This is a genomic window from Gilliamella sp. CG35 (genome assembly GCF_046635745.1).
GTDB lineage: Bacteria > Pseudomonadota > Gammaproteobacteria > Enterobacterales > Orbaceae > Gilliamella > Gilliamella apicola_I.
Genome location: NZ_JBIDFH010000003.1, coordinates 173,014 through 230,684 on the forward strand (window position 1 = coordinate 173,014; position 57,671 = coordinate 230,684).

Below are 57,671 nucleotides of genomic sequence, written 5' to 3' on the forward strand. Positions count from 1 at the left end.
TGCCAGTGAGCTTGTTGAAACCAGCCGACTATGGGGGAGAACAGTAGCTAAAATTGATGCAGAATGGATTGAACCCATAGCTAAACATTTAGTGAAATACAGCTATAGTGAACCTAGGTGGTCAAAAAAACAGGGCACTACAATTGCAAATGAAAAAGTGACATTATTTGGATTGCCTATAGTCCAAAATCGAATTGTAAATTACAGCCAGATAGATCCTGTGTTATCCCGTCACTTTTTTATAAGACATGCATTGGTAGAAGGGGATTGGATTACTAATCATAAATTTTATAAACTAAACCAAAAGTTGATTAATGAAGTCGAAGATCTTGAACACAAATCCCGTCGTCAAGACATTTTAATCGATGATGATCAGTTATTTGATTTCTATGATCAGCGTATTGATAATTCAATTGTTTCAGTTAAACATTTTGACAATTGGTGGAAGCAAAAGCAAAAAACTTCACCTGATTTTCTCAATTTTGAAAAACAGATGTTAATTAACCAATCAGCACAATTGATTGATTTAACTCAGTTCCCTGATTATTGGTATCAAGATCAATTCAAACTGCCTCTTAATTATGAGTTTGATTTAGGTAATAACCGTGACGGTGTCACTGTTAGAATTCCTATTGATATATTGAATCAAATCACAAATGATGGATTTGACTGGCAAGTACCCGGTTTTAGAAAAGAATTGATAGTATCCCTTATTAAATCATTACCTAAGTCTTTACGGCGCAGTTTGGTTCCTGTACCTAATTATGCTGAAGCATTCTTAAGTAGATTAACATCGATCAAACATCCGTTACTTGAAACATTAGAGCATGAATTTCGAAAAATGACGGGGGTTCAAATTACTCATGAGGATTGGCAGTGGGATCAAGTTCCAAATTATTTAAGAATTACCTTTAGCATTATAGATAATCAAGGTAATGAAATTGCTTATGGCAAAGATCTTAATCTTTTAAAAGAGCAATTAAAAGCTAAAATACAATCAGCATTATCCTCATTGACTACTAAAAAATCAGCAAATCCAATTGAGTTAAATAACCTAACCGATTGGACATTTGGTACCCTACCGGCTATTTATGAAGAAAAACAAAAAAATTACACAGTCAAAGCATATCCAGCCATTGTAGATGATCATAAATCAGTCAGTATTAAGTTAGTCGATAATCAAATCGAGCAACAGCGATTAACTAAACTTGGTTTAAGACGTCTTCTCATGATAAATATTCCTTCACCAATCAAATATTTACATGAAAAGTTACCGAATAAATCTAAATTAGGTCTCTATTTTAACTCATTTGGTACTGTACTCGATCTTATTGATGATTGTATAGCCTGTGGCATTGACTATTTGATTGGAAAGAATAATAAACTTATTCAAACTGCTGAGCAGTATCAACAATTACTTGAATATACAAAAGCGAATATTAACCAAGTTGTGGTTGATATAGCCAAACAAGTAGAAGCCATCTTAACACTTCATTTTAATATTAATAAAAGGTTGAAAGGGCGTGTCGATTTATCTTTAGCTTTTGCCTTATCTGATATTAAAAATCAGCTTAATCATTTAGTTTATAAGGGGTTTGTTGCACAATCAGGTTACAACAGATTAAATGATATCTATCGATATTTATCCGCAATTGAAAAGCGAATTGAAAAATTAATGCTTAATACGGCAAAAGATAGACAATCAATGAATATTATTGAAGAAATTCAGAATTATTATCATCACTTTTTAAGTAGCCTTTCAAAAAATCAGAAATTAGATAATCGTGTTCTTGAAATACGCTGGATGATAGAAGAGTTAAGAGTTAACTTATTTGCACAGCAGATGGGCACTCCTTATCCAATATCAGCTAAAAGAATTAAACAACAGATTGAGTTGATAAAATCAGAATTATAATAATTAGCCTAATAGAGAAGGGCGCTAATGCGCCCAAATTAAAGATTAACGATATAAGTCAACAAACACGGTAATATTAGGGCCATTTGTATCTTGTGCAATTCTAGCAATATGATAATACTTGGCACCAGCTTCTATCGCTCTTTTACCTGCTTGATATGAAATTTCCTGATCTGTGACATAATAGCCACGGAATTTTATTGTATTGAAAGGAACCATTTTAGCTGCTGTTCCATCATTTAATTCTTGAATTTTACGACCATCCGAAAGAGTGACAGTGTAACGATTTACGCGCTGTGGTTCGCTCATGACTTCAGGTTTTTCTGAAGTAGGAGTATTAGTTTGTGCTGTTGTAATAGTCGTTGTAGTCGAATTAGTAGAAGAAGCAGTATCGATCACTTTGACTTTGTTATTAAATTTATCAGCATAAAACTTTTCATTAAATGCAGATGGTGAATAATACCCCGGCCTTTCAACCTGCATTGCGGCTTCGCCACCTTGAGCTAAAGCTAATTGTCCTGCTTCGGAATCATAAGGGATTGCATTTTCAGGTTGAAGTTTACGTTCTGGTGCATCTTTCTTAAATAAATAGGCAACAACCTGCAAATTACTTCCTAATTCTGAACGATTATCAATATAGTAAGCATAAGCACCTTTGTTTAAAGCTTCTTTTGCAATTGATTGATTAATATCATATTCACTTGGGAAATAACCACGAATACGAACAATATCATAAGGTTCTAGGCGAATAGCTTTAGATTTAGGGTATTCGTAGACTCCACCAAATTGGCGAAAGTTGTCAGTTTTCTCTTCGGCTTTAGGTGCATTAGCTTTGTACAATTTAGCATAAACAATACGCAAAGTATCATTAGAAGGGCTGATATTTGTCGTTGTAATATAGAAAGACGCAGCACCTTCTTTGTCTGCTGCTTTAGACATAGCCAACACATAATCGCTATCAGTATAAAATGCACCTCGAACAGAAATTTGTTTGAAAGACTGCAAGTTGCTTGCTTGTTCTTCAGTTAACTGCTGAGCCGCATAAGAATACATAGGAACAAATGTAACCATAGCAGCAATAAGTGTTTTCTTTAAACTCGTCATATTCTATAAACCTTACAATTTTTAAATCGTATATTAAATATTTGTTATTTTAACATAAAAAAATCAGTTACCTAAACTTATTAGCGCATTTAAATTTTTAATAAAAATATATCTGCCTTTAACGTGTAAAATATCTTGTTCTTGTAGTTTCGACAAAATTCGGCTTACGGTTTCAATCGTTAAACCTAAATAATTTGCTATATCACTACGGCTCATAGATAACTTTATGTTTAGTGATGTGTGACCACGATTTTCATATCTTCTATAAAGAGAATATATAAAATAGGCTAGGCGTTCATCAGCCTTTTTCTGAGAATAACATAAAATTAATTTTTGATAGTTATAAATGTCATTACTTAATAACCTAAATATCATGCTTCTGACACAAGCATTTGATTCAACTAAAGACATTAGTTCTTCATAACGCAATTCACAAGCTAAAGTATTAGTAAGCGCTTTAATGTTGTTATTATATATTTTAGTTGATATAGAATCCAGTCCAACAATATCACCAGGTAGATAAAAGCCATTAATCTGTTCTTTATTGTCTGATGTTGTAACATAGGTTTTTACAGCACCAGAATGAATAATAAAAAACCGAGTAAAATCAGTGCTCTTGGATACTATGAGTTCATCTTTAGCATAAGTCTTTTTACGTTCCAAAACATTATTTAAAGTATTATTTAATAACATTGGTAGACATAAAGAGCCTATACTGCATAATTCGCAAGGAACTGAATAACTTTTTGATCGTATATTCTTATTGGTAGTTTGCATAATAAATTAATCATTAATCCAAGTTCAGTTCTAGCCAAGAGTAACATATTTTTATGATAAAACAACAATTGGCCAATTCATATAGTTTAAATTATTAATCAACAAAACGTTCATTTAGTTTAAATTAACAGAAGGCAAGCATTAAAATAAGCATAATAATGAAAAGTATTAATAGGTGTTAGCAATTATATACTAAAGATAATCGATTTTATATTATGATATTGACTATCACTCTAAAAGGTTAAATTGCGGTTTGAGCTGATAGTTAAAGAACTTTTAATCAATTTTGAATTGAAAGTAGGGTTTAGCAAAACGGAGATATAACTGAAAATCATTTTAAGTTCGTAATAATGATTGTATTTAACATAATATACATTATCCAAATCTTATCCAATTGATTAAAAACAATAAAATCCAATATATTTTTTTCATTCATATGGCTACTTAATGTTCATGAAGAATAGGGTGTTATATAAGATTTATAAGTAGAAAATTAAATCTAGTTCAATGATTTATAATTACGAATTTAAGTTAATTTTTTAAAGTTCACTTATTAATAATAATTATTAATTTATTATAGAATACCCAACTGGCTAAATACAATCCGTTAAATCATAAAAAATAAGCCTTTATGTTTACCGTCAAAAAAGACAAGTACAATAAATATCATGATAACAGCCAAAATAATTCTAAATTTTCTTTTTTTAAAAAGTTTTTCAATCGTGTTATTTAGATAAGTTCTATCAACATAACTCATACATAATATCAAAATAACCAATAAAACAGCTATTGGAACAGCTAAAACCATATCATTATTAATTGTCATATTTTTGTTTAACTCATTATCTATATCTAACTATAAATGCAATTACCCGGAATTCTTTTTCTTAAAAATAATTGAAACGGTTATCGTAAAATCACTGTCAAAATTACCAAACCTTAAAACGATTTAATCAAAATCCTAATCCTAAATAATAATGTAACATTTATTATCTAGAACGCATAACAAAATTTATACAGATATGTTTTCACATTATTGGGGATTATCAAACTATGAACGATTAAATGAATTACATGATGAATTTTTAAATTTAGATAAAAAACTGGCGGTTAATGCGATGGATTTTGAAACTATTAGCGAACAATTAATAAGGTGTGGCGTAGTAGAAACCACACGTTCAGCAAATACTACTGCAATGTATGCGATTCAATGGGCGCATGGACAAACATTTGATTTTAACAAATCACAGGTTCAAATACACAGAGCACGTTTGAGAAAAATCGGCATTGATATAGCACAGCGTTGCAATCTGGCAAAATTTAGCCCGATTTCAGTTCGAGAAATTCGACAGGTGACGGTATCTGATTGTCCAATTCCTGATTGGTACAAAATGCCACAGATATTTAAATTAGCGTCGTAAATTGGTTAGCTGAATGATGAAAATTCACGTACGTTTATCGTGGTGCGGATAATGTATATTATGTTAAATAATATACATTGTTTAGGAATCCATAAATTCTGTTATTTTATCTGATGATAATACTATTTATTGCCTTACTGAGTTATAACCTATTCCTAATTAACATCAACATTCATACTTTAGCATTTAATATTTTTTGCCAAAATTTCTAAAGTTGAATGTTTATTTGTAACCAAAAATTATTTGAAATAAATGTATTGAAATTTGAATGAACCAAAACCAAAGCATTTTATTTAGATATGAAAATAATTTCGCTTCCTGACAATGGCATTTTTAAAACATGATTTTTAATTTTACCCCAAACTTGCATTTCACATGCTTTACAGTTAAATTTCAAAATGAGCTCTTCATTATTATTTTGTATTAATTTCATTGGTGTGACTTTTGTTTTGACACCTTGAATACCTTTAGCTTGTTTCGGACATAAATTGAACGCAAATCGCAAACAGTGTTTTGTTATCATCAAAGGAACATCATCTTTAATTTCATGAGCTTCATATGCGCTTTCTATTAATTGAACACCATGTTGTTTATAAAACTCACGGGCTTTATGATTATAGACATTAGCTAAATAAGTTAATTGATTATCGGGATAAATTGGTTTTGGGTTAGTTTCAGGCTTACGCTTATTGGTTTGGTAGCTTGCTAACCTTGCTGAAGTTAATTTTTCAATAATGTCTCGTCTTAATTGATTAAGTTGACTGCTGGGAATAAAATAAATTATCGATAAATCGATAATAAGCTCAGACAAATAATAAATAGTTTGCCCAAGTTTAGATAGATTATCTTGAATATTTTTTAACGCTTTATCAGTTTGATTCGCCAAATCAAATTGACCAATCAGATCTAATTCGACACAAATACCCTCCTCACTTTTGGCTATCAACTGAATTCCATTATCGATATTAGACAACACAAACGAAACACCAATACGACGATCGCTTGAATCTTTGAGTAAGTTTTGTTGCCATAAATGATCTAAATTACGATTAACAATAAAAGGCAATTTGATGGTATTAAGCGATTTAGGAATTTCATTTGGATAAACCCGATATTGATTAGCACCTAATTTATCGACTTTATCTGCTCGAAATCCAAACACTTCTCGTTTAATGAGGACATTTAGACCATCACCATTAGTTAACATTTTTTCAGATTTAATATCAATATACTGAGCGGTTACATTAGTTATTTCACCAATTTGTAATCCAATAAATTTTGGCGACTCAAAAGCACCAATGTCAGGTTTTCGACCAGTAACAAAATAATCTGTATTACCACGGTTAAATGTTCGTTTGGGATCTGGTGTAAAAAAGTATTCTGTTTTGCCACTAGAAGCAGCCGTTAAATTCGATGAATTTGAAAGGATGTTATCCAATTTTTGTCGATAATGTGCAGTAATATTTTTTACATAAGTTAAATCTTTATAACGCCCTTCTATCTTAAACGATCTTACACCAGCTTGGATTAGCGATTCTAAATTATCTGATTGATAATTGTCTTTCATCGATAACAAATGCTTTTCGTAAGCAACAACACGTCCTTGATCATCTTTTAAAGTAAAAGGCAATCGGCAAGCCTGTGAGCAATCTCCACGATTAGCACTACGCCCAGTTTGCGCATGTGAAATATAGCATTGCCCGGAAAAAGCGACACATAACGCACCATGAATAAAAAACTCTATTTTTGCATCTATTTGCTTAAAAATAGTCGTAATTTCATTTAAGTTTAATTCACGTGCTAATACAATTTGCGAAAAACCAACATCGGATAAAAACTTTGCCTTTTCTGGCGTTCGAATATCCATTTGCGTACTGGCATGTAAGTCGATTGGTGGAATATCTAAATTTAAAATACCCATATCTTGCACGATTAACGCATCGACGCCTGCATGATAGAATTGCCAAATTAATTGTCTTGCAGATTCTAATTCATTATCATGAAGAATCGTATTTAACGTCACAAATACTTTAGCGTAATAACGATGTGCAAATTCAACTAATTTTGCAATATCACTAACCGAATTTCCTGCATTATGACGAGCGCCAAAACTAGGCCCGCCTATATATACAGCATCTGCACCATGTAAAATTGCCTGCATCGCAATTTCAATATTTTTTGCAGGACTTAGTAATTCTAATTGGTTTTTATTCTGATATTGATCCATCTGTGACATCGTTTATTCTCAAAAATACTTCAAATTTTAGTGTTTTAATTTATTGACAAGCGTTATAGTGAATTCACTAAGACTTGTCAATAATAACAGGGTAATACTTTTATTTAATAAAATGTTAATTTGTGATTTCTATTTAAGATAATGTCGTGCTTTTAAAGCCGCTATACGTTTGTCTAATGGCGGATGAGACATAAATAGTTCTGAAATTTTGGTTTTTTTCGCACCATTTATACAAAATGCCATTATCGATGAATCTTCTTTAGGTTCGTAACTTGTTTTTAACTTTTCTAACGCTGCAATCATTTTATTTGCACCTACCAATTTTGCCGAACCAGCATCAGCATGAAATTCACGGTAACGTGAAAACCACATAGTAATAATACTTGCCAAAATACCAAAAATGATTTCAAAGACCATAACAATTAGATAATAAATCATTTGGGATGATCCTCGATTACGTTCATCCATGGCTTGAGTTGCCAATGAAGCTAATAGTCTGGATATAAAAATAACAAATGTATTAATTACACCCTGTAATAAAGTCATTGTAACCATATCTCCATTAGCGATGTGACTCATTTCATGTGCAATGACAGCTTCTGCTTCATCCTGTGACATCGTACTTAATAAACCTGAGCTAACGGCAACCAATGAACTATTTTTACTTGCTCCTGTAGCAAATGCATTCATATCATTAGCTTCATAAATTGCCACATCTGGCATTTTTAAACCAAGCTGTTCTGCCTGATGATGAACAATACTTAATAACCATTGTTCTTGAGCATTGGCCGCACGTTTAATCAGTTTTCCTTTAACCGATTTTAATACTATTGTTTTAGAGAATAAAAGAGATATATATGAACCACCAAAGCCAAATATACCTGCAAAAATCAATAATCCTAAAGTACTGTGAGCATCTACCCCCAATATACTTAGGATAATACCAAAGACAAACATTACTGCTAAATTAGTCAGTATAAATAGCCCTACTCGCATCATAAATCTACTCCATATTGTTTTTAGCTTTTAATAAAAAAGCCTAGAAAATTGCCTATTATATTAATTCAACAAAAATACTTCTTTCTATTAGATAGAAAGGCTATATGTTGTTATATAGAATGATCAGTTAGTTAGTTTTGTTTTTGAAAAGATTAAAGCATTGCAGATAGTTTGGAGGAGACCCTATCAGCCACATCCCACACACATATTTTTTACTTTGGCTGCTTCCTTCCGGACCTGACCTGATGAGCAAAGAAATGTTGCAAGAGGACCCATAGAGCCTCCATTGAGGAGGTCGTATTATGCTTGAATCAATTAATTAATACAAACATTTTTTTAATAAAAAAAATTGAACGACCTTTCTTTAATCAATCAAAAAAAGGTCGTTTAATTATCACACGAATACTTACCTAACTTTTAAAGCGTTAGGTTTTTTTCTACGCGATCTCTAAATTTAATTCCTGGTCTAAAGGTAACAACCCGACGAGCAGAGATATCTACACTTTCACCCGTTTTTGGATTTCGACCCGGTCGTGAATTTTTATCACGAATAGTGAAATTACCAAACCCAGATAATTTAACAGGTTCCCCTTTTTCTAAAGCCACTCGTATCTCTTCAAAAAAAAGTTCAACAAGGACTTTAGCTTCTTGACGATCAATATTAAATTTATCGGCAAGACGATCTGCAATATCAGCTTTAGTTAATGTCATAATTATTATTCTCTTAATAGGGCTTTGAAACGAATTTGTAAAGCAGTAACACACCTGCTTACAATGTTTGTTATATCTTCTTCTTCAAGTGTACGTGATTTGTCTTGTAAAATCAAACTGATAGCAAGGCTTTTTTCATCATCCTTAATGTTATCGCCTTGATAAACATCAAACAGATTAACTTTGATAAGTTGCTCACCACCAGCCTTTTTACACTCAGAAATAATATCTGCTGCTGGAATTGTATTTGAAACGACAATAGCAATATCTCGTTTATTTGACGGATATTTTGATACGTCCTGAGCCGACGGTACCTTTTTGTTATTAATTTTAGCTAAATTTATTTCAAAAACAAGCGTTTTACCATTTAAAGATAATTTTTTTTCAATTTCTGGATGCAAAACACCTAAATAACCAATAATTTCATCATTTACAAAAATAGCGGCACTTTGTCCAGGATGTAAAGCAGACAAATTAGATTTTTCATAGCGTACGTCTTGAGCACATCCTAGAATCGAAAATATTGACTCAATATCCCCTTTTAGATCATAAAAATCAACAGCTTTTTTAGGTAATGTCCAATGTTCTTCATATAAATTACCCGTAATTACACCCGATAACATTTGTTCCTGACGAACACCAAATTCACTTTTATCGTCTGGAATAAAGCGTAAGCCAGTTTCAAACAATCTAATTCTTGATTGTTGTCGGTTTTGATTATATAACACTGCGCCTAATAATCCAGTCCATAATGATAAACGCATAACTGACATTTCACTTGAAATAGGATTAGGTAAGTGAATTTGGTTTAAATTGGGATGCAAAATTTGTTGTACTTTTGGATCAACAAAACTGTAAGTTACAGCTTCTTGATAACCTTTATCAACTAATAAATCTTTTATTCTAGCTAATGAAATTTGACCTTCTGGTTTTGGCTGCATGACAGACTCAATGTTTAAGTTGGCGTTTGGAATATTGTTATATCCATAAATACGCGCCACTTCCTCAACGAGATCTTCTTCTATCTGTATATCAAAACGCCAACTTGGTGCTTCAACTGACCAAATTTCATTTTTATAATTAACTTTACATCCAAGTCTTTCTAAAATATCAGTGATTTTTTGTGTATCAATTGTATAACCAATTATGCTATCAATTTTATTACGGCGTAGTTGTATGTTAGCTGATTTTGGCAATTCAGTTGAACTGGTTTTGTCAACAATCGGTCCGACCTCACCGCCACAAATATCGAGGATAAGTTGTGTTGCTCTTTCCATCGCAATGCTTTGTAAAGCTGGATCAACTCCTCTTTCATACCGATGAGACGCTTCAGTATGCAGACCATATTCACGAGCTTTCCCGGTAATAGCTAATGGTGCAAAGAAGGCCGATTCAAGAAAAATATCTTTCGTCGATTGAGTCACACCAGATTTTTCTCCGCCCATAATACCGGCTAAAGCAAGTATTTTATCATGATCCGCAATAACTAAAGTTTGATCATTCAATTCAGTTTCATTGCCATTAAGTAAAACAACTTTTTCACTTTTTCGAGCATATCTCACAATAATGCCCTTTTCTATTTCGGCAAGATCAAATGCATGCATTGGATGACCAAGCTCTAACAAAACAAAATTTGTTATATCGACAACCGCATCAATAGACCGTATTCCACCACGACGTAATTTTTCTTTCATCCAAAGTGGGGTTATTGCGTTTACATTGATATTTTTGATAACACGCCCTAAATAACGAGGCGCAGCTTTAGGCTCATCAATTTGAATTGATAATGTATCTGAAATTGTTGCAGGCACGCTTTCAACTTGGAGTGATTTCATTGGAATATTGTTCACTGCTGAAATATCACGAGCGACACCAATGATTCCAAAACAATCAGCTCTATTTGGCGTTACACTGATGTCAATTGAAACATCGTTAAGATTCAGGTATTCACGAATATCTTGCCCTAAAGGAGCATCATCAGGTAATTCAATTATGCCATTATGATCGTCCGTTATACCAAGTTCTGAATAAGAGCAGAGCATCCCTTCTGATGGTTCACCTCGCAATTTTGCGGCTTTAATTTTAAAATCACCGGGTAAAATTGCACCAACAGTTGCACAAGCAACAGTTAATCCTTGACGACAATTTGGAGCACCACAAACAATATCGAGTAATTCTGGTTTTCCAATATCTACTTTGGTAACTCTTAGCTTATCTGCATTTGGATGTTGCTTACATTCAACAACTTTCCCGACTACAACTCCCGAAAAGTTACCTGCCACTTCCTCAACATCATCAACTTCTAAGCCTGCCATGGTTAATTGATCGGCTAAGGTATCGCTACTTATTTCTGGATTGATCCATTCACGTAGCCAACTTTCACTAAATTTCATGTTTTGATCTCCAGAATTAATTAAATTGCTTTAAAAAACGTAAGTCATTCTCAAAGAAAGAACGTAAATCAGTGACACCGTAACGTAACATGGTTAATCTTTCGATTCCCATACCAAAGGCAAAACCACTATATACGTCTGGATCGATACCTACATTTCGTAAGACATTAGGATGTACCATTCCGCACCCTAATACTTCTAACCATTTACCATTTTTAGCTTTAATATCAACTTCGGCAGAAGGTTCGGTAAACGGAAAATAAGCGGGTCTAAAACGAATTTCCATATCATCTTCAAAAAAGCAGTGAAGAAAATCATGTAATAGCCCTTTCAAATGGGTAAAACTAATATTTTTATCAACTAATAGCCCTTCCATTTGGTGGAACATTGGTGTATGAGTTTGATCGTAATCATTACGATAAGTTCTGCCCGGTGCAATGATTCGAATTGGTGGTTTTTGATTTTCCATGGTACGAATCTGTACGGTAGAAGTTTGAGTACGTAATAAACGTTTAGCATCAAACCAAAAAGTATCATGATCTGCTCTAGCAGGATGATGAGCAGGGATATTTAATGCATCAAAATTATGATAATCATCTTCAATTTCTGGACCTGTTTCAACAACAAACCCGAGTTCGCCAAAAAACTCAACTAAACGATGAATCGTTTTGGTGACAGGATGTAGGCCACCGAGTTCAAGTGTTTTACCTGGTAAAGTGATATCAATTGTTTCATTGGCAAGCTTCGCATCAAGAGCTTGACGCTCTAAGAAACTTCGTTTTTGATTTAATAATTCGACAACTTCTTGTTTAGCATCATTAATTTTTTGACCTACAGCTGGTCGCTCTTCCGCAGGAACATCACGTAATGAAGCCATTTGTAACGTAAAATAGCCTTTTTTACCAAAATATTCCACTCGGATCTGTTCGATCATATTAATGTCATCAGCACTTTCAATAGCGGATTTGGCATTGCTTACCAGTTCAACTAATTGAGACATAAAATTCTCCTGCTTATTGTTCATTACATAAAAAAAGCCTCTTTCTGAGGCTTTTATAATTATCTTTCGTTTTTCATTTGCCTCACGAATGCATATCGTCATTAAAGCTAAAAAAGAAACGAAAAATAATTAATATCATCATTAATTCACTTTGTTAAAATAACTATTGCTATCCATAACGATAAAAGCCGAGATAACTCGGCTCTTATAAAGCAATTATAGTGCAGCTTTTGCTTTTTCGACTAATGCAGCAAATGCATTTTTGTCGAATACAGCAATATCAGCAAGAATCTTACGATCGATTTCAATTGATGCTTTCTTTAATCCATTGATGAAACGGCTATAAGAAAGACCACATTGACGAGCTGCGGCATTGATACGTACAATCCATAATTGACGGAATTGACGTTTACGTTGACGACGGTCACGATAAGCATATTGTCCAGCTTTGATTACAGCTTGGAAAGCAACACGATATACACGTGAACGAGCTCCGTAATACCCTTTTGCTTGTTTTAAAATTTTCTTGTGACGTGCACGAGCAATAACACCACGTTTAACACGAGCCATAAATAATATCCTCTAAATAATTAACCAATAAATTAAGCGTATGGAACACACGCTACAACTAAACCTAAATCACCTTTTGACACAGTTGTCAAACCACGTAAATGACGTTTACGTTTGGTTGATTTTTTAGTTAGGATATGACTCTTGTTAGCTTGCTTATGCTTGAAGCCACCAGAAGCTGTTTTTTTAAAGCGCTTTGCTGCGCCTTTTACTGTTTTAATTTTAGGCATTTTACTAATTCCTACTTCGCATTGTTAATGACAATGAAAAAATGGTGTAATTCTCAATAAAATTAAGAATTAGCTTGATGAACCATTATTTCTTCTTCGGCGCAAGCACCATGATCATTTGACGACCTTCAATCTTAGTTGGATAAGATTCAATCGTTGCCAAATCAGCTAAGTCTTCTTTAATGCGATCAAGCATTTCAGTCCCTAACTGCTGGTGAGCCATTTCACGTCCACGGAAACGTAGCGTGACTTTAGCTTTATCGCCATCTTCAAGAAAGCGTATCAGGCTGCGGAGTTTTACCTGATAGTCGCCTTCGTCTGTACCAGGTCGGAATTTAATTTCCTTAACCTGAACAACCTTTTGCTTCTTCTTCTGTTCTTTTGTTGCTTTACTTTTTTCATAGAGGAACTTGCCATAATCCATAATTCGACAAACAGGTGGTTCTGCATTAGGGCTTATTTCAACTAAATCTAAAGCAGCTTCTTCAGCTTGTTTTAAAGCTTCATCCAAGCTAACAATACCGAGCTGTTCACTATCGACGCCGGTTAATCTCACCTCGCGAGCAGTAATTTCATCATTGATTTTATGCGCACGTGTTGACTGAATTCGTTTACTGACTTTAATATCTCATTCCTCCAAATTAATTTATCTTTAATTCATTTGTTCTAATGAACGACTATGAATTTCGTTAAGCAACAATTCTATAACATGTTTCACTTCAAAGCTACCAAGATCTTTACCTTGACGCGTTCGAACTGATATTTTACCTGATTCCATCTCTTTGTCACCACAGACAAACATATAAGGAACACGTTTTAGAGTATGCTCGCGGATTTTAAACCCAATTTTCTCATTTCTCAAGTCTGCTTTTGCTCTAATTCCAACTTTTTGCAGTTTCTCGGTCAATTGTTTAGCATATTCAGCTTGATTATCGGTAATATTGATAACTGCAACTTGCAATGGTGCTAACCAAGTAGGGAAGAATCCCGCACAGTTTTCTGTCAAAATTCCCATAAAACGTTCCATTGATCCTAAAATTGCGCGGTGAATCATGACAGGAACATGACGCTCATTATCTTCACCCACGTAAGTTGCATCTAAACGCTCTGGTAACATAAAGTCAAGCTGAACTGTTCCGCATTGCCATGCACGACCTAAACAATCGTGTAAAGTAAATTCGATTTTTGGTCCGTAGAAAGCACCTTCACCCGGTAAATATTCAAACTCTATACCATTTTCAGTTAAACACTCAGCCAAGTCTTTTTCTGCTAAATCCCATGTTTCATCTTTACCAATTCGTTTTTCCGGACGAGTTGATAATTTTACAGTTATGTCTGTAAAGCCAAAAGTACTATAAGTATCATAAACCATTTTGATACAGCTATTTACTTCACTACGAATTTGACTTTCTGTACAAAATATATGGGCATCATCTTGGGTAAAACCACGAACACGCATTAAACCATGTAAAGATCCAGAAGGTTCATTACGATGACAGCTACCAAATTCAGCCATACGTAATGGTAAATCACGATAAGATTTTAAACCTTGATTAAAAATTTGAACATGTCCCGGACAATTCATTGGTTTAATACAGTATTCTCGATTTTCAGAAGAGGTAACAAACATTAATTCTTTATAGTTACCCCAATGCCCTGTCTTTTCCCATAAAACACGATCCATCATAAATGGACCTTTCACTTCTTGATAATCGTATTCTTTTAATTTAGTTCGAACAAAAACTTCAAGCTCCCGGAATATAATCCAACCGTCATTATGCCAAAACACCATTCCTGGCGCTTCTTCTTGCATATGGTAAAGATCAAGCTGTTTACCGATTTTACGGTGATCCCGTTTAGCTGCTTCTTCTAAAAATTGCAGATAACTATCTAATTGTTTTTTATCTGCCCAAGCTGTGCCATAAATGCGTTGTAGCATTTTATTATCACTATTACCACGCCAATAAGCACCAGCAACTTTTTGTAATTTAAAATGGTGGCAAAAACGCATATTAGGAACATGAGGACCACGACACATATCGATATACTCTTCATGATGATAAAGTGCTGGCGTTGAATCTTTAGGAATATTTTCATCTAAGATTGCAATTTTATAAGGTTCACGTCGTTCCCAAAAAACTTCTCTTGCTCGTTCCCAGCTCACCACTTCTTTTTTTACTTCATAATCTTTTTTAGCCAATTCATGCATACGTTTTTCTAATGCATCAAGATCTTCCTGAGTTAAAGAGTGATCTAGATCGACGTCATAATAGAAGCCATTATCAATTGTGGGGCCGATTGCCATTTGCGTATTTGGCCAAAGTTGTTTTATTGCATGACCTAACAAGTGAGCACATGAGTGACGAATTATTTCAAGTCCATCTTCATCTTTTGATGTGATAATCGCTAGAGTAGAATCATGCTCGATCAAATCACAAGCGTCTTTACGTTCACCATTAACTCGCCCAGCAATACACGCTTTGGCAAGGCCTGCTCCGATACTTTGAGCAACTTCTAAAACACTAACAGGCTTATCAAATTGACGTTGACTTCCGTCAGGAAGAGTAATAATTGGCATATAAAATCCTTATAACAGTGGTGCGCCACACGAAAGCGCACATGCGTACATAAAAAATTGACCGTGTATAATACCATTTATGTGCTATTTTTCAAATAAACATATGTTTTATCTTGTCACTGTTTTATCAACTCATTATGAGAACAATAAAATTGATTAACTCAATTAAAAATAAGTTACTTTGTAGAGTGATTAAAGTTTATAATTTTCTGCCTATAAATGAAAAATTTGATTATGAAAAATGATGAAAATATGGATTGATGCTGATGCCTGCCCTAACCCTATTAAAGAAATCCTATATCGGGTAGCGAATCGTAAATCAATAATTATAACTTTAGTTGCAAACCAATGGTTAACTATTCCCACGTCTCCGTTTATAAAAAGATTACAGGTAGTAAATGGCTTTGATGAAGCTGATAATAAAATAGTTGAATTAGTTGAAAAAAATGATTTAGTAATCACGTCTGATATTCCATTAGCCTCTGATGTGCTTCATAAAGAGGCTTTTGTGCTAACACCACGAGGTGAACCTTTCACATTAGAAACCATAAAAGAGCGACTTGTGATGCGAGACTTTATGGAAACAATGCGGGCTAGTGGTATACAATCTAAAGGCCCTTCTGCATTTTCAAACAAGGATAGAGAAAAATTTGCCAATCAACTTGATAAATTAGTTTGTGAATTATCAAAAGAAGGGTAATCATTTTTTATTGTGAATAATTCTTAAATTTTCAGAAACAGCTCTCTACTTTTGAATGGTTTTGAACCAACATAAGGCTTTAATGCCATTCGAGTAAACCGTTTAGCCGCTTTTAATGTATCCTCATCACAAAATTGACGATAACCTAATGCCAATACTTCTTTACCCGTAAAGCTGGTACTATTTTCAAGTAAACTACTGATAAAGCCCTTTTCTGACTGATATTGATAATACATCGATTCGATAATTTCATCCCCCGTTGCACTACAATGAAAAAAATCAATGTGATAGCCTAAACTTTCTAATAATGCTAATTCAAATGAACGTAACACATTTTCAGCCGGAACTAGCTGCGCTAATTGTTGCAAGCTTTTAAGATAGTGTTCAAAAAGTGTAGGTACGCCAACTTCGGGGACTAAAACTCGATGCAATAACTCATTCAAATAAAAAGCACTATATAACGATACAGAAAAAAGCGGCAACGTTAGCGCTATACCTTCAACTTGTCGTAAAGTTTTTATTTCACCCATACCAGAATATTGAACAATAATGGGGGTAAAAGGTTGTAAAATGCCCTTCAATGAAGATTTTTTACGTCTAGCCCCTTTGGCTAACACCGTTATTTTCCCTGCATTTTCAACAAATAAATCGACTAATAGACTTGTTTCACTATAAGTACGAGTATGTAAGACAAATGCCCTTTGCCAATTTTCCATTTAAAATGCCTTTTATCATATAACTATAATTTTGATTAAAAAGAGTGCTTGATTAAAAAATGAATAATTTTTTTAAATTTTCAACTGAAATTAAACTAAATTTCCGATATAATCAATAGCTAACTAATGAGATGATTATAGGATAACTAATAGAAAACCATGGAACTTTTTTCAACAATATTACTTATAGTGCTAATTGTATCACTTTCAGGTGTGGTAATAAAATTACTACCATTCCAAATTCCGTTACCACTTATGCAAATACTACTGGGTTGTGTTTTAGCAGCTTTTGGTATTTATGTAAAATTTGACCCTGAACTATTTCTGGTATTGTTTATACCTCCATTGCTTTTTGCAGATGGACGAAAAACATCAGTCAAAGACTTTGTACATAATGCCAGAGAAATTGTTGGATTAGCACTCGTTCTTGTCGTTATTTCTATAATTGCATTAGGTTACCTTCTAAATTGGATGTTACCAAAAGTTGAATTAGCTGCCGCACTCGCGTTAGCTGCAGTACTATCACCTACCGATGCCGTTGCACTAGGTGGAATAGTCGGTAAAGGGCGTATAGAAAAAGAAAAAATGGAGATTATTGAAGGCGAAGCTTTAATGAATGATGCATCTGGTCTGGTATCATTAAAATTTGCTATTGCAATTGCAACGGGCTTGCTTGAATTTAATTTATTACAAATTAGTCTTTCTTTCTTTGTTGTCGCTCTTGGTGGCTTAGCTGTTGGTGTTTTATTTACTTGGTTATATGCACGTATTTTACGTTTAATTAATAAATTAACCCACAATGATCCCGCCATCCAAATTGTTTTACTATTCTTACTTCCTTTTGCTGCCTATATCCTTGCTGAAGAATGTCACTGTTCAGGGATTTTAGCCGCTGTGAGTGCTGGTATGACCGTTAACCATTCTGGTATGATGCGCAACGCCCCTTTGACCGCTCGTTTACAATCAGATAGTACATGGTCGATGTTAACATTCGTATTCAATGGATTTGTCTTTATTTTATTAGGTATTCAATTACCAAGTATTTTAAATAATACTTTTGCTGAAAATCAAACAGACTCCTCTATTGAAGTATGGCAATTATGCTTTATTGTCGTGTTTGTATTTATCGTATTAATGGGAACACGATTTGCTTGGTTATGGGCTATGAAACATATGCCTACTTTACCATTTGGAACAAAACGTCCACTTGCATTCCGTTCTTATACTACACGCGATCTTTGGATTTCCACTTTTGCGGGTGTTCGCGGAGCTATTACCCTAGCGGGTGTTTTATCTATTCCAATGACAATTGGTGGTCGTTATCAACTTGTTTTTATCGCAGCTGGCATTATTTTAATTTCATTAATTACCGCGGTCATCGTCTTACCTATTTTATTACGAGGTAGTGTTATCTTGGATAACTCTCAACAAGATAATGAAATTTTGACAGTTAAGGGGCAAATGGCGGAAGAAGCTATTGTAAGTCTTGAAAAAATGCAAAACAATTTACTTCAAGAAACGTCTGAAGCGGGCTTAGATCAAGAAATAATACATGAAGTTGGTTCACGTGTTATCGGTTCTTTAAGACGTCGAACAGGATTAAAAGATTTAGAACAAAAAGCAATGGAAGCTGAAAATCTTGAAAGACGTATGCGTCTTGTGGCAATTGGTGCAGAACGCACAGCTTTACTACAAATGAAAGTTCGTAATGAAGTGAGTGAAGAAACATTTGAACATTTAAATACTGACCTCGATATTTATGAAAAAATGATATCTGGAGATTCATAAATGATAGCAAACAAACATCAGTTTTTAGGCCATATTCATTCACAGTTTGTTGACAAAGCCCCTCATGTTTTGGGGCTAACTTTACGTTGTATTCCGTTTAATTTGAAAAAACAGGCAATTGAACAACTATTACAACTACAATTTAAACATTCTTTAGAAGATGGTGATCTCGATTTTTTAGAAAATCGTTGGTTAAAGATTGAAGTTACCGATCTTCAACTTACTTGGTTTGTTAGCTTAATTGATAACAAACTCGTAGTGAGTCGAGAGGAAATTGCTGATGTAAGTTTTATTGGTAATGCAAACGATCTGATTATGATAGCAACTCGGCGCCAAGATCCAGACACCCTATTCTTCCAACGGCGACTAATCGTCGAAGGTGATACAGAATTAGGACTGTATGTAAAAAATCTAATGGATTCCATTGAACTTGATTCAATGCCTAAACTTTTAAGGCTGACCCTTGAAAAAATGGCCAACATTATAGAATCTGCGCCGAAAAATACATTTTAAACTGATAACAGCTATGGGGGATTATATTTCCCCCTTTTTTATTGATTATATCATCCCCCTATCTTACTTTTTCTTACCTATACTATTAAAAAAACAGGTATGAATTCTCTAGAAAAGATTGTTTAAATAGCCTATTTATCTGTTACTTAAAAAAATAGTATCATCACATTGTGATTAAAATCACAATGTGGCAAAAACTTGATTTTCCTATCTGGTTCATTGTGGCTTAATGAATATTCCTTATCTTTATGGTGCGTATAGAAAATGGAGAAAAATTATGCTCAAAAGAAAGACTAAATTCTTCATGTTTGTTTTTTTGACAATACCTTTTTTTGGGCATTGTTTAGGTTTTCATAACAAAAAAGAGTCGGATTATGTGATTGAACATTTCAAATTTAATAACGGAAAAACTGAAAGTATAAAAATACATTACACTACTCTTGGCAATCCTGACAACAAACCCGTTTTAATATTGCATGGTACAACTGGAAGTGGTAGCGCAATGTTAAATAATAGCTTTGGTCATGCATTGTTTGATAAAGGAATGCCATTAGATGCCGAAAAATATTTTATTATCCTCCCCGACGCAATAGGCACGGGTAAATCGTCTAAACCTTCTGACGGTTTAAAAGGCGATTTTCCTCATTATGATTATACCGATATGGTTAATGCTCAATATCAATTATTAAAAAATAAGTTAAATATTGAGCATGTAGAATTAATCATCGGTAACTCGATGGGAGGTATGAATACATGGAAATGGGTAACAATGTATCCTGATTATATGACAGCCGCTATTCCTATGGCTGCTACCCCTGCGCCAATGTCCAGCCGTAACTGGATTATGCGTAAAATGGTTATCAATGCTATCAAAGATGATCCGGACTGGAACAATGGTTTTTATACTAAACAACCCGAACAGTTTCAATTAGTCTATAATTATTACAATATCGCAACTAATGGCGGTGACATTGCATGGCAAAAACAAGCATATAATACGGAAGAAACAGAAAAAATATTAAAAGATAAATTAAACGAACGTGTTACGATGGATACTAACGATTTTTTATATCAATGGGATGCGGCAAGAAATTATGATCCAACCAAAGATTTAAATAAAATCAAAGCACGAATTTTAGCTATCAACTCTGAGGATGATGAAAGAAATCCAGCTTCGACCGATTTAATGGAAAAAGCCATACAGAAGATTCCCAATGCAAAGTACTACTTGATTCCAGCTTCTGAAAAAACTACCGGACATGGCACAACAATGATAGCGGACTTGTGGAAAGCCCAATTGATTCTTTTTCTAGAAGAGAATAATTTAAATTAATAGTTGATATTATTTACTCATGAAGTGAATAAATACGCTTAACTATTCACTTCTTTCTTATTAAAAAACTCACAATTAACTAACCTAATATTATAAATAATATAACCATTTTTTAAACTTATAATCTTTCTAATTTTTATCCGAAGATATTAAACAAATAAAGTCATTTGTTTTAACAAGAATTACTTACTTATAATGGCAAAATAAATAGGTTTAAATAATTTAAATTAAGTAAAATATTGTATAATTTAGGTAAGTGACAAATCAAAAATCATCAAGAGTAAAACGATAAAATGAAAAATAACGCACAACAACCTACTTTTTACTTTCACGATTATGAAACATTTGGTATTAATCCAGCTCTTGATAGACCCGCTCAATTTGCGGGTGTTCGAACTGATGTTGAGCTTAATATTATTGAAGAGCCTTTAGTTATATATTGTAAGCTAGCACCAGACTATCTACCTAATCCTGAAGCGGTTCTCATTACGGGTATTACTCCACAACAAGCAAATCAAAAAGGAGTGAATGAAGCTCAATTTACCAAATTAATTCATCAAGCATTTAGTGAACCCAATACTTGCATTTTAGGTTATAATAACATTCGTTTCGATGATGAAGTGACCCGCAATATCCTTTACCGTAATTTTTACGACCCATACGCCTACTGTTGGCAAAATGGTAATTCAAGATGGGATCTTCTTGATGTAGTAAGAGCGTGTTATGCCTTGCGACCTGAAGGTATTCATTGGCCTACTAACGATTCGGGTTATCCCAGTTTTCGGTTAGAACATTTAACCAAAGCAAATAATATTACGCATGAACATGCTCATGACGCAATGTCAGATGTGTATGCCACTATCGCCATTGCAAAATTAATTAAAGAAAAACAACCTAAATTATTTAACTATTTTTTTACATTGCGCAATAAAAATAAAGTTGCTGAACTTATTGATATAATCAATATGACCCCTTTGGTACATGTTTCGGGTATGCTGGGTAGTTATCGAGGAAATATGTCATTAGTATGCCCTATCGCTTGGCATCCACAACAAAATAATGCCGTCATTGTTTGTGATCTCACTGGCGATATTGATTCAATTATTGATTTACCAGTGAATATAATACGCGAAAAACTTTATACAAAAACGGAAGATCTTGAACTTGATGAGTCTCGCATTCCATTAAAACTCGTCCATATTAACAAATGCCCTATCCTTGCACCGATAAAAACTTTACTGCCTGAAAATGCTAAACGATTTTCAATTAATATTGAAGAATGCTTAAACAAACAACAAAAGCTATTACAAAATCAAATTTTGTTGCAAGATAAAATGCGAGAATTATTTAGCTTAAGTCATGATTATCCGGCTAATACGGATGTAGATGCACAAATATATAATGGATTTTTGAGTAATCAGGATAGACTTTATTGTGAAACAGTACAAACAACACCAGTACAGTTATTAGATAGTTTATCTCTTAAATTTGAAGACCCTCGCTTAAGTACACTTTTTTTTCGATACAAAGCTCGAAACTTTCCTCAAACCCTAACTCATCACGAACAGATGATTTGGCAAGATTATTGTCGTGATAAACTAAATACGCCTAAGATTCAAGATTACATTTTAACTTTAGAATTACTTGCTGAAACTTATGTTCAACAACCCGAAAAATTAGCTTTGATAAAACAGCTTTATCATTACTGCCATTATTTAGTTGGATAATTAAAATTGAGGGGCGTATTATAGACGCCAAATAAAGCAGTCTGTTATTAACAATCAAACAAGTTATTAAATTTTAGACTATGAAACATTTATTAGCTAAACACGCCACAATCAAACATCGATTATATTCTTTATACTATTCGTTGTTTAGTTATGGTCGCGGATTATTAATTTTAACGTTAAGTCTTTGGGTGGGTAATTTCATCTCTCAGCTCTTACCCATCATGATTCCTGGTAGTATTATCGGTCTTTTAACCCTATTCTTTTTATTAGCTTTTCAAATTATCCCTACTCGTTGGATAAAAAATAGCTGCAATTTATTTATGCGTTATATGACATTACTATTTATTCCTGCTGCAATGGGGATAATGGATAATTACACATTGCTATTAAATAATTGGTTACCCATCATTTTTGGAAGTATTGGTAGTTCACTGTTGGTATTACTATTAACAGCTTGGTTGACAGAAAAACTTCATAAAAAAACAGCCAAAAATTTCGATTTATCAGATAATAATGAGGAAAAACCACTATGATCTGGATGTTACCTTTAACTGTTTGTGTATTTCTGATTATTCGAAAAATTGCTTTTAAAATTAAAACACCATTATTTAATCCGTTAGTGATTTCGGTGATAGTGCTTATTCCAATTATGATAATAAGTCAAACCAGTTATTCAGAATATGTTAGTAATGTCGATATTATAAATAAATTATTACCTTATTCTGTTGTCGCTTTAGCCTTTCCGCTCTACGAACTCATTCCACAAATTAAAGCCCGTTGGAAGTCAATTATCATTATCACCTTTAGCGCGTCAATTGCTTCAATGATAACTGGCGTCAGTATTGTATTTTGGTTAGGAGGAAATACCGAAATAGCTGCGTCGGTTTTACCAAAGTCAGTCACTACGGCTATTGCTGTGACGATTGCCAACAACGAAGGCGGTGTTCCGTCAATCGCAGCCCTTTGTGTTATATTGGTTGGCACATTAGGGGGAATTTTTGGTCATCAAATATTAAATATAGCAAAAATAAAATCCGCTTCTGCTAGAGGATTATCAATAGGTGCAGTCTCACACGCAGTTGGTACTGCTCGATGTATAGAAGTTGATTATAATGAAGGCGCATATAGTTCTTTATCATTAGTATTATGTGGTATAATGACGTCTTTAATCGCTCCATTTTTATTTCCAATTTTAGTCTTTATTTTTAACTGGTTCTAACATGAAATTAAAAAAAATAATTAAAAGTTTATTTAGTCTTTGCTTCTTACTCATATGTGTAATTGCTGGCTTGGATTATTGGATAAGCTATGAAACCGCACCTTATATATACCACGATGTAAATAAACTGCCCTATCAAAACGTAGGTGTAGTACTTGGTACCTCCAAATATGTTCGAGGAGGTGGTAAAAATGTTTTTTATCAAAATCGAATTAATGGCGCCATCTCCCTTTATAATCAGCATAAAGTTGATTATCTATTACTGAGTGGTGATGGAGAAGATTCTTTTCAAAGCTACAATGAACCCGTCACGATGAAAAAAGATTTAATTAAAGCGGGAATCCCTAGCGATGCAATCGTATTAGATTATGCCGGATTTAGAACATTGGATTCAGTTGTCAGAGCCAACAAAGTTTTTGACGCTAAAAGTTTTACAATTATTACGCAAGAATTTCATTGTGAACGAGCAATATTTATTGCATTAGCCCAGAACATTCAAGCACAATGTTTTGCTGTTCCTGCACCAGATAGTATGAAATTAGTCAGAATTCGTGAAACATTAGCTCGTGTTAGTGCTTTCATCGATCTCTATATTTTGAATAAAGAACCTAAATATTTGGGTCCTGTAATCCCTATCATATCTGAAAAATAATTAATTTTTAAATTTGAATATCATTAAATTTTCAAATTTTATCATAAAGATAAATACTAGATTCATTTAGAATTCTATTTGTCTCATATTTTAGATTGCATTTTTATGCAAAAAAAAGTAATATTTAGTCAATTTTTTTAATTTAGCCAACATTTATAATGAATATTGAATTAAGCCATATTAACTGTTTTTATGGTACTCATCATGCATTGAAAGATGTTTCACTTAGTTATCCTCTAGGTGAAACCATTGTATTATTAGGTCAAAGTGGAGCAGGAAAAAGCTCTTTACTAAAAGTATTTAATTTACTTGAAATACCAACATCAGGTGAAATGACAATAGCTAATTCCCATTTTGATTTTTCCAAAAAAATCAGTGATACCACTATCAGACAATTACGTAAAAATGTGGGTATGGTTTTCCAAAACTATAATTTATGGCCCCATTTAACGGTGCTTGAAAACTTGATTGAAGCACCTTGCCAAGTACTAAATTTATCTAAAAAAGAAGCGACTGATAAAGCAATGTTGATATTACAACGTTTGCAAATTGACGAAATGGCAAATCGCTATCCTCTGCACCTTTCGGGTGGTCAACAGCAACGAGTAGCAATTGCCAGAGCATTGATGATGGAGCCACAAATTTTGTTGTTTGATGAACCTACAGCAGCATTAGATCCGGCTATTACATCGCAAGTAGCTGAAATTATTAACGAACTTTCGCAAACAGGAATAACGCAGATTATTGTAACTCATGAAGTCGATTTTGCTCGTAAAGTCGCTTCACAAGTGATTTATATGGAACACGGTAAAATTATTGAGCGAGGACAATTAGAATGTTTTGCTCATCCTAAAACCGAAGAATTTAAAGCTTATTTATCACATTAATGATTATAAAATTGGGTGGAGATATGAAAAAAACTTTATTTGCCATTTTGCTTGCCAGCGTTGCATTGACGTCTCAAGCATCTGAAAATTTAACTATCGGTACAGAAGCCACTTATGCACCATTCGAATTCACCAATGACAAAAACGAAATTGTCGGATTTGATATTGATGTGATCAACAAAATTTGTGAAGAGATTAACGCTTCTTGTAAAATTGTTAATCAATCTTTTGATGGATTAATTCCTAGTTTAAAAACGCGTCGAATTGATGCAGCAATTGCTGGGATAGACATCACGCCTGAACGTCAAAAACAAGTTGATTTTACAAAGATTTATTACGATGATAGCTCAATTCAATTTATTACATTGAAAGACACTTTAACAGATTTGGAACAACTAAAAGGTAAACGAATTGGTATTCAAAAAGGGACAACCTATTTGAAATATTTAAATGAAAAATATCCTGACGTTAAACCTGTTAGTTATGATAGTTATCAGTATGCGTTTTTAGATTTAAAAGCTAAACGAATCGATGCGATTGTAGCCAGTTCTTTCGTCGCGGGTGATTGGTTAAGCAAAGAAACGGATATTGTTGCTTTAGGTGACAAAATTACCGATCATGATTTTTTTGGAGAAGGCTTAGGTATTGCCTTACGTAAAGGCAATGATCAGTTAAGAGAACAGTTTAATCAAGCACTTGATAAATTAAAATCAAATGGTGAACTTGACGCCATCTATAAAAAATGGTTTAACAAATAGCTAATAAACTATCAAATTTGATATTATTGTGATCTCGCCGCTTAAAATGCGGCGAATTTATTTTTTAATTTAAATACGGTTTTTTTATGTCAGACTTTTTAGCATATGCAATGAACTGGATAATGTCCTCAATGGACGGTTTTATCGTGCCTTTAACAAAAGCAACATCCATCACATTGTCATTAGCTTTTGTATCAATGATTGTTGGTATAGTTTTTGCTTTTATTTTCACAATTCTAGAATCCGTTCCATTTAAACCTGTTGCATGGCTAATGTCTTTAATTAGCCTTACGATTCGAGCACTACCTGAATTATTAATTGTCGTTGCAATCTATAATGGTTTACCATTTCTTTTAATGGCACTAGATGATGGATTTGATATGTCATTGATATTTACCTCAGTTCATATCCAAATGCATATTGCCAATACTCAGCCCGATCCGTTTTTATGTGGTGTCATTGCATTATCGCTACTTTATGCAGTTTATGCATCCCAAACGCTCAGAGGTGCATTTAAAGCAATACCAAGTGGACAAAAACAGGCTGCTCAAGTGCTTGGTTTAAGTAAATTTAGAACTTTCTTTCGTATTATCATGCCACAAATGTGGCGCCATGCTATACCAGGATTAAGTAATCAATGGTTGATATTATTAAAAGATACCGCACTAGTCTCAGCCATTGCAATCAATGATCTAATGATGCAAACCAAAACGATTATTGCACGAACTAATCAACCATTTCTATGGTATGCGATCGCAATGGTAATCTATTTGATTATTTCAATCTTAAGTCAAAAAGTGATTGAACGAATCGAAAAACGTGCAACTTATTTTGAACAACCCTCTTCTGCCAAAAGTTTGTAAGGTTACATTATGTCTGATAATTTTGTTTATTATCTTAAAATCATCCTACAAGGTCTTCCTGACACGTTAAGTCTGGGAATTTTAGGTATCTTAACTGCGGGGCTTTTGGCTATCGTTTTTTCATGCTTATTATCACTTAATCATTTTGTATTAACAAAGGTAATACGTACCTATATTATTATCTTTACGGGGTCTCCCCTATTAGTTCAGTTATTTTTAATTTATTATGGCCCCTCACAGTTCGCTGACTTTTTAAGTCAATTTCCGCGATTTTATGATCTCATATCTTCGCCTTGGTTTTGTGCTTATTTAGCTTTAACGCTAAATAGTGCGGCGTATACCACACAAATTTTTTATGGTGCTTTAAAATCTGTTCCACATGGACAATGGCAAGCTTGTGAGGCTCTTGGTATGAATAAACGACAAACCTTAAAAATTGTCATGCCTTATGCTTTAAAACGAGCCTTGTCCACCTATTCCAATGAAGTCGTTTTTGTTGTCAAAGGCACCGCCCTAGCCTCGATGATTCCGGTAATGGATATTATGGGGTATAGTAATCAGCTTAATGGTGATTATTACGATTTTTCTATATTTATTGTTGCAGGATTCGTTTACCTCTTGATAAATGGGTTATTAAGCACCATTATGAGGATAATAGAGAAAAAAGCCCTCACATTTGAAAACTAATATGAGCCAATTTGATTCAACATCTTTTTTAAAAACAGTCCCACATAAACCGGGCATTTATCAGATGTTTAATGATAAAGAGACGATTATTTATGTGGGTAAAGCTAAAGATCTGAATAACCGACTAAAAAGCTATTTTAATAGTAGTAAAAAAACACTGAAAACGGATATGTTAGTTAGCCATATCCATCGTATTGAATTTACGATTACGAATACTGAAACCGAAGCCCTATTATTAGAACAGACTTACATTAAAAAACATCAACCACGTTATAATGTTCTTTTAAAAGATGATAAAAGCTATCCTTTTATTAAATTAAGTAAAGAAAGACATCCACAATTATCACTTTACCGTGGGGCGATTAATCGCAAAAAAGATGAGTTTTTTGGTCCTTATCCTAGTGGATATGCAGTTAAACAGATTTTAGCGCTATTACAAAAAACGTTTCCGATTAGACAGTGCTTGAACACCACCTATCGGAACAGAACTCGCCCCTGCCTGCAATATCAGATTAAACGCTGTTTAGGACCTTGTGTGCCGGGATTAGTGAGTGATGAAGATTATAACGAACAAGTTAATTATGTGAGATTATTTTTATCAGGACAATCCGATCAGATCTTACAAAAAATCACTGAAGATATGCTAAAAGCAAGTAATGAACTCAATTTTGAAAAAGCAGCAGCATTACGTGATCAGTTACAAGCCATTAAACATATCAACGAAAAACAAGCCATTTACAACAATAATGATAATTTAGATGTTATTGGCTTCCACTACGAGTTTGGTATAGCCTGTATTTATGTCTTATTTATCCGAAATGGACAAACCTTTGGGCATCGTTCTTATTTTCCTAAAGTACCATCAAATACTGAATTGGAAGAAGTGATAGAAACCTTTTTAGGGCAATTTTATTTGCAAGGCAACCAAAATCGTAATATTCCGAAAAAGATCCTACTCAATTTTTCGTTGTCGGATAAACAACCCATGGAAGAGACACTGTCACTTATTGCTGAGCATCAAGTCAAATTGGTTGATGAGCCCAAAGGCGATAATTTAAAGTTACTCAATATTGCAACCGTTAATGCGCAAACTGAAGTGAAGAACAAATTATTAACCAATTCGTCAAATAAACAACGTTACGATGCACTTAAAACCTTTTTGGGCATTGATAAAATCAATCGTATGGAATGTTTTGATATCAGTCATTTCATGGGGAAAAACACAATAGCCTCTTGCGTTGTCTTTGATGATAAAGGTCCGGTAAAATCTGAATTTCGCCGCTACAATATTACGGGTATTACACCAGGTGATGATTATGCAGCAATGGAACAGGTATTAACAAGACGTTACAATAAAAAAGATCTACCCGATGAAAAAATACCTGATGTTATTTTTATTGATGGTGGTAAAGGACAGTTAAACCAAGCCTTACAAGTATTTGAAGGACTTAATGTTAATTGGGATAAACATCACCCTATTCTTGTGGGGGTGGCAAAAGGTGCTGAGCGAAAAGAAGGGCTTGAAACATTATTTTTTGAAGCGCATGGAACCGGACATTATCTTGATGACCATTCGCCTGCTTTATTGCTTATTCAACAAATTCGTAATGCATCACACGATCATGCCATTGTGGGGCAACGAAAAAAAGGTGTAAAACAGCTTACAGATAGTGCTTTAGAACACATTGAAGGAATCGGTTCAAAAAGACGGCAAGCATTACTTAAACACTTTGGTGGTTTAAGAGAATTAAAAAATGCCAGTATTGATGAAATAGCACAAGTGCAAGGAATCTCTAAATCGCTAGCCGAAAAAATTTATTTAAATTTACAACAATAACACATTGAAAAATTATAATATTTCAGGCAACATAAGCATTAAGAAACCCCGTTTTTTAATTTTTGTTAATCTATTGATTAATTAAACAAAAAAGAGCTTATGTCACATGAAAATTAATCTTCCTACTATATTAACGTTATTTCGAGTTATTTTAATTCCTTTTTTTGTGCTGGCTTTTTATTTATTTCCAACTGAATGGTCTGGTTTTTTTTCAGCATTAATTTTTCTTATTGCTGCAATAACTGATGTGTTTGATGGTTATTTAGCTAGACGTTTAGGACAAACAACCAAGTTTGGCGCGTTTTTAGATCCAGTTGCAGATAAAATTATTGTCACAATAGCCTTAATTCTGATCACTCAATATTATCAAGCATGGTGGATTTCCATTGCGGCTATAATTATCATTTCACGTGAAATCATCATCTCTGCTTTGCGTGAATGGATGGCTGAGGTTGGAAAACGGAGTAATGTTGCGGTTTCATCTATAGGCAAGTATAAAACTATCGCCCAAATGACAGCCCTAACATGGCTCCTTTGGCGCCCTTGCGATATTGTAATATATGCAGGCCTTGTCGCACTATTTATTGCAACAGTTTTAACGTTAATATCAATGGTGCAATATTTATGGATTGCACAAAATGATTTTTTCGATAATCAATAGGTTTCCAAATGATCGTTTTAAGGCATAAATGATTAAAGCAATATGCCATTTTAAAACGACCTATTTTGCTGATTATTAATACAATGGTGTAATTTACATTCAGAATAAAGTTAAACATTAATCAATCAAACAATTTATCTAAAATTTCTATTGACTGAAATGATAAGACAGGTAAAATGCACAGCATCCGAAACGCAATTACCTTTAGGTAACTAAGTTTTGAGCCCGGGTGGTGAAATCGGTAGACACAAGGGATTTAAAATCCCTCGGCCTTTTTGGCCGTGCGAGTTCAAGTCTCGCCCCGGGCACCATTTACTACACTTCTCTTATGCGGGAATAGCTCAGTTGGTAGAGCGCAACCTTGCCAAGGTTGAGGTCGCGAGTTCGAACCTCGTTTCCCGCTCCAACATCACATTCAATACAACCTATTGAAGTCAGAAGGGTTTCAATCTTGTTTAATACTTTACTTGTACTGAAATGAAATTTAAAAAATATACTTAATTAAATACAACTAAATTATTAACGTTTATTGCAAATCAAATTATCTCTTCAAACCCAATTAGATTTTCCCAAGCGAAATAAAATCCACAATATGCTCGCATGCTCAACTACACTTTTTTCATGAAATGAATTCCTCATAAACAATGAGTGCATAATACAGTCCCCATGGTTTTAATCTCTTAAGACATTATTCTACTCAAACTTTGAAGTATCGGTAGCGCAAACACGGAGTCGATGGCCATCAGGATCATTTCCTACAAATGTGTATCCGAAATCGAGCATTTGGGGTTCAAGTTCAATTTTAACGTTTAGTTTTTTCCATGCAGAATAAATCGCATCTACATCATTTTTTGTTACATCACTAAATGACAGCTCAAATCCCCCATAATGATTAGGTGCCTTTGGTGTTATTTTATCAGCCTCTTGAAGTCCCAAAATAAAACCATCATTCAATAAAAATACAGCAAAGCCAGGATAAGTTTCAACAGGTGGACGCCCTAGTATTTTTGTGTAAAACTCTGTGCTAGCATCGACATCTTTGACATAAACAATAACGCTATTAGGTTTAAACATTTTTTCTTTCCTTTTAATGTGAAAATTGATTTACTTAATTTTAGTGATCAATATTATGATGTAGCATTAATGACAACTGTATGTCATATTTAAAATTCAATCTAAATTATTTTGCAAACATAAAGCATGAAAATTAATCGTATAATTACTACTATCATGGTATTGCTACAAAGAGAAAAAATAACTGGTAAAGAATTAGCAGAAAAATTAAATGTATCATTGCGTACTATTTACCGAGATATACAAGTTATCGAGGGAGCGGGTATACCCATTATTACCTATCAAGGAAGTGCCGGTGGAATAAGTATTTTAAAAAACTATAAAATTAGTAAAGGTCTATTCACTAAAGAAGATGTCATTGTTTTATTAAAAGGCCTCAACTTATTATCCTCACCAGTTTTAAAAGAAAGTGAAAATTTAAGAACACTCGAGAAAATAAAGAGTTTTTTATCAGAACAAGAACATGATGAAGTGACAAATAACTTAAATCAACTTATTGTTGATTTATCTCCTTGGTTTTCCAAACAAAATATTGATAACAAAATATCTATTATAAGACTGGCACTGAAAGAACAACTGCTTTTATCGTTTGATTATTTAAGTATTAGGAATAAACAAGCGACACGTTTAATTGAGCCATATACACTTATTTTTAAGGAAAAAGAATGGTATTTACAAGCTTTTTGTCTAACTAAAAATGACTTTCGTGTATTTAAATTGTCAAAAATGTCAAACCTTAGAGAAACTAACACTAAATTTATTAGGCAAACAACGCCTGAAGCATTTTCTTTATTCCAAACCGAAATGAAAAAAAAGATTTTTAAAATAAAATTATTAATAGATGAATCGCTTTTGGAACGTATTTTAGATTTTTGTGACGAAAAAGATATTAAGAAATTAAACGAACAACAGTATCTTGTAAATTTTGACTTTATTGATGATGACTACAGTTATGGCATTTTGCTGAGCTTAGGTCATCAATGTATTTGTTTAGAGCCTGAACATATACGTCACGAACTGGTTGAACGAGCAGAAAAAATAATTAAATCTTATAAAAAATCGGTCAATTCATTGATGTCAAATTATTCTATTAAATAACTTATCATCAATGAATAGTCTCGTACCATAAAATGGTAAGTCAAGGTCTAGTAATGAGTGGTTTGTATTGTACAATAACATGAACTAAAAAATTACATGCAAGTCTCCTATCACCAATCAAATGGATGAATCCAATAATTCTTACTCAATTCATTTTGGTAAACAGCCTTAAATAATGATGTCTTTTAAGAAAACAAAAAGATATCGTTTTTAGATGGACTGTTACTGACATTCAAAATTAGCAGGATTATTGGTATTACCCTCACCTTTGTAAACTGTTTTTTGTGGATATGCACATAATGGTCGTTGTAAAGTAAGATTACCATTCTCTATTTTTTTGGCTGTTAGGTTTTTTGGCGGTTGTTGTTTTTCGACCCAATTTACCAGTGATTCAAAACCATTGATCTGGTCTGCACCATCACCACCATTACAATGATCAACGCCAGGTGCCATATAAAGCTTAACAAATTCATCCGTGTGTTTCTGTCCCCCCATTAATTTTACAACGTGATTGTAATAATGAATCGTCCCTTTGGGTGGGATTAAACGATCATCCCAACCATGCCAAATAATCATTTTTCCACCAGATTTATTAAACTGACTCAAATCTGGGTTATCCGTTCCCATAATAGGTCTGAATAAATCGACTGATTCATTAAAATAATCGACAAAGCTTTGGTAGTCCATGTTTTTCCAATCAAGATTTGGATTCTGTGCTATCCAATATTTTAGATAATCAACAGGGATTGGAAATGGTTCACTACCAGCTAGTGCCTCTTGCGGTGCGGTTTTTTCCACACCAAACCATAAGGATTCTCCAAGTTGATTCGTCGGACCTTGCCAAATTTTTCGTAATGCTATAATTTCAGCATCATTAAAATTATGTTGTTTTAAAAAGTTATCAGAAATTTCTAATGCTGTTGGATCATTGATTATACCGTCTTTAATTCCATCTTGTTCATCAGCTAATTGAATTATTGCCTTTCGTAACATTATAAGTTTATGAGTGTCAATCGGATGCCCTAACTCCTTTTGCATAACAACTTGAGGCCACAATTCAGAAGGGATAAATTTGTCCCATTGAATTGCTGGTGCCACAATATAGATACCGTCATAATCAGCGGGAAATCTTTGCGCCTCCATTAATCCTTGTCGCCCACCCGTTGAACAACCATTCCAATATGAATAGTCAGCCGGTTCACCATAATAAGCTTGAATAATTTGTTTAGTTTTAATTGTCATTTCATGAACACTACGATAAGCAAAATCCACTATCGTATCGGCTTGTAACTGATTATTCTTGAATACAAAATCACCTTCAAACAGATTTCCGCTATGTCCGGTATCAGTTCCCACTGTAGCATACCCTTTTTTAACTGCCACAGCTAATTCGTCAAAAGGAATAAAACCAGCATATCCCCCTCCCCCAATGGCTTGTAAACGATGATTCCATTGAGTTGGCAACCAAATTTCAACATTGATTTTAGGTTGAATCACCAATTCAACCCGACAAATTTGAGGAAGATGAGATATTTCTTTTGTATCCGCATTGCGCAATGAATCCGCTAAATTAGACGGCGGCGTAAAACGATCGGCAATAAGTTCTGTTTTGATAATTTTAGCATCATCAAATTTAAGGTTTACTAATGCTTGGCAACGTTCGTTATCATTAGCGTTTGCAAAATTGAAAGTACCAAAACAGCTTAATATCGTCAAAAATAATAGACAATGTTTCATTCTTACCCATCTCCTTGTGAATTTAATCATTTTTTTAAGTTTACAGATTATTAGTATTTTTATAAATGATAATATCAGTTTTACAACGTTATAGTTAGGCTGAAATTTTGGTTAAGTTTATTGCTGTATTTTAAATTTATTTTATAGTTTTGATAATTAAATCATAATTTTTATGTATGCTTAATGATAAAAACAGCCTCGTGTTGAGGCTAATTTATTATTTAATTGATTTGATTTATAAAAAATACTCTATATTCTTTGGCTCAAACCTTAATATTATCTATAATAGCGGCATTTTTATTACCGGTTGTTTGATCAAAGGCTACGGCATAATATTCATGATTAGGTCTTATTCTTAAACTCACTTGACCATTTTCATCTGTGGTATAAGTCATCATGACTTCTCCCGTTTTTCTTAAACAAAGCTGAATTTCGCAATGCGATAAAAGGTTACCCTCTTCATCTTTTACCTGTGCGACAACATCTTTACGATTAACTAGCCAACTAATAATATCATTGACAATCTGTATTGCTTCTTCCGTTAAGGGGCGGCTAAAAGGAAAACCGATAAAAGCACAATCGCTACCAAAAACTTCACCATTGACATTTAAACTGCCTTGGCGGAATATGGCGGTATTAATATCATAAACCCCATTGACCATCTGATTCACTGATAAAATTTCGATTCCATACTCTATTTTTAAATCTTCTCTTATCATAAACGTGTCACCGCTATTGATAATTGCGCCTGTTTCGATTTTTTTATCACAGGTTAATACGTCGCTAACATTAATTATCCTATTTAAATTTCCACTTGAATAATACATAGGTTTTTTGGTCATTCCCAGTGACATAATACAGCCCGTACTATTTCTGGTTCCACCCGCTATAACTGGAATACCCTTTTTAGAGCAGTTTTTAATGCAAAATGATGTGGTATATTCTGTTCCATTTCGATAATCCATAATTAGATCGAATGTCGATAAATACTGTTCATTGTAATCTGTCGAGCTTGCTATACAAAAAGTAATGTCATGATAGGGATTTAGTGCATCTATCATTGATTGCACTCTTATAAGTTCTTCACTGCATATAACAATTTTGGCCATGTTGACCTCCTGAAAAACGTAATTATAAAATTTAAAAGATTGATAAAAACAATTAACCATTCATTGAAAATATATGTTTATTAGCATGTACAAGTGATTTTTGATTCTAAACGTCGTTTTAATATCGTAATAAAATGAATGGTCGAATTGAGATGTTATAATTGGTTAGGTTAGAATTTTGGTTTTAAGTATTATTTAAAATTATCTAATAGGTTAATTTTATGAGACTTATATTGATATGTTATTATTATGATTAATCAAACTTTGATATTATCTATAATTACTGCATTTTTCTTACCATTATCTTTATCAAATGCAATGACATAGTAGCTTTGTCCAGAAAATACTTCAGCAGAAAATAAACCGTCTTCATTACTTGTTATTTCCGAAACTAATTCTCCTGTTTTCTGATCATATATTTTTACCTCTCTTGAGATTGGTTGATCTGTTTCATCCACCACTTTCCCCGATAGGGTTGTATAATTCTGAAAACAAAAATTGATAGCATTATCGAGCATTTTTATCGCATTTCTTGTTAAATATTCACGATCTAAGAATGACATAAAAATACAATTTGCGCCAAAAGTTCCCCCATATTTATCGACCGTTCCTTTTTTAAATTGTGCACAAATGATAAAATCATCACGGTCATGATACATGGAGCACAGTGCTTCACCCCCAGGTGCCATTGAAGAAATAGGAAAAGACGTACACCATGTTGGTTTCAAATAAGGGGCACAACCCAATTTAGGGATCTTTTGTGTTATTAAAGATATTTTTAATGGTCTTAAGTAATTCCAATCACTAACTTGATGTTCATTTTGATCAAACATACCTAAATCTTTACCTAAAGAAACTGACGATGAATTTCCTTCCGCTACAATTGCAGGAATACCATTATCCACGCACTGTTTAATTACCTCTTTACGCGAATATTGGTTTGTTGATACGATTAAATCGTAGGTCATCAATTGATTATAAGTGATACTGTTATCTATCAGATAATCAACTTGGTGACCTAACCCTTCAAATACATTCTTGATGTCTTGTCGAGAGGTGCTATTAGATATAATTGCTATTTTTGCCATAATTTTTCCTATTTAATTTTGACTAGTAGATTATTTTTATCAATTGCTGATTGTTCTTCATGAATTTTAAAAATTAAGTCATTATGAAGTTCAATCGAATGAGAAAATGGTGTAAAACAATAAATATTATCGACAATACTTGATATTTGAATATCTAGCGTTCCCTGAAGATATTCAGAAACATCCAATTCAAATGCAGTAACATCAATAATTTGATCTACAATTATTCTTTTATTGAGTTTGATGGTCACATGATATTTAACACCACTTTCTGGTGTAATATCGCTTTCATACCATCCAATAAGTTCTCCTGATGTTTGTTGAAGTCGATTTCTCGATGACCATTTGATGTAGAGTTGGTCGGTACTAAGTTTATCGGGAAAATAAAAATTATTTATCGTAATATTTGCAGGAGGATAAGGTTTTGCAGCTCGACCTTGAATATTAATCATTGCACCTGTCGCTAATGAAGGATCTAATGAATCAGTAGAAGTGTTTGTAATAATTCGGCAATCAACTTTATCACCTTGATAATATTCATCACTTTTTAATGATAATTGTCCCCCACAAAAATAGACTTTACTCCCTTTTTCATGTTTTTCTGGTAATGTGTCAAGACACCCTCTTTTGACGGTCAGCTGATTGTTAGAAAAAGATTGAACATATAAAATTTCGTTTCCAATCAAGATCCAGTTATAGTCTTGTTCTGGTGGATTAAAGTTGAGTGTAATAATTGATGTAACTTGATCAAGTTCATGCTCTATTAATCTCATTTCACAATCTATGATATTTTCTGGATTCTCAAAAGTATTCGAAAGAGAGGTAACTAATTCACTATGAAAAGTCCCCTCTGGTGGCGATGCAATTGTTGCAGCTATTTGACCGATCGACTTATCATCTTGAATCATAAAATCAACTTCTCTTTGCCCGTAATTATAAACCAGTTCATAATAGGGACATTCCATAATAGCGTAATGTTCAGCTGGTTTAGCTAAATTTATATCGGTTGTGGGTATAATGACGGGTTGATTACTTACCACTGTCGATGATGGCAATGAAAACACATCTCTCATGCATTCAACGGTAACTTGATTACTTTTCTGAGTACCGTAATCAAGTGAAGTTACACGCATTACGGCTTTATTTAGCCCTAGCTGTGGCATATCCAATACAAAAACATCACCACGATTAAGCATTCTTCCGTCTAAATTAAGGGTTAATGAAACAGAAGCTAAATCTGAAGATAATGCGCCTAAATCACGAAGTGCTAGTCTAGAAGCTAATGAACGATTGTAAACCATATCATAAGTAACAGTCGTATTATTTTCACGTCCAGCCATCAAAATTAAAGCATCATCCCGAACAGTCACCGAACCTTGTTTATAGTCATTTGTTCTGTCTATAAAATTGACGGTAACCGAGTTAATCATCTCAGTGATGATATTTTTTTTAATATCGGAAATTTTGACTATATTCGTTTTATCAAAAAGAGGTAATTTTTCAATATGGTAGTCATTTCGAATTACTTTTATTTCAAATTGATTTGTTTTAGCATTTTGATATAAAACACAGTTTGCAGTATTTTCAATATTTTTCTTCAAATCTTCAAACTTACTTTGATCATTCCATATATAAGAAAGACCAAGTTTTTCTCGATAAAAGAGATCAGCAGCTTGTCTAAATGAATCTTCGTTAATGCTGTTCTTGATTAGGCTCGAATTAAAACCATTTTGCTGATTAAGTACTAATTCTCTTAGTATGTGGGCGGGATTCATATCTGCATTGAGATTATTGATTGCATTCATGATGGTATCATAAATAATGTTCGAATCGGTTCCCTTTATTACTGGTATCCCATCTTCTGGCGTATTATCAATTTTTGAACTTAATGATTTATTGGTATTATCAACATTGATACAAAATATTTTGACATCATGTTCATCTTGTTCATTAAATTGACCTTTTTTATCAATCATATTATGAATTTCTTCATTTTTGATATGGTCAGCATTTTCTAATTCACCATCACTAACAAAAATACAACATCGATTCATTGTTTGATTGAATGTGTCTTTAAAGAAATTTATAGAATGAGATAACACATTTTCAAGATTTTCTCCGCCAACAATTTTTAAATTATCAATAAAAGATAAAAGACCTACAATATCGTTTTGAGAAACTTTTCTAACTAGTTTTGTTTGTGGACTTCCGCCTTGATAAGTGGTTATCAGAATATCTAATCTTAATGTCATCAAATCAATTGAAGTTGAAAGATTTTGTATAGCACGTTTCATCGCTGATTTAAGTGCTTGAATTCGCCCTCCACTCATACTCATTGAAGTATCCAATATAAAATGGATAGCTGTATTTGCACTTCCATTTTCAGTTTTTATCTCTGCTTTACTGTCATACCATTGTCGTGTTTTTTTGGAGTCTTGATAATGTATACGCTGAACAACTGCCGAAATATCTTTCATATAAGGGTTATTTCCCCAATAAAATTGTCGGAATACAAGACCAGCGACATGACGATAAGCCGGTACAATAGCTGATAATTTACTTGCCAAATAACTATTTCGATTATGTTGATGATGACCTGAATACACATCAACTGTACCTGATACACCACCTTCCCTTTTGTCACCACCGAATAATCCTTGTTTATTTATGGCTATTTGTCCGTCTTGCACAGCGCCTCGCCATGCTGTCCTGTCTGCTACGCTAATATTAGTCAATTTATCGATAGTGCCTTGACATAAAACCATACTGACTCCAGCGTAATATTTATAACCTACAGTTTGCTTTTTCTTACTTCCGCCCATGTTCTACGCTCCGCATGTTCTATAACTTGATTTGCCATTGCATCATTGGTTGATTTTAAAATTTCAGAATCTATTCCTTCTTTCAAAAATTGGTTCCAATCGAGTCCATGACGTTTAAAAAACTCCCGTCCACCACGACTACATTGTTTTACTGCAATCATATCGTCTCTGGTTACAATTATTTTCATTATTTTTTGCCACCTTTTTTTCTAATAGCTGACGTTTTTTTATCTCCAATCCAGGTATAAATTGGATTGGTTATCTTAACGGTACCAAATACAATGGGTATTCCCGTTCCTTCTGTTGAAGTTCCCGTTTTAAATTCATCAGCTTCTATTTTTTGTTGATTTGCTTTGCCCTTTGAAGACACCATCCCAACGACCATTCCAACAACAACAGCAACTAATGCAGAAATTAAAAAAAACATATTTCGCTCCTAAACAATTGAATTACCGTTATTTAACGGTTCTAAAGGTAAATAAGGAAATCCACCATAATTGATGGTGTTATTGAATGAATGACAAGAATTTAGGGTTCTTAAACAACCTTTGTACAGCGTAATTTGTAATATCCCTTTATTTAAATTGTCCAACAATTGCTGATTTTTTCTGATTAGGACTATTGATGATTGATTATGTTCTTTAATAAACGTCTGTTCGCCTTCAGGCGTCCTTAAAATACCTGCCGTGAAATAACCATTTTCAATTTCACGTTCAAATTCAACCGTGACGATATCATTTTCATAAGCTAACACAGTGCCTTTTACCTTAAAATCCTCTCTATTTAGACCACAATGTTCGCCATAAAGAGAATAACGACAATTACGCTGAATTTTTTCATTTACACCAGTTTGCCCTGAGCGTGTAATCAATAATTCAAATGTCATCACCATCTCTTTTTCTGATGTTGATGTCTGAGTTAAACGCCCACTCCATGACATCGTAGTCATATTTTTTTTATCGAGAATATAGATATCAACAAGTAAATGCTTCGTGATATCCGGGTTTATCCATGATTTCACGACTTCATTAGTAATTGGCATGGTTATATCAATTTTATTTTTGGAAATAGCGGCATCCCGTTTTATCGCTGTGCGATTGATGGACTCTTTTTTATATGTCTGATTATCAATATTTAGTTCACGCATACCATTGGTATAACGATATGTATTGATTCCATCATTAAAAACATATAATTCAGCTTGTTTAAAAATATTGATCATCGAAAACCTCGATTATTGGAATGTTAGATTGAGCTTGTAAATAGGTATCGTATTCAATTTGTATATCATCGGTGTCAAAACGACATAACATTAAGTGACTAATTTTTGTTATAGGCTTAGTGATAACTTGATCAATCGTTAATTGAATACTTTTACCCGTATTTTTAATATTGATAATTTTCACATACGAAACACTATCTGGATGAAATAATGCTAAATATTTGAATGATGGGTTAAATGATTGATTTTCTATATAAATCTTATCGACTAATATATGTGTTTTAACAAGATTTTCATCGTTATCACATAACCAAAATGCGTTAAGTTTTCCTTCGATTCGATAAATAAATTTTTTAAAAGCCTGGATTTCTTTCAGTCCATCAAGGTAAAAAGTCAAAGATCGAGACAACTTTGAATATTGCCAATTCTCAATTCGGGTAATTTTACCTAGATCATAATCAACAATTTCAATATCTTTTTGAATTGTTGATTCATTAACTCCATAACAATTATGCAATACTTCTAATCCAAGATACTTGATACCATAATTAGCGCCGCTGCTAAAATTCAATTCATGACTTAGCTCAACACTAATATCTATTTGACTTTCATACCCTGAAGTCGTGTATTTAGTATTAGTAAGATAACATGGCATTAATGGAAGAATATACGCTGCTTTATAATGATAATTTATCGGTTTTATATTGACCTGCTTTTCAACAGGAACTCTTTTTTTTAGTTCAAACACTAATTTGGTTTTTTTGGGTTCAATGAAAACAAATTCTAATGGCTTTTGTTTTGGTAATTGTAGCCATTCATTTACTTCACTATGTTCAGCATTCTGATAAATCAAAAACTTATCACCCACTTTTTGATTTAAGATATTAGGTATAGTTTTCTGACCTAATTCTAGTTCACCAAGATATATTCCTGACAACCAATCTGGTATCAACCATATCTCAGTAAAATTATTTCTGAGTGAATTTAAATAATAGTTACGATTATGAATATGAGTTAAAAATGAGTATTCATAAGAAACTCGTGGTAAAGCACGTAAACCTATTCTGTGCTCTCTACCGTTTTTTGTTTCGATGATATCAGTTAGCCAGGAAAATGTTTCTTTAGCCCCTTTTATGGGTTGTTCTGTAATGATATTTGACATGTTGGCCTTCTTTAAAATAAGAATTAAGCAATTTTTTATATGTTGACAATGGTGAAAGGCTAGCTAAATGCGCTTTTGTTAATTTGTTCTTGAATGTTTATAAAGAAAAAGCGCCAATTGAGGCGCTTAATTTTAATAGTTACTCAAGTTTTAAATCCACTTTGATCTTATAACTATATCATTTGGGATTTTCAATTTTGATGCAATTTGGTCTTACTTAGACATTTTAATTAACAAGCTTTCACTATTGTTGCTAGTTCATCACCATTTTCTCGATTTATTTGCATTATTCGCTTGACACCTTCTTGAGTAGATAACCATTGCTGTGCACTGTCATTGTCATTGACTAAAGCAATATTAATGATTGGGGCAATAGTTTGTAAGCTACTTTCAGCTTTTTCAGATGTTGAACTTTGATTCGTAATTTGAGGAACTTGTATGCCACTCATATCTCCTCGTTGTAAGGCTTCAAGGTTATTAACCCCTATTCGTTGCGTTGCTGATGCATTCATCACAAATTCTTGACCATGTACTAGACCAGCTACTTGAGTTCGTGCCAGGTTCCCCGTATAACCACCTTTCATAAAGCCTGTTGATTGAGATCGAATGGCTGCGACATTCGCCATACCGGAAGTAATAGCCGCCGCAGCTGCTGCTGCACCTAGAGCTGGGCCTATATAAGGAATACCTGCCATAGATGCATAGGCAGCATTAGCAGATTGATAAGTATTTACAATGGCCTGTGCAATCGCTGCTGCTTTACCAACTTTAGCCATCGTAGCATTATTTGAACTTTGTAATTTTGCCACATTGCCAAAAAATTTATCTGCCTGACTTAAAATAACATCATTTTGTTTGGCCCAAACTTGTGCTCTTAATGATGCGGCAACCGACTGATCAAGATTGAATTTTTCTGTAAGAACATTTATTTGATCATACATCGATTGATATTGTTCAATCTGCAAACTTAATAAGCTCCAAGAGTTTTCGAACATTCCTGTAAATGGACTTCGACTATCTGTGTTCAACACGTTGATTATTTCATTATCATCTAATTCGGACAGACTTAAAGCATTAACCAAATCGCCAAAATCCTGTTGCTTTTGTTTTTTTGAATTGTTCTCTAAGCCGTCTTTAATCGCAAGTATTCTCAAATACTCCTGATTCAATTCGATTGTTTTTCTTAATTCAGCATTTTGATGTTGATTTAATATTAAACCTTTATTCATCAGATCTAGGGTGATACGATTAAATTCATTTTCTATAGCCCTTTCTTGAGAAGAGAGTTTCATCAGTTCCCATGTTCGCTCTAACTCTTTATTATAATTACCAAGTGGATCTATTGATTCATCATATTGCTGATTCAATAATGTCATATAGTCATTGTACTCATTTTGACTAATTGCTGCTTTTTGATAGATACCTGCCAATTCTGATTGTTTTTTATTGAATTCGCTTAGTTTATCATTTATTGGATTTAACGAACTTAGTAAAAGTTGTTCATCTGGAGTTATTAATGTGTTATCTGTATTTTTAGCTGTTGATTGATGTTGTGCTATCCCAGTATTTTTTGTTTTTGTCGTCAATGTATTGAAATTTTCATTTGGATTCTTCAATATTTTTGTACGATTTATTACAACCTCAAAGCTTTTTAATATTTCGTTACTTAAGTTTTTAATACTATCTTCAGCTTTCTTAAACGGATCTGTATTCCAACTATTTTTTAACAATGTTTTTAATTTGTTTAAATTTATTCTTGCTGAAACTGAAGCATTATCGATACCTTTTAGCTTTGTTTTGATTGAGGAAGGAATATTCTCTGAAAACTGTAATGTTTCAATTGGCATATAAACCCCTTTTTTGCCTGAATATAATCAAATTGAGGTACAATATTTATTAACTAATAAGTCTGTCTCTCATGTTGATATATTTTTAAAGCGCTGATTTAAATTATTTATAGGTAAACTTTTTACAAAATAGTAGTAGTTATACAAGTTCATTTTAGCCTTATATAACCACTCTATTTTCAATAAAAAATTTAATGAACTAAGCTTTTTAAAGATGAATAATCATCTACTTTTAAAAAATATTACTTAGTTTTTTGATTTAAAAGCCCGATTAACATGTTTTAAATTTACCTTATCCATTTCACGTATTAGATAAACAAAATCATTCGTATCTTCATTATCTAATTGATAAAACCGAGCGTATTCAATGATTGCTAACCATGAAATAGGTGTTGGGCCCATTGAATGTGAACGTGTCGTATCTAAATCGAGAAAAGCTTGATAGTAAAATTCAAGATGTTCGTCAAGTTCGGGTTTATTTTTGATTTTATCTGGAAGTGCTTGTCCCATTTGTTGAGACATTCTGATGATATCTTCGTCCTTTCCATTCATATCAAGTTGATATTCAAGGACTTCAATTAGTTTTTTATGTCTTTTTCCAGCTCAACCGTTTTAAATAAATCAATATCACTTGCTTGTGCAATTAAATCATTGAATAAATCTGGCAACTGAGTTAAGAGCTTAATTGCATTGTCAGAAGTGAACGGTATAATTTTATTATCACGTCCTTGTATGTTTTCCCAGCCTCTTAGTACACCACCAACAAAAGCTTGCATCGAAATTTCAATGACTTTATCTTCTGGCAAAGAATCTAACTGTATTTGTCTTTTGTATTGTTTAGTTAATTTTTTGATTAACATTGAGTATTTAGAATTTACGCCTCCCATTCGGGCTAAATAGAACGTTGGAATTGTTCCGTCTTTATTGGCTCCATAAGTCACTGGAACCCCATCTTTTTCTTTATTTCTATCTGTTTCAAATTGTTCAAATAAACTCATTTTCTTCTCCTAAAAAGCGCAATTATGATTAATATAATTAAGCGTTAACATATGGCATTGCAGAATCAGGAAGGTATTCAAATGTTTGATACATCATTGTGTAACCATGTTTGTTTTCCGCCCCTGTTTTCTCAAGTGGTATCGTAATTTTCTGATCTTTTTCTATATTAGGCATACCACCACTTAACGCTAATAAAGGAATGTCAAAAATGACCCCTGAATTTTCCGCAGCTAAAATTGTCGAAAAGCCAACATCTGCGTTGTTTCGAATCGCTTCTATCGCATCAACCGAAGAAAAGTATGCGGTAATTGATCCGGTTACACTAAAATTACCAACAGATACATCAAAGCTTCCTAAAATTCCAAGTCCTTTAACTCCTGTAACACCATTAGAAATAGCTAAACTGGAATCAGTAACATAAGCAAATAAAGCACTTGGTGTTGAACTTTTGGTATCATTGATACTTAATTTTTGTCGATAAATATTAGAAGTTGCGTTAAAAGGTGATGATTTATCACATTCTAAACGTTCACCTATAATTCGATCCTTCCCTTTTTTCGTGAAAGAATTACATCCAACATAATTCAAATCTGCAGTAACATATTGCGCTGACCCCATATTAATGGTTAATTCATTTGCAACTGCCCCATTAACGTATTGGGCTTGAATTTCGTTATTAACTGAACCTAGTGTTCGTTCAAAACAATAGGTTTTTTTAACAATTTTATTTTGTTCTTTTTCATTTTTAATTACCGTTCCAAAATAGATTTCTAATTTAATATTAGCACCGGTATCATTTTCAGGCACAAAGTCGGTATCATCAAAAGTTATTGTTTTCGCAGTAATTTCGGTTATTCTTGCCCAACCTCTATTTTTTGGAAAATAAGAGTCCGATGCATCACCACCAACCCAAATCCATTCACCTTCAATTAATCCGAGCTTAGTTAAATCAGTCGAAGTAGAAACTAATTTAGGTAATGTTCCTTTTTTAACTTCCATTGAACAACTACCAGAGCTGAATTTAAAACCTACCGCAGAAATTTTTGCGCTAGCTGGCGGATTCAATTCTTCTATTTGTGATGTACTTGAGTTAGTTGAAATATTGTTATCAGAGCAAGAAGATACAATTTTTAAACCATTGTTTGCAAAATTGCTAAACCCTGAAGCATGAATAATCGTGCCTGTCAGTAATTTTTGCGGTAATTTATGACTATCTGGAAAATTATAACCTTTTGATACACTCTTAATAGGTAATGTTTTACCGCTAAGTGATTGAGTTGTAAATTTTTCTCTTGCTTCTGCAAACATGAAGCCTCGCATTAGCCATGGAAAAATATTTTTAGTCATATCAAGGCTAAAACCTGCTGAAGCATCAATATCAACAATTTTACCCTTTTGATTTTGTCGTGAAGGATTGATCGTTTCTCGCTGTAGTAAGGTTGTAGAACCGCCGAAATCACTATAGCTATTTACTTCGATACCATGCCAAACAGGATTGCTAGGAAGTATTTTTAAATCATCTTCTTCTGCGATGTATAAACTTGTAACATTACTGTCAATTGTTTTTGTTGTATTCATATTATTTCCTAATTAATTAAATGTTTTAGTTGTATTTGCAAAATAACAATTGAAAATATTGCTATTTTGCGGTGGTTGATTATCAGAATTTCTAAATAAATCGTTAGAATTGAGGCTATCAATTCATCTAATATACTGATGAGATTTCTGATTTAATTTTTTGAGATTGTATTATTAGAAAGTTGTTGAGAGTTTGAATAAACTCACGATGGAGATGATGTTTAAGGTTTAAATCTAAAAATTGAAAACGTTACTTATGTTAACTTAAAAAGTTGTAAGAAGAGATATAACATCTTTTTTATACTGATGAAACTGTGAGTAAGATAAAATTAATTATTTGTTTACGTTTTTTGAAAACCTCCTTTTTAAATAATTTGGCATTGATCATATAAAAAATAAATCTGGAATATTTTATAAACTATCAATTTCATTTCTATCAACTAAAAAACGGGAAATTATTATTTTAGTAACCCATTAATGTTTTCGAGAAATAAAAAAGCCCCACTATTTATAGCGGGGCTTTAAATAAAATTATCTTAGTTTAGGTTAATTATACACCAAAAATGTACGGTGTCAATTAATCAAGCTAAATTATCGGTTTTATTTAATTAAAAATACATATGTCCCATTAAAATAAAATAGATAACTATATGATTATAAATATATTAAATTAATAAAATAATTTTTTAAACATAAGTTCAATTTTTGTTTATGCTAAAAATAAATTGCCGATAAAGCTCACATTACTAATTTTAAATGATTCAACTTAAAGTTCTAACTTTCGAATCAGAATTGATAAAAAAGATGGATGCTTTTACAGTTAGATATGGATGACTTAATAAATAATGTTTTTTTGAACGTTTATAAATTTGCTTGATTCTTATGATGGTGGCCCCTACTGGACTTGAACCAGTGACCAATCGATTATGAGTCGACTGCTCTGACCAACTGAGCTAAGGGGCCTTTAGTGATGTGCTACTAAGTTAGTAGGGTTGCGATTATAATAGACTTAAATCGATTTTGCTATAGTTAAATGCATAAATTAAGTCGGTTTGCTTATTTCTTAATCTTTAATCTATTGGATACTTTGGATTTTAATAACTGATATTTTTAAACCCATTAACCTGTTACAATGTTTTAGGTTATAATTAATGTTCTGTTGTTCTAATGGCTGAGGAAATATTATGTCTTGCAAAAAATTATTATTAGTTAGTTTAACAGTGTCTACAGCGTTATTTTTAAATGCATGTAGTAATTCTCAATATGAGCTTACCCAAGCTGGGCGTCAAGTTCAGTTTGTTGATACTAAACCAACGGCTAATTGCCAACTGTTAGGTAAAGCAGAAGGACGTCGTGGAACATTTTTTTCTGGTACAAAAACACATAGCGAACTGATACGTGATGCTGCATCTGATTTGATGAACAAAGCTGCCGCTATGGGGGGAAATGTGATATATGATGCTCAAGATGCATCATTACAATATATCTCAGATGTTGCACCAACTGATGCGGTTATGGTTGGTGATGTTTATCGTTGTAATTAAGATTGATTAAAAGGGGAAATACTCCCCTTTTTTATTCACAAAATAAATTTTAATTATCCATTTTGAGCTTCAAATTGTTTCATAAACTCAATTAAGTAATTCACACCTTCAATATCCATCGCATTATAAATTGATGCTCGCATTCCACCGGCAATACGATGCCCTTTTATACCAATAATATTGGCTTGCGTTGCTTCACTAACAAACTTTTTATCTAACTCTTCATTGGGTGATAAAAACGTTACATTCATGATGGATCGATTATTTTTAGCCACAGTGTTTCGATAAAAGTCTGACTGATCAATAAATTGATAAAGTTGTTGCGCTTTAGCATGATTGCGTTTTGCCATCGCTTCTAATCCGCCAAGTTTTTTAATCCATTTAAAAACTAGACCTGACATATACCAAGCAAAGGTTGGCGGAGTATTAAACATAGAATCGTAATCGTTCAACACTTTATAGTCTAAAACGGAAGGCAGAATAGATTTAGCATGACCAAGAAGATCTTCTCGGATAATAACAATGGTAATTCCTGAAGGACCTATATTTTTTTGGGCACCTGCATAAATGATACCATAACGGCTAACATCAATAGGTTGAGATAGAATACAAGAAGAAAAATCAGCCACTACAATTTTATCGTCAAAATTAGGTTCTTCAAATATTTCGACACCATCAATGGTTTCATTTGGGCAATAATGGACATATGCCGAATCACTATTTAAATGCCAATCAGACATAGGTTTAACCGATGTAATTCCTGCTTCTTTAATGACAATATTTTGTTCAATAACATTGCAATATTTTTTTGCTTCTTTAGCTGCACATTCACTCCAATATCCACTATTGATGTAATCAGCACTGGTTTTATTCCCTAAAATATTTAAAGGAACAGCTGCAAATTGCGCACGGGCCCCACCCTGACAAAATAAAATTTTGTAATTATTGGGTACTTTTAAAATATCACGCAGATCATTGGTTGCTTCAATCGCACATTGATCAAACTCTTTGCCTCGATGACTTAATTCCATCACCGAAGCACCAGTATTTTGCCAATTTAATAATTCAGCCTGTGCTTGTTGTAAAACATCAGCAGGTATTTTAGCCGGACCTGCACTAAAGTTATAACTCTTACTCATTGCAATTCACTTTAATCCTTCAAAAAATAGACATACATTTTTACACTGTCTGGCAAGATATACAATCAGATTTTTATCAAGATTTTTTGAATAATCGCCGTCAAATTTGTTTTGTATATTTGATAAGATTATTGAGTAATAAAAACAGTGATAATATAAAAAGCCAGCAAAATACTGGCTAAACAGGTGGGATGAGCAATTAAATTGCTAATTGTCGTTTAGCATTTTCAATCGCCATTTTTACTTGGTCTGGTGATACGCCCCCTTTTGCACAACGTTTGGCAAGACAAGATGCCAAAGACAAAATTGGGTAAACATCATTGTCGATTACCGAACTAAACGCTTTTAGTTCTTCTAATGAGAGTTCTTCTAAAGCTTTTTGTTTAGCGATAGCACCGACCACAGCCTCACCCACAATATGATGGGCTTCACGAAATGGTATACCTTTAGCAACTAAATAATCTGCCAGTTCAGTCGCATTTGAATAACCTTGTTTGGCGGCTTCTCGACATCTATCGTTATTAATTTTGATATCTTCCAATACTAAAGCGGCCATATCTAAGCATTCAAGCCATGTATCTAGAGCATCAAACAGATGTTCTTTATCTTCTTGTAGATCTTTGTTATAAGCTAGCGGTAATCCTTTAAAAGTGACCATTGCACCAGTTAAAGCCCCCACAACTCGCCCGACTTTTCCTCGAATTAACTCTAAAGCATCCGGATTTTTCTTTTGAGGCATCAATGAAGAACCCGATGTAACACGATCAGACAATTCAACAAAATTAGCTTCACCGCTATTAAAAATAATCAAATCTTCTGCAAAACGTGATAGATGTACCATACCAATTGAAGCGTTATTTAATAATTCCAGAATATGGTCACGGTCAGAAACAGCGTCTAAACTGTTATTTGTTGCTTGAGCAAACCCTAACCAGCTTGCAAGCTCCTCCCGATCCATTGGATAAGCGGTACCGGCTAGTGCCCCACTACCTAATGGACTCACATCCAAACGTGTTAACGTATCTTGTAAACGGCTCACATCACGCGTTAACATCTCATAATAAGCAAGGCACCAATGCGCAAATGTAATGGGTTGTGCTCGTTGTAAATGGGTGTAACCTGGCATCACAGTCTCTTGATGCTTGTCAGCCGTATTAACTAAAGATTGTCTTAAGTGATTAATGGCTGAAATCAACTGTTGAATTTCAGATTTGCACCATAATTTTAAATCAGTAGTGGATTGGTCATTACGACTTCGTCCTGTGTGTAATTTTTTACCAAGATCGCCCACTTTTTCAATTAATTTTTGTTCGACCCAACTGTGAATATCTTCAGCATCACTTTCTAAAATTTGATGAGGATTGTGTTGAACACTGACTAATAATTCATTTAAGGCTTTTACGAGTTTTTTTTGCTCATCATAGGATAAGACACTAACCGTGACCAATGCTTTAGACCAAGCTATAGATCCAATAATATCTTGCTCAGCAAGACGATAATCAAAGCGCAAAGAATCATTAAAATGTTTAAAACGTTGATCTGCTGCTTGGCTAAAACGCCCACCCCATAATGCCATACCTACCTCAAATATTTATTAATCAATTTTAATTGCTAAACAATCTGAATTTATAGTTCTTATTTTGTATAAAATAGCTAACAGACTATAAAAGAGATATATACAGGACATAGCCTATATATATCTTTTATCTCACTTATCTAGATCAATATCAAAAAATTACTTTTCCGATTTTTTTGTTGTTTTAGATTTAGTTACTTCTTTGGTTGCTGCTTTAGCTTTACTCTCCGTTTTTACCTTTTTTGGTGAATCACTTGGTTTTGAAGCAGCTTTAGCTTTTTTAGCTGGCTGTTTTTTCTTTTCTTCATTCAATGCTCTAATGCGTGAAGATAAAGAAAATAATCGAATAAAACCACCAGCATGGCTGTGATCATAAACCTCATCTTCTCCGAATGTAGCAAACTCTTCGCTATATAAGCTATTCGGTGATTTTTTCTGCACTGCGGTAGCACTGCCTTTATAAAGCTTCACCACAACTTCACCTGTCATATCCTCAGCTAACACATCGGCTGCTGCTTGAATAGAGCGACGATAAGGGGCAAACCAACGACCATCATAAACAACATAAGCCATTTCAAGACCTAACTGCTCACGCCATTTGAAACTATCACGATCTAAAATCAACTGCTCAAGCCCTCGCAAAGCGGTCATCATAATGGTACCACCAGGTGTTTCATAACAACCACGTGATTTGATTCCTACTAAACGATTTTCAATAATATCGACCCGACCTACTCCATGTTTAGCACCAATTTTATTCAATGTGGCAACACAGTTGTAAGGCGAAAGTTTTTTACCATTAACAGAAACTACCTCACCTTTTTCAATACCAATAGTCACAAGTTCAGGTTTATTTGGTGCATCTTCAGGAGAAACCGTCCAAGCCCAACAATCTGCGTTTGCTTGATTCCAAGTACTTTCTAGAACGCCACCTTCGGTTGAGATGTGCCAAGCATTTTCATCACGACTGTAAATTTTTTCGACCGTTGCGGTTGTTGGTATTTTTCTTACTTTTAAATAGTCAATTAAGGCTTCACGTGAGCGTAAATCCCACTCACGCCAAGGTGCTATCACTTTTAATTGGGGAGCAAGCGCAGTATAAGTTGTTTCAAAACGGACTTGATCATTACCTTTACCTGTCGCACCATGGCAAAGCGTATCAGCGCCAACTTCTAACGCATATTCGACTTGTGCTTTAGCAATAATTGGACGTGCCATTGATGTACCAAGATAATAAGTTCCTTCGTATAAAGCACCGGTTTTTAAGACTGGGTAAACATAATCTTTAACAAATTCTTCTCGTAAATCGACCACTTTACATGCTACAGCGCCAGAAGCTTTGGCTTTCTTTTCAACATCTTTCAATTCTTTTGGATCTTGACCGACATTAGCCACTAACGCATAAACTTCACATCCACCATAATTTTCTTTTAACCAAGGAATAATAGCGGATGTATCTAAACCACCTGAATAGGCTAAAACGACCTTTTTTGTGCTACTTTTTTTCATGTTATACCCTTTCTTAATTAACGACGATCGACGAATAAGTTAAAAAATCTTGAAACCTACATCACTTTTTTTCTTAAAACAGCTATAATGATAACCGATGTAATATAATATCTGATCGCTATTTAAGCAATAATTCTTGTGCCCGTTATACCGGATTTTCCATTAAATAATTCAATCAGTTTATCCGGTTCTTTCCAACTTGCTATATCAATTCCCCTGCCTAACGCTTCAGCAGCTTCAAATGCAGAATTAACTTTAACTATCATGCCATCAGTAATCACCCCATTAGCGATAAGTTGATCAGCTTGTGATTGTGTTAATGATTCAATGCGCTGTTTATTCTCATCTAAAACGCCAACTACATCAGAAAGCAAAATTAAATCAGCATCTAATGTTTTAGCTAACGCCACTGCTGCATGATCAGCGTTAACATTCATCATTTGGCCTTCATCTGTTATACCAATTGAACTTACGATCGGCAAATAACCATTTTTTATTAGAAGATTCACTAAAGTTGGATCCCCTACCTGAGCTTCTCCAACATACCCAAGCTCTTCCGAAATCTGCTTAACTTTGACGCTATCACCGTCCGCTAAACAGAGCCCTATACTTGGTATATGCTGTTTTTTAGCTTCAGAGAGTAAAGTGGTATTTGCGCTACCGGCAAGACTACCAACAATCACATCAATTTGATCTGCCGGCGTGACCCTTAATCCATTACGACGAACAACGGGGATCGATAACCTATCCATTAAGGAATCAACGACACTGCCCCCACCGTGTACAATGATTAAAGGACGGTTAAAATTCTGTTTATAATTACGAATAACTAAAAACAATTTATTGAGTGCATCTTTATTATCGAGTAGTACGCCGCCAAGCTTAATAATTAATGGTTTCATTTCAATTCCCTATTAACTTAGATTATCGTTAACCGTTATTCATCTTAATTTATCGATAAATATCCCAATTTTCAAAGTAACGCTGTTGTTTCATCAAAACCAAATCGAATATTCATACATTGCACAGCTTGTGCTGCTGCACCTTTTAATAAGTTATCTTCCACTGAAATTAAAATTAAATGTCGTCCTTTTAAAACAAATCCTATATCACAATAAGGTAATCCAACGACAGCTTTTAAAGCTGGCCAATCTTTTTGATACACTCTAACTAAAGGCTTATCGCTGTAATATTTATTTAAAGCCGAAAGAATATCATTAGAGGACACATTGGCTTTTACAAGGCAGGTTATCGTTGCGTGAATACCTTGTTTAAAACATCCTAAATGAGGGGTAAAAATGACCTCTTGACCTAGATGTGTTGCAATTTCAGGTTGATGACGATGAGTAAATAATCCATAGGCATGTAAGCTGACTTCACAAAATAAATTATTATGTGAAGGTTTACGCCCTGCACCACTTACTCCACTTACCGCATTGATGACAGGTAATTGCGATTTATCTATTAAATCTTCTTCAATTAATGGCTTTAAAGGTAACAAACTGGCCGTTGGATAACAACCGGGAACGGCAATTAATTTTGCTTGTTTAATTGCATTAAAATTCCATTCGGCTAAACCATAAATCGCTTGGTCTAACCATTGTTGATGTTGATGAGTAAAACCATAAAAATCTTGATAAAATGAGGAAGAATTAACACGAAAAGCACCCGACAAATCAAAAACCGTGCAGCCGTGCTCTAAAAAATAAGGGGCGATAGCATGACTAACAGCATGCTCAGTTGCCAAAAATACCAAATCGATATCATTAATTAAAAAAGAATAATCTGAGGTTGCAATCAAAGGTAAATCAACCACCCCTTTTAATTGAGGATGAAGATTATAGTCTGAGATAAGCTTTCCCCCATCTTGACTATTTTCTGAAACCGTTAAAGCAACAAGTTCAACATGTGGGTGTTTAGTCAAGTAATAGGCTAATTTTGCACCTGCATAACCACTCGCTCCAACAATAACCGCTTTTAACATACCATTCCTATAATTTATTATTAAATAATGAATATATAGTAGGTTATTTATCAAACCGACACAAGCCCTAAAATGAATTTTTATTCACTTTTTGTGAATTTAATTTCATTTATCGATTTAAAGTAATGTTTAAGACAGTTAAAAACCTGCCGACGACGATCCGCAGGTTTTTTAAATTGATACTATTTTAAAAGTGTTGCTGATTTTAAAATTGCAATAAGTAGATCCCAATAACGATGAACGCTTTGAATATTCACTTTTTCATCAGGAGAATGAGGAGATACAATTGTTGGCCCAATCGAAATCATATCCATATCAGGATAAGATTGCTTAAATAGACCACATTCTAGCCCAGCATGTATTACCATAATTTTTGCTTTTTGCGAAAAAAGTTCATGATATTTGTCTTTTGCAAGTTGCAACAAACTAGAATCTAATTTCGGTTCCCAACCAGAATAACCGCCACTAATTTCATAATTTGCATTGACTAATTGACTCAATGAAATTAAGGTCGAAACAACCGCATCTTTAGCTGAATCTACTTGTGAACGGATTAAGAAATTTACATAGAGTTGATTCTCTTTGATATTCACAATGCCTAAATTTAAAGATGTTTCAACGACGCCATGTATTTGATTACTCATTCTCACCACACCATTTGGTGCTGAGTTCAACCAATTGATGATTTTGTTTTGATGCTCGGTTGTTAATACACGTCTAACTTTAGTTTCATCAACATCACTCAAATTTATTTCAAGATTTGGTTCAACGCTACCTAATTCGTTTTTTAAGGTCGATTTGTATTGCTGAATGATTGACTCAAGCTTAGGTAAATCTTGTTTATTCAATGAAATTTCCGCAAATGCTTCTCTTGGGATTGCATTTCGTAATGATCCACCTTGTATATCCGCCAATCGAAATGAAAAATCCTGAGCATACTCAGCCAAAAACCTTGCCATAAGTTTAATGGCATTACCTCGCCCAAGATGAATATCACACCCAGAATGCCCACCTTTTAAACCTTTTAATGAGATACGCATATAACAATCATGTTTTTCAGGCATAACAGCATAAGTAATTGCGAACGTTGTGGTAAAATCAACGCCTCCAGCGCATCCTGTAAATATTTCACCTTCATCTTCAGAATCGGTATTAATTAAGTATTTGCTTTTAAGCCAATTAGGTTGAAGACCAAATGCCCCGTGCATACCGGTCTCTTCTGATGTGGTAACAAGCACTTCTAACGGCCCATGCTCAACAGTCGGATCAATTAAAACAGCTAATGCCGAAGCCAGCCCAACACCATTATCAGCTCCTAAAGTTGTTCCTTTAGCTTTGACCCATTCACCGTCAACATAAGCTTGAATAGGATCAGTCAAAAAATCGTGTACTGTGCCTTCATTTTTTTGAGGAACCATATCCATATGGGCTTGTAACGCAATTGAAGGACAATGTTCTAAACCTTTGGTTGCTGGTTTTGTTAACAAAATATTCCCTGCTTTATCGATTTGATAAGCAATATGATGAGAATTGGCAAAATCAACAATATATTTAGTTATCATTTGTTCATGATGTGAAGGATGTGGAATTTTACAAATATCATTAAAAATCTGCCAAGTAAATTTTGGCTCTAATGTGGAAAGCATAATATATCCTCAATATTAAGTGAGTAATTAATTAATGAGTGGTTTTTTTTGTGTAATCGCTCTATAATAAGGTGCAATTTTACATCTATTTTTAGTCCATTAATATTAATTTATTATATTTACACATTCGATTAAAATTGCGAGTTACTCATGTCAATAGAACAAAATTTAACTGAAGAAGAAATTAAAGCTAAAAAACAGCATAAAGCTGAAATCATCGCTGAAAAAGAAAAATTCAACGTTACCTGGGAAATGTTACAAGCCTATGGACGTCAACTTTCAAAACGTTTATTACCCGCAAATCAATGGAAAGGCATTATTGCAGTAAGCCGTGGTGGTTTAGTACCAGCTGCGATTCTTGCTCGAGAATTAAGCATTCGTTATGTTGATACTGTCTGTATTTCAAGCTATGATCATGATCATCAGCGTGAAAAACTGATTCTTAAACAAGCTAACGGTGATGGTGAAGGTTTTATTGTTGTTGATGATTTAGTTGATACCGGTAACACCGCTCACACCATTCGTGATATGTATCCTAAAGCACGATTTGTCACTATTTTTGCAAAACCGGCTGGTAAACCTCTTGTTGATGATTATGTTGTAGATATTGAACAAGATACTTGGATTGAACAGCCTTGGGATACCGGTGTCATGTTTGTTAAACCAATTAGTGATCATGAATAATTAATCTACCATAAGGGATAATTGGCTGTTATGTCAGCGACTAAAAATCTATCAGAACAAATATTTAAACAGCAATATGATTATCCAGAAACTTCGGGTCTTATTAATCGTATTGATTACAGTGACGGTAGTAGTATTAGTCCGTTAGACGGCGACCTAGATTCAAGATGGTATAGAATTATCAATCCCATTTTGTGGTTTTGGCGTGGTTTGCCAAAGCTTGAAGTTGAAGCAGTTTTATCACGAATTGCTGCTTCAACTAAAAAACACACCAATGATAAATGGTTAGATTCAGTTATTGGTTATCAACCTGGTAATTGGATTTACGAATTTTTGAATCAAGCTGCTGAATGGTCAGCAAAAGCCGATGCAATCGATCCCACCAATTTAAGCGAAGACGATAAAAAAAATCTAAATACTTATTATTTGATTGCAAGTGAATATGCAAGTATTGCAAGCTATCCTCATTTTAAAAATGACGAGTTAGCGATGTATGCCCAAACATGTGCATATCAAGCTTATACAAAAGCACTCAATTATTCCCCTTATAAGATTAAAGAACTTGAATTCAAAGTTGAAGATCGGAATGTCAAAACGCTACTTCATTTACCTAAAACTGAAGGTACATGCCCTGTCGTTGTGATCTGTAATGCACTTGGTAATTTGCAAATTGATTTTTATCGATATTTTAGTGAATATTTAGCACCGCAAGGCATTGCGATGTTAACAGTGGATTTACCCAGTGTTGGATACAGTCGTAACTTCACTTTAACTCAAAATAGTAGTCAGATTCATCAAGCCATTATTGAGCAACTTTCTACCGTGCCTTGGGTGGATAATAATCGTTTAATTGTGGCAGGTTTTCGTTTTGGTTCGCATATTGCAACACGATTAACCTATTTGATGCCAAATAAAATTAAAGGATTATTTAATTTTACACCTTTTGTTCATCAAATTTTCACTGATAAAGAACTACAAAAGAATCTACCTAATAGCTACAAAGATATGCTAGCTAGCCGTTTGGGATTACCGCTAATATCCAACCAACAATTAGCCGCCGAATTAAATTATTTCTCACTGAAAAATCAGGGTCTTTTAACTCGAGCTTGCCCTGTTCCTGTGATGAATATTATTTTCGAAAATGATGTGCTTAGTACCTTAACTGAAGCAAAACTTATTCATTCAGCCAAGCAAAATAAAATTATCACTATTCCAAAAACTCCATTACAAAAAAGTTTACATCAAGCATTAACACAATCAGTAACATGGATGAAGTCTATTTTGTAATACCAGTATAAAATGAGTATTGTTATGACTAACATAAAACAGCAAGTTGTCGTGGTTAAATTGGGTACAAGCGTATTAACAAGTGGGACAAAACAGCTAGATCGTGCACGGATAGTAGAATTAATACGACAATGTGCAATCTTACATCAAGAAGGTCATAAAGTTATTATTGTAACGTCAGGTGCGATTGCTGCCGGACGAGAGTATTTAAACTACCCTAACCTACCTAATACGGTTGCATCAAAACAATTACTTGCTTCTGTAGGTCAAAGTAAACTCATCCAACTT

At 33.6% G+C, this 57,671-nt stretch carries 50 protein-coding genes, 3 tRNA genes, 1 other RNA gene and 2 pseudogenes (2 of these 56 only partly in view); 23 read left to right on the top strand and 33 right to left on the bottom strand.

The window, feature by feature from the left end:
• A protein-coding gene (gene hrpA, locus ACGH4F_RS02160; protein WP_411589830.1) for an ATP-dependent RNA helicase HrpA crosses the window boundary here: on the top strand, positions 1-1,915 show its 3' end. The gene continues 1,967 nt to the left of window position 1, outside the view; 1,915 of the gene's 3,882 nt are visible here — the last part of the coding sequence; its start codon lies off the left edge, out of view; it ends in the stop codon at positions 1,913-1,915.
• Between the two features lie 45 nt (positions 1,916-1,960).
• Here the strand turns inward: hrpA and ACGH4F_RS02165 are convergent, their stop codons facing one another.
• Positions 1,961-3,019, bottom strand: a complete 1,059-nt coding sequence (locus ACGH4F_RS02165; RefSeq protein WP_411589832.1) for a YdgH/BhsA/McbA-like domain containing protein — start codon at positions 3,017-3,019, stop codon at positions 1,961-1,963.
• A 63-nt stretch (positions 3,020-3,082) separates the two neighbouring features.
• Positions 3,083-3,712 (bottom strand): helix-turn-helix domain-containing protein, encoded by a 630-nt coding sequence (locus ACGH4F_RS02170; RefSeq protein ID WP_218837296.1) that lies wholly within the window; start codon positions 3,710-3,712, stop codon positions 3,083-3,085.
• A 1,106-nt stretch (positions 3,713-4,818) separates the two neighbouring features.
• Between ACGH4F_RS02170 and ACGH4F_RS02175 the strand changes: the two genes are divergently transcribed.
• Positions 4,819-5,217, top strand: a complete 399-nt coding sequence (locus ACGH4F_RS02175) for a phage/plasmid replication protein (protein WP_267359769.1) — start codon at positions 4,819-4,821, stop codon at positions 5,215-5,217.
• A gap of 289 nt (positions 5,218-5,506) precedes the next feature.
• Here the strand turns inward: ACGH4F_RS02175 and ACGH4F_RS02180 are convergent, their stop codons facing one another.
• The 10 genes from ACGH4F_RS02180 to thrS form a co-directional block, all read right to left on the bottom strand.
• Positions 5,507-7,444: a peptidase U32 family protein gene (locus ACGH4F_RS02180; RefSeq protein ID WP_267378851.1), complete on the bottom strand. Its 1,938-nt coding sequence runs from the start codon at positions 7,442-7,444 to the stop codon at positions 5,507-5,509.
• A 138-nt stretch (positions 7,445-7,582) separates the two neighbouring features.
• Positions 7,583-8,452 (bottom strand): protease HtpX, encoded by an 870-nt coding sequence (gene htpX / locus ACGH4F_RS02185; protein WP_411589835.1) that lies wholly within the window; start codon positions 8,450-8,452, stop codon positions 7,583-7,585.
• Positions 8,453-8,633: 181 nt separating this feature from the next.
• Positions 8,634-8,729, bottom strand: an RNA gene (gene ffs / locus ACGH4F_RS02190) — signal recognition particle sRNA small type.
• 140 nt (positions 8,730-8,869) lie between these two features.
• Positions 8,870-9,163 (bottom strand): integration host factor subunit alpha, encoded by a 294-nt coding sequence (locus tag ACGH4F_RS02195; RefSeq protein WP_065557741.1) that lies wholly within the window; start codon positions 9,161-9,163, stop codon positions 8,870-8,872.
• Between the two features lie 5 nt (positions 9,164-9,168).
• Positions 9,169-11,556, bottom strand: a complete 2,388-nt coding sequence (pheT, locus tag ACGH4F_RS02200; RefSeq protein WP_267378733.1) for a phenylalanine--tRNA ligase subunit beta — start codon at positions 11,554-11,556, stop codon at positions 9,169-9,171.
• Positions 11,557-11,572: 16 nt separating this feature from the next.
• Positions 11,573-12,556, bottom strand: coding sequence for a phenylalanine--tRNA ligase subunit alpha (gene pheS, locus ACGH4F_RS02205; protein WP_267350965.1), 984 nt, complete (start codon positions 12,554-12,556; stop codon positions 11,573-11,575).
• Between the two features lie 216 nt (positions 12,557-12,772).
• Positions 12,773-13,126: a 50S ribosomal protein L20 gene (rplT, locus tag ACGH4F_RS02210; protein WP_024496189.1), complete on the bottom strand. Its 354-nt coding sequence runs from the start codon at positions 13,124-13,126 to the stop codon at positions 12,773-12,775.
• A gap of 32 nt (positions 13,127-13,158) precedes the next feature.
• Positions 13,159-13,356: a 50S ribosomal protein L35 gene (gene rpmI, locus ACGH4F_RS02215; RefSeq protein ID WP_065557738.1), complete on the bottom strand. Its 198-nt coding sequence runs from the start codon at positions 13,354-13,356 to the stop codon at positions 13,159-13,161.
• Positions 13,357-13,441: 85 nt separating this feature from the next.
• On the bottom strand, positions 13,442-13,981 hold the full coding sequence (infC, locus tag ACGH4F_RS02220) for a translation initiation factor IF-3 (protein WP_065557737.1): 540 nt from the start codon (positions 13,979-13,981) through the stop codon (positions 13,442-13,444).
• Between the two features lie 27 nt (positions 13,982-14,008).
• Complete coding sequence (thrS, locus tag ACGH4F_RS02225; RefSeq protein ID WP_267350967.1) at positions 14,009-15,934, bottom strand: threonine--tRNA ligase; 1,926 nt, start codon at positions 15,932-15,934, stop codon at positions 14,009-14,011.
• 244 nt (positions 15,935-16,178) lie between these two features.
• Between thrS and ACGH4F_RS02230 the strand changes: the two genes are divergently transcribed.
• Positions 16,179-16,634, top strand: coding sequence for a YaiI/YqxD family protein (locus ACGH4F_RS02230; RefSeq protein ID WP_411589892.1), 456 nt, complete (start codon positions 16,179-16,181; stop codon positions 16,632-16,634).
• Between the two features lie 23 nt (positions 16,635-16,657).
• Here the strand turns inward: ACGH4F_RS02230 and recO are convergent, their stop codons facing one another.
• On the bottom strand, positions 16,658-17,350 hold the full coding sequence (gene recO, locus ACGH4F_RS02235) for a DNA repair protein RecO (RefSeq protein WP_267359779.1): 693 nt from the start codon (positions 17,348-17,350) through the stop codon (positions 16,658-16,660).
• A gap of 159 nt (positions 17,351-17,509) precedes the next feature.
• Between recO and ACGH4F_RS02240 the strand changes: the two genes are divergently transcribed.
• The 15 genes and pseudogenes from ACGH4F_RS02240 to ACGH4F_RS02310 all read left to right on the top strand — a co-directional run bounded on the left by ACGH4F_RS02240 (position 17,510) and on the right by ACGH4F_RS02310 (position 30,684).
• Positions 17,510-19,138 (top strand): Na+/H+ antiporter, encoded by a 1,629-nt coding sequence (locus ACGH4F_RS02240; RefSeq protein ID WP_065557733.1) that lies wholly within the window; start codon positions 17,510-17,512, stop codon positions 19,136-19,138.
• Complete coding sequence (locus tag ACGH4F_RS02245) at positions 19,139-19,651, top strand: SCP2 domain-containing protein (protein ID WP_267350973.1); 513 nt, start codon at positions 19,139-19,141, stop codon at positions 19,649-19,651. It abuts the gene before it with no gap.
• Positions 19,652-19,928: 277 nt separating this feature from the next.
• A complete protein-coding gene (locus ACGH4F_RS02250; protein ID WP_411589837.1) occupies positions 19,929-20,984 on the top strand; it encodes an alpha/beta fold hydrolase in 1,056 nt (351 codons plus the stop codon).
• Positions 20,985-21,277: 293 nt separating this feature from the next.
• Positions 21,278-22,711 carry an exodeoxyribonuclease I gene (gene sbcB, locus ACGH4F_RS02255; RefSeq protein WP_411589838.1) on the top strand — a complete coding sequence of 478 codons (1,434 nt, stop codon included), beginning with the start codon at positions 21,278-21,280 and terminating at the stop codon, positions 22,709-22,711.
• 80 nt (positions 22,712-22,791) lie between these two features.
• Positions 22,792-23,247, top strand: coding sequence for a CidA/LrgA family protein (locus ACGH4F_RS02260; RefSeq protein WP_411589839.1), 456 nt, complete (start codon positions 22,792-22,794; stop codon positions 23,245-23,247).
• Positions 23,244-23,933, top strand: coding sequence for a CidB/LrgB family autolysis modulator (locus tag ACGH4F_RS02265; RefSeq protein WP_267350978.1), 690 nt, complete (start codon positions 23,244-23,246; stop codon positions 23,931-23,933). The genes ACGH4F_RS02260 and ACGH4F_RS02265 overlap by 4 nt, the downstream gene beginning before the upstream one ends.
• A gap of 1 nt (position 23,934) precedes the next feature.
• Positions 23,935-24,570, top strand: a pseudogene (locus tag ACGH4F_RS02270) (vancomycin high temperature exclusion protein); the annotation flags it as partial.
• Positions 24,571-24,743: 173 nt separating this feature from the next.
• The gene (gene artP / locus ACGH4F_RS02275) at positions 24,744-25,472 is read left to right on the top strand and encodes an arginine ABC transporter ATP-binding protein ArtP (protein WP_267350982.1); all 729 of its coding nucleotides are present in this window, start codon (positions 24,744-24,746) and stop codon (positions 25,470-25,472) included.
• Between the two features lie 23 nt (positions 25,473-25,495).
• Positions 25,496-26,230, top strand: coding sequence for a transporter substrate-binding domain-containing protein (locus tag ACGH4F_RS02280; RefSeq protein WP_267350984.1), 735 nt, complete (start codon positions 25,496-25,498; stop codon positions 26,228-26,230).
• Positions 26,231-26,361: 131 nt separating this feature from the next.
• Positions 26,362-27,093 (top strand): arginine ABC transporter permease ArtQ, encoded by a 732-nt coding sequence (artQ, locus tag ACGH4F_RS02285; protein ID WP_411589893.1) that lies wholly within the window; start codon positions 26,362-26,364, stop codon positions 27,091-27,093.
• A 9-nt stretch (positions 27,094-27,102) separates the two neighbouring features.
• A complete protein-coding gene (gene artM, locus ACGH4F_RS02290) occupies positions 27,103-27,780 on the top strand; it encodes an arginine ABC transporter permease ArtM (protein ID WP_411589842.1) in 678 nt (225 codons plus the stop codon).
• Position 27,781: 1 nt separating this feature from the next.
• Entirely contained in the window at positions 27,782-29,617 is a 1,836-nt protein-coding gene (gene uvrC, locus ACGH4F_RS02295) for an excinuclease ABC subunit UvrC (protein WP_267350989.1), read from the top strand.
• A 106-nt stretch (positions 29,618-29,723) separates the two neighbouring features.
• The gene (gene pgsA / locus ACGH4F_RS02300; protein ID WP_267350991.1) at positions 29,724-30,278 is read left to right on the top strand and encodes a CDP-diacylglycerol--glycerol-3-phosphate 3-phosphatidyltransferase; all 555 of its coding nucleotides are present in this window, start codon (positions 29,724-29,726) and stop codon (positions 30,276-30,278) included.
• 223 nt (positions 30,279-30,501) lie between these two features.
• Positions 30,502-30,589 (top strand) — tRNA-Leu (locus ACGH4F_RS02305).
• Between the two features lie 19 nt (positions 30,590-30,608).
• Positions 30,609-30,684, top strand: a tRNA-Gly gene (locus ACGH4F_RS02310).
• A gap of 287 nt (positions 30,685-30,971) precedes the next feature.
• Here the strand turns inward: ACGH4F_RS02310 and ACGH4F_RS02315 are convergent.
• Positions 30,972-31,352: a VOC family protein gene (locus ACGH4F_RS02315; RefSeq protein WP_267352264.1), complete on the bottom strand. Its 381-nt coding sequence runs from the start codon at positions 31,350-31,352 to the stop codon at positions 30,972-30,974.
• A gap of 126 nt (positions 31,353-31,478) precedes the next feature.
• On the opposite strand from ACGH4F_RS02315, the gene ACGH4F_RS02320 reads away from it, so the two are divergent.
• The gene (locus ACGH4F_RS02320; protein WP_411589844.1) at positions 31,479-32,450 is read left to right on the top strand and encodes a helix-turn-helix transcriptional regulator; all 972 of its coding nucleotides are present in this window, start codon (positions 31,479-31,481) and stop codon (positions 32,448-32,450) included.
• Between the two features lie 222 nt (positions 32,451-32,672).
• On the opposite strand, the gene ACGH4F_RS02325 is transcribed toward ACGH4F_RS02320, so the two are convergent.
• The 13 genes from ACGH4F_RS02325 to ACGH4F_RS02385 form a co-directional block, all read right to left on the bottom strand.
• The gene (locus tag ACGH4F_RS02325; protein ID WP_411589845.1) at positions 32,673-34,187 is read right to left on the bottom strand and encodes a tannase/feruloyl esterase family alpha/beta hydrolase; all 1,515 of its coding nucleotides are present in this window, start codon (positions 34,185-34,187) and stop codon (positions 32,673-32,675) included.
• Positions 34,188-34,450: 263 nt separating this feature from the next.
• Positions 34,451-35,296 (bottom strand): hypothetical protein, encoded by an 846-nt coding sequence (locus ACGH4F_RS02330; RefSeq protein ID WP_411589846.1) that lies wholly within the window; start codon positions 35,294-35,296, stop codon positions 34,451-34,453.
• A gap of 257 nt (positions 35,297-35,553) precedes the next feature.
• Positions 35,554-36,384, bottom strand: a complete 831-nt coding sequence (locus ACGH4F_RS02335; protein ID WP_411589847.1) for a carboxypeptidase-like regulatory domain-containing protein — start codon at positions 36,382-36,384, stop codon at positions 35,554-35,556.
• 8 nt (positions 36,385-36,392) lie between these two features.
• A complete protein-coding gene (locus tag ACGH4F_RS02340) occupies positions 36,393-39,206 on the bottom strand; it encodes a phage tail protein (protein ID WP_411589848.1) in 2,814 nt (937 codons plus the stop codon).
• On the bottom strand, positions 39,176-39,394 hold the full coding sequence (locus ACGH4F_RS02345; RefSeq protein WP_411589850.1) for a hypothetical protein: 219 nt from the start codon (positions 39,392-39,394) through the stop codon (positions 39,176-39,178). Before ACGH4F_RS02345 ends, ACGH4F_RS02340 begins: the two co-directional genes overlap by 31 nt.
• Positions 39,394-39,633, bottom strand: coding sequence for a hypothetical protein (locus ACGH4F_RS02350; RefSeq protein ID WP_065557716.1), 240 nt, complete (start codon positions 39,631-39,633; stop codon positions 39,394-39,396). Before ACGH4F_RS02350 ends, ACGH4F_RS02345 begins: the two co-directional genes overlap by 1 nt.
• Before the next feature lie 9 nt (positions 39,634-39,642).
• Positions 39,643-40,428 carry a phage BR0599 family protein gene (locus tag ACGH4F_RS02355; protein ID WP_220217143.1) on the bottom strand — a complete coding sequence of 262 codons (786 nt, stop codon included), beginning with the start codon at positions 40,426-40,428 and terminating at the stop codon, positions 39,643-39,645.
• Positions 40,412-41,590 (bottom strand): hypothetical protein, encoded by a 1,179-nt coding sequence (locus ACGH4F_RS02360; RefSeq protein WP_411589851.1) that lies wholly within the window; start codon positions 41,588-41,590, stop codon positions 40,412-40,414. Before ACGH4F_RS02360 ends, ACGH4F_RS02355 begins: the two co-directional genes overlap by 17 nt.
• Before the next feature lie 230 nt (positions 41,591-41,820).
• Positions 41,821-43,437, bottom strand: coding sequence for a hypothetical protein (locus tag ACGH4F_RS02365; protein WP_411589853.1), 1,617 nt, complete (start codon positions 43,435-43,437; stop codon positions 41,821-41,823).
• A gap of 246 nt (positions 43,438-43,683) precedes the next feature.
• On the bottom strand, positions 43,684-43,989 hold the full coding sequence (locus ACGH4F_RS02370) for a hypothetical protein (protein WP_267359819.1): 306 nt from the start codon (positions 43,987-43,989) through the stop codon (positions 43,684-43,686).
• Between the two features lie 26 nt (positions 43,990-44,015).
• A complete protein-coding gene (locus ACGH4F_RS02375) occupies positions 44,016-44,435 on the bottom strand; it encodes a hypothetical protein (RefSeq protein WP_267352273.1) in 420 nt (139 codons plus the stop codon).
• Between the two features lie 37 nt (positions 44,436-44,472).
• The gene (locus ACGH4F_RS02380) at positions 44,473-46,014 is read right to left on the bottom strand and encodes a phage tail tube protein (RefSeq protein ID WP_411589855.1); all 1,542 of its coding nucleotides are present in this window, start codon (positions 46,012-46,014) and stop codon (positions 44,473-44,475) included.
• 886 nt (positions 46,015-46,900) lie between these two features.
• Positions 46,901-46,977: transfer RNA gene (locus ACGH4F_RS02385), tRNA-Ile, on the bottom strand.
• Positions 46,978-47,198: 221 nt separating this feature from the next.
• Between ACGH4F_RS02385 and ACGH4F_RS02390 the strand changes: the two genes are divergently transcribed.
• The gene (locus ACGH4F_RS02390; RefSeq protein WP_065557704.1) at positions 47,199-47,558 is read left to right on the top strand and encodes a DUF4156 domain-containing protein; all 360 of its coding nucleotides are present in this window, start codon (positions 47,199-47,201) and stop codon (positions 47,556-47,558) included.
• A gap of 53 nt (positions 47,559-47,611) precedes the next feature.
• Here the strand turns inward: ACGH4F_RS02390 and serC are convergent, their stop codons facing one another.
• The 6 genes and pseudogenes from serC to ACGH4F_RS02420 all read right to left on the bottom strand — a co-directional run bounded on the left by serC (position 47,612) and on the right by ACGH4F_RS02420 (position 55,412).
• Positions 47,612-48,697: a 3-phosphoserine/phosphohydroxythreonine transaminase gene (serC, locus tag ACGH4F_RS02395; RefSeq protein WP_411589856.1), complete on the bottom strand. Its 1,086-nt coding sequence runs from the start codon at positions 48,695-48,697 to the stop codon at positions 47,612-47,614.
• Between the two features lie 199 nt (positions 48,698-48,896).
• Entirely contained in the window at positions 48,897-50,273 is a 1,377-nt protein-coding gene (argH, locus tag ACGH4F_RS02400) for an argininosuccinate lyase (RefSeq protein ID WP_411589857.1), read from the bottom strand.
• 291 nt (positions 50,274-50,564) lie between these two features.
• A pseudogene (locus tag ACGH4F_RS02405) lies at positions 50,565-51,782 on the bottom strand (argininosuccinate synthase); the annotation flags it as partial.
• A gap of 122 nt (positions 51,783-51,904) precedes the next feature.
• Positions 51,905-52,684, bottom strand: a complete 780-nt coding sequence (argB, locus tag ACGH4F_RS02410) for an acetylglutamate kinase (protein WP_411589859.1) — start codon at positions 52,682-52,684, stop codon at positions 51,905-51,907.
• Positions 52,685-52,755: 71 nt separating this feature from the next.
• Positions 52,756-53,766 (bottom strand): N-acetyl-gamma-glutamyl-phosphate reductase, encoded by a 1,011-nt coding sequence (argC, locus tag ACGH4F_RS02415; RefSeq protein ID WP_411589861.1) that lies wholly within the window; start codon positions 53,764-53,766, stop codon positions 52,756-52,758.
• Between the two features lie 182 nt (positions 53,767-53,948).
• Positions 53,949-55,412 (bottom strand): aminoacyl-histidine dipeptidase, encoded by a 1,464-nt coding sequence (locus ACGH4F_RS02420; protein WP_411589862.1) that lies wholly within the window; start codon positions 55,410-55,412, stop codon positions 53,949-53,951.
• A gap of 150 nt (positions 55,413-55,562) precedes the next feature.
• On the opposite strand from ACGH4F_RS02420, the gene gpt reads away from it, so the two are divergent.
• The 3 genes in view from gpt to proB are tightly spaced (at most 30 nt apart) and all read left to right on the top strand, a layout consistent with a single transcriptional unit that may run on beyond the window.
• The gene (gpt, locus tag ACGH4F_RS02425; protein ID WP_220217131.1) at positions 55,563-56,096 is read left to right on the top strand and encodes a xanthine phosphoribosyltransferase; all 534 of its coding nucleotides are present in this window, start codon (positions 55,563-55,565) and stop codon (positions 56,094-56,096) included.
• A 30-nt stretch (positions 56,097-56,126) separates the two neighbouring features.
• Entirely contained in the window at positions 56,127-57,383 is a 1,257-nt protein-coding gene (gene frsA / locus ACGH4F_RS02430; RefSeq protein WP_411589864.1) for an esterase FrsA, read from the top strand.
• A 24-nt stretch (positions 57,384-57,407) separates the two neighbouring features.
• Positions 57,408-57,671 carry the 5' portion of a glutamate 5-kinase gene (gene proB, locus ACGH4F_RS02435; protein WP_411589865.1) on the top strand. It continues 849 nt past the right edge of the window, so only the first 264 of its 1,113 coding nucleotides appear in the window; it begins with the start codon at positions 57,408-57,410; its stop codon lies beyond the right edge, outside the window.

Excerpts from the sequence above, each read along its gene's own strand:
- ACGH4F_RS02165 (WP_411589832.1), bottom strand. The coding sequence starts at position 3,019 with ATGACGAGTTTAAAGAAAACACTTATTGCTGCTATGGTTACATTTGTT.
- ACGH4F_RS02170 (WP_218837296.1), bottom strand. The coding sequence starts at position 3,712 with ATGTTATTAAATAATACTTTAAATAATGTTTTGGAACGTAAAAAGACT.
- ACGH4F_RS02175 (WP_267359769.1), top strand. The coding sequence starts at position 4,819 with ATGTTTTCACATTATTGGGGATTATCAAACTATGAACGATTAAATGAA.
- ACGH4F_RS02180 (WP_267378851.1), bottom strand. The coding sequence starts at position 7,444 with ATGGATCAATATCAGAATAAAAACCAATTAGAATTACTAAGTCCTGCA.
- htpX (WP_411589835.1), bottom strand. The coding sequence starts at position 8,452 with ATGATGCGAGTAGGGCTATTTATACTGACTAATTTAGCAGTAATGTTT.
- ACGH4F_RS02195 (WP_065557741.1), bottom strand. The coding sequence starts at position 9,163 with ATGACATTAACTAAAGCTGATATTGCAGATCGTCTTGCCGATAAATTT.
- pheT (WP_267378733.1), bottom strand. The coding sequence starts at position 11,556 with ATGAAATTTAGTGAAAGTTGGCTACGTGAATGGATCAATCCAGAAATA.
- pheS (WP_267350965.1), bottom strand. The coding sequence starts at position 12,556 with ATGTCTCAATTAGTTGAACTGGTAAGCAATGCCAAATCCGCTATTGAA.
- rplT (WP_024496189.1), bottom strand. The coding sequence starts at position 13,126 with ATGGCTCGTGTTAAACGTGGTGTTATTGCTCGTGCACGTCACAAGAAA.
- rpmI (WP_065557738.1), bottom strand. The coding sequence starts at position 13,356 with ATGCCTAAAATTAAAACAGTAAAAGGCGCAGCAAAGCGCTTTAAAAAA.
- thrS (WP_267350967.1), bottom strand. The coding sequence starts at position 15,934 with ATGCCAATTATTACTCTTCCTGACGGAAGTCAACGTCAATTTGATAAG.
- ACGH4F_RS02230 (WP_411589892.1), top strand. The coding sequence starts at position 16,179 with ATGAAAATATGGATTGATGCTGATGCCTGCCCTAACCCTATTAAAGAA.
- recO (WP_267359779.1), bottom strand. The coding sequence starts at position 17,350 with ATGGAAAATTGGCAAAGGGCATTTGTCTTACATACTCGTACTTATAGT.
- ACGH4F_RS02240 (WP_065557733.1), top strand. The coding sequence starts at position 17,510 with ATGGAACTTTTTTCAACAATATTACTTATAGTGCTAATTGTATCACTT.
- ACGH4F_RS02245 (WP_267350973.1), top strand. The coding sequence starts at position 19,139 with ATGATAGCAAACAAACATCAGTTTTTAGGCCATATTCATTCACAGTTT.
- ACGH4F_RS02250 (WP_411589837.1), top strand. The coding sequence starts at position 19,929 with ATGCTCAAAAGAAAGACTAAATTCTTCATGTTTGTTTTTTTGACAATA.
- sbcB (WP_411589838.1), top strand. The coding sequence starts at position 21,278 with ATGAAAAATAACGCACAACAACCTACTTTTTACTTTCACGATTATGAA.
- ACGH4F_RS02260 (WP_411589839.1), top strand. The coding sequence starts at position 22,792 with ATGAAACATTTATTAGCTAAACACGCCACAATCAAACATCGATTATAT.
- ACGH4F_RS02265 (WP_267350978.1), top strand. The coding sequence starts at position 23,244 with ATGATCTGGATGTTACCTTTAACTGTTTGTGTATTTCTGATTATTCGA.
- artP (WP_267350982.1), top strand. The coding sequence starts at position 24,744 with ATGAATATTGAATTAAGCCATATTAACTGTTTTTATGGTACTCATCAT.
- ACGH4F_RS02280 (WP_267350984.1), top strand. The coding sequence starts at position 25,496 with ATGAAAAAAACTTTATTTGCCATTTTGCTTGCCAGCGTTGCATTGACG.
- artQ (WP_411589893.1), top strand. The coding sequence starts at position 26,362 with ATGGACGGTTTTATCGTGCCTTTAACAAAAGCAACATCCATCACATTG.
- artM (WP_411589842.1), top strand. The coding sequence starts at position 27,103 with ATGTCTGATAATTTTGTTTATTATCTTAAAATCATCCTACAAGGTCTT.
- uvrC (WP_267350989.1), top strand. The coding sequence starts at position 27,782 with ATGAGCCAATTTGATTCAACATCTTTTTTAAAAACAGTCCCACATAAA.
- pgsA (WP_267350991.1), top strand. The coding sequence starts at position 29,724 with ATGAAAATTAATCTTCCTACTATATTAACGTTATTTCGAGTTATTTTA.
- ACGH4F_RS02315 (WP_267352264.1), bottom strand. The coding sequence starts at position 31,352 with ATGTTTAAACCTAATAGCGTTATTGTTTATGTCAAAGATGTCGATGCT.
- ACGH4F_RS02320 (WP_411589844.1), top strand. The coding sequence starts at position 31,479 with ATGAAAATTAATCGTATAATTACTACTATCATGGTATTGCTACAAAGA.
- ACGH4F_RS02325 (WP_411589845.1), bottom strand. The coding sequence starts at position 34,187 with ATGAAACATTGTCTATTATTTTTGACGATATTAAGCTGTTTTGGTACT.
- ACGH4F_RS02330 (WP_411589846.1), bottom strand. The coding sequence starts at position 35,296 with ATGGCCAAAATTGTTATATGCAGTGAAGAACTTATAAGAGTGCAATCA.
- ACGH4F_RS02335 (WP_411589847.1), bottom strand. The coding sequence starts at position 36,384 with ATGGCAAAAATAGCAATTATATCTAATAGCACCTCTCGACAAGACATC.
- ACGH4F_RS02340 (WP_411589848.1), bottom strand. The coding sequence starts at position 39,206 with ATGGGCGGAAGTAAGAAAAAGCAAACTGTAGGTTATAAATATTACGCT.
- ACGH4F_RS02345 (WP_411589850.1), bottom strand. The coding sequence starts at position 39,394 with ATGAAAATAATTGTAACCAGAGACGATATGATTGCAGTAAAACAATGT.
- ACGH4F_RS02350 (WP_065557716.1), bottom strand. The coding sequence starts at position 39,633 with ATGTTTTTTTTAATTTCTGCATTAGTTGCTGTTGTTGTTGGAATGGTC.
- ACGH4F_RS02355 (WP_220217143.1), bottom strand. The coding sequence starts at position 40,428 with ATGATCAATATTTTTAAACAAGCTGAATTATATGTTTTTAATGATGGA.
- ACGH4F_RS02360 (WP_411589851.1), bottom strand. The coding sequence starts at position 41,590 with ATGTCAAATATCATTACAGAACAACCCATAAAAGGGGCTAAAGAAACA.
- ACGH4F_RS02365 (WP_411589853.1), bottom strand. The coding sequence starts at position 43,437 with ATGCCAATTGAAACATTACAGTTTTCAGAGAATATTCCTTCCTCAATC.
- ACGH4F_RS02370 (WP_267359819.1), bottom strand. The coding sequence starts at position 43,989 with ATGAATGGAAAGGACGAAGATATCATCAGAATGTCTCAACAAATGGGA.
- ACGH4F_RS02375 (WP_267352273.1), bottom strand. The coding sequence starts at position 44,435 with ATGAGTTTATTTGAACAATTTGAAACAGATAGAAATAAAGAAAAAGAT.
- ACGH4F_RS02380 (WP_411589855.1), bottom strand. The coding sequence starts at position 46,014 with ATGAATACAACAAAAACAATTGACAGTAATGTTACAAGTTTATACATC.
- ACGH4F_RS02390 (WP_065557704.1), top strand. The coding sequence starts at position 47,199 with ATGTCTTGCAAAAAATTATTATTAGTTAGTTTAACAGTGTCTACAGCG.
- serC (WP_411589856.1), bottom strand. The coding sequence starts at position 48,697 with ATGAGTAAGAGTTATAACTTTAGTGCAGGTCCGGCTAAAATACCTGCT.
- argH (WP_411589857.1), bottom strand. The coding sequence starts at position 50,273 with ATGGCATTATGGGGTGGGCGTTTTAGCCAAGCAGCAGATCAACGTTTT.
- argB (WP_411589859.1), bottom strand. The coding sequence starts at position 52,684 with ATGAAACCATTAATTATTAAGCTTGGCGGCGTACTACTCGATAATAAA.
- argC (WP_411589861.1), bottom strand. The coding sequence starts at position 53,766 with ATGTTAAAAGCGGTTATTGTTGGAGCGAGTGGTTATGCAGGTGCAAAA.
- ACGH4F_RS02420 (WP_411589862.1), bottom strand. The coding sequence starts at position 55,412 with ATGCTTTCCACATTAGAGCCAAAATTTACTTGGCAGATTTTTAATGAT.
- gpt (WP_220217131.1), top strand. The coding sequence starts at position 55,563 with ATGTCAATAGAACAAAATTTAACTGAAGAAGAAATTAAAGCTAAAAAA.
- frsA (WP_411589864.1), top strand. The coding sequence starts at position 56,127 with ATGTCAGCGACTAAAAATCTATCAGAACAAATATTTAAACAGCAATAT.